A 47,186-nucleotide genomic window follows, 5' to 3' on the forward strand; every position below is an offset into this window, starting at 1 on the left:
GACTCCGCGCGGCTTTCGGTTGTGTTCTTTGCAATGACGAGTTGTTCATCGAGATCGCGTAGATTGATATAGGCCGTCGCCACCGATGCCACGAGACTCAGGATCACCGCCCGGCGTCCTTCGACGCTTGCCAGCAGGCTCGCGCGCGCCGATTCGGTCTCGCGGCGCACCCTGCCGAACAGATCGATTTCCCATGACGCCGACAGCGACGGCTGGAACGTGTTGAAGACAGGCGATATGCCCGGCAGCCCCTGCAAGGCTCCCGTCAGCGAGATCCGCTGGCGCTCCGCGTCGAAGCCCGCGCTCAGCTGCGGAAAGAGGCCGGCACGGGTGGTGACGAACTGACCGAGGAACTGATCGATACGAGCGGCCGCAATCTTCACGTCCCAGTTGTTCGCCAGCGCCGTCTCGATCAGTTCGTTGAGCACCGGGTCCTGGAACTGCTCCCACCACGGGGTGTTGGCCACGTCCGCAGCCTCCGTCGCGGCAAAGCGGTAATTCGCCGGCGTCTCGATCTTCGGCCGCGCGTAATCCGGACCGGGCAGACAGCCGCTCAAGCCGAGCAGCACAGGCAGTGCAAGCGCAACGAGAACCGGCAGGAGCGGGATGCGGCGCATGGTCAGTCGTCCTCGCGGCGCGCCAACGGCGTGACCTTCGGACCGCCGGCGGGCGGCCCGATGTCGGGCGGCGGCGTGCCGGTCGACCCGGGCGTCTTCTTCCCACCGCTCTTCTCCGACATCGTCTCGAGCACATAGAAGAACATCGGAATGAAGAACACCGCGATCACCGTCGCCCCGAGCATGCCGCCAATCACGCCGGTGCCGATCGAATGCCGGCTGTTCGCCGAGGCGCCGAGCGCGATGGCGAGCGGCACGCAACCCAGAATGAAAGCGAGCGACGTCATTACGATGGGGCGTAGCCGTTCCGCTGCCGCAGAGACGGCCGCGTCATACACCGACTCGCCCGACTCGCGGTTGAGCACGGCAAATTCGAAAATCAGGATCGCATTCTTCGCGGCGAGCGCGACCAGCATCGTGAGGCCGATCTGGAAGTACACGTCGTTTTCGAGGCCGCGCAACAGGATTGCAAGGAGTGCCCCGAATAGCGCAAACGGCACCGCCATCAGCACGCCGATCGGCAGGCTCCACTTCTCGTACTGCGCGGCGAGAATCAGGAACACCATGATCAGGCCGAACACGAACACCAGTCCCGAGGTTCCGCCGGACTGCCGCGCCTCGTATGCTTCGCCGCTCCAGCCGAGGTTATAGCCGGACGGCAACACCTGTGTGCCGACCTCTTCGATGGCGCTGATCACCTCGCCCGAACTGCGGCCCGGTGCGGAATTCACAGTGAGTTTTACGGCCGGGAAATTGTTGAACCGCGTGATGAGATCCGGACCCGTGACGAACTTCGAGGTCACCACCGCTTTGAGCGGCACCATGCTGTCGGTTTTGCTGCGCACGTAGATCTGATCGAGATCCGCAGGCGTGAGCCGGTAGGATGGTTCGGCTTGCAGGATCACCTGCCACAACCGACTCGAACGGTTGAACTGGGACACGTACAGCGAGCCGAACATGGTCTGCATTGCGCTATAGACGTCCTCGATCGGCACGCCGAGCGTCTCGGACTTGTCGCGGTCCACGTTGACCAGCAACTGCTGTGCGGACGCATCGAAGGTTGACGTGATGCGTCCGAGCTCGGGCCGCTCTTTCGCTCTTGCCGTAAAGTCCTGCACGACCTGCGCGAGTTGCGCGATGGTCGCATCGCCCTGCGCCTGAATCCATACCTCCGTGCCGCCGGTTGTGCCAAGGCCCGGAATGGAGGGTGGATTGACCGGCAGGATGATCCCCTCCTTGACCTTCGAGAGGGTTTCGTATGCATTGACGATCACCGCACGTGCATTTTGCGTGCGGATATTGGCGAATTTGTAGCGCTCGTCAAAGCTCTTGAAGCCGATAAAAAAGGTGCCGGCGTTATTCTTGTTCTGACTGTCGAGCAGGCTGAAACCATCGATGGTCGTCACGCTGCTGACCGCCGCCTGCTTCATGAAATAGTCGGTGATTTTCTCCGACACCTCACCGGTACGGTCAAGACTCGCGGCATCCGGCATGATCACCGCGCCGAGCAGATAGCCCTGATCCTCGGGCGGCAGAAACGAGGTGGGAATGGTCTTCATCATCACCACGGCCAGCGCGATCATGCCGGCGAACAGGCAAAGCGCAATGCCGAACCGTTTGATGACCCGCTTGACCATGTTCGAATAGCCCGTCGTCATGCGCGCGAAGGCATTGTCGAACCAGCGGAAAAAGCCCTTCTTTTCATGGTGCCCCGGCTTCAGCAACAGCGCCGCCAGCGCAGGCGAGAGCGTCAATGCAACCAGTCCGGAGAACACAACGGAGATGGCGATCGTGATGGCGAACTGCTTGTACAGTTGCCCCGTGATGCCGCCCAGAAACGCGACCGGCACGAACACCGCGCACAGCACGAGCACGATCGCTATCACCGGGCCGGACACTTCATCCATGGCCCGCTTGGCGGCCGCCTTCGGACTCAGCTTGTGCTCGTTCATATTGCGTTCGACGTTTTCGATCACCACGATCGCGTCGTCCACCACAATGCCGATCGCCAGCACCATGCCGAACAGCGTCAGCATGTTGATCGAAAAACCCAGCGCGAGCATGCCCATGAACGTGCCGACGATCGATACCGGCACCGCCAGCACCGGAATCAGGGTCGCCCGCAGGCTCTGCAGGAACACATAGACGACCACCACGACGAGCACCAGCGCTTCGAAGAAGGTGTGGATCACGTCCGAGATGGATGCCCGGGTGAACTCCGTGGTATCCATCGCGATGTCGTAGGTAATGCCTTGCGGGAACTGCTTCTTCATCTCGGCAAGCGTGGCACGAACCTGCTTCGCCACATCCAGTGCATTGGCTCCAGGCTGCTGGTAGACCGCGATGACGGTAGCCGGCTTACCCTGGAACCTGCTGCGGATCGAATAATCCTTCTGGCCCAGTTCGGCGCGGCCGACGTCCTTGAGCCGCACGATCGCCGCATCGCCATTAGCCGCACGAATGATGATGTTTTCAAACTCCGCCGGGTCAGTGAGCCGCCCGGTGGTGGTCACGGCAAACGACTGTTCGACTGGCGCTCCAGTGGGCGACTGTCCAATGCGTCCCACCGCAAACTGCTGGTTCTGGTTGGCCACCGCCCTTTGCACATCCGCCGCCGTGACGCCAAGCTGCGCCATGCGATCCGGCTTGAGCCAGATGCGCATCGCGTAGTCGGGTGTGCCGAAGATCGCCGACTGGTTCGCACCCGGAATGCGCTTTAACGCATCGAGCACATAGATATTGGCGTAGTTCGCAATATAGGTCGCGTCGTAACGGTTGGTCGGCGAATAGATCGCAATCACCATCATGAAAGCCGACGACTTCTTCTGCACCTGGATGCCCTGTGACTGCACCGACGTCGGCAATTGCGGCAGCGCCAGGTTCACGCGGTTCTGCACATCGACCTGCGCCAGTTCGGGGTTGGTGCCGATCTGAAAGTAGGCATTGAGGGTGTAGACGCCTGTCGACGAACTCGACGAGTTCATGTAGATCATGTTGTCGGCGCCATTGACCTGCTGTTCGATCGGTGCGGCGACGTTGTTCGCCACCACGTCGGCGCTCGCCCCGGGATAGGTCGCGGAAATCGTAATCTGCGGCGGCGTGATGTCGGGGTACTGCGCGATCGGCAGACTGAACATCGCCACCGCGCCGCCTAATGTGATGACGATCGAAATGACGGACGCGAAGATCGGCCGGTCGATGCAAAAATGGGAGATGTTCATGTCGGAGCATCCACCTGTTTCGCCACCGTCTGGCCGGGCGCATGAGCCGCGACATGCCGGCTCGCGGCAGGCACGGCGTCAGCCGCGGCAGGCGCGGCTTCCGACGGCTTCGGCTCACCCGTGATCTTGAGCGGCGTATCGCCGACCACCCGGATTGCGCCGTCCACCACCACGCGCTCGCCGGGTTTCAGGCCCTCGGTAATAAACCAGTCGTCACCGTGCCATTCGCCGGTTTCCACCACACGTTCGTGCGCCTTCGAGTCGTCGTCGACGACCCACACGAAATGGCTCTTGGCCCCCTGCAAAACGGCGCGCTGCGGCAAGAGGATCGCATTGGGGCGAATCGCTCCCGACACGCGCGCCTTGACGAACTGTCCCGGACGCAGCGCGCCATTCGGATTGGCAAACGACGCGCGTACGAGGAAGGTTCCTGTCTGCGTGTTGAAGGCCGGATTGGCGAAGTTGATATGGCCTTGCGATGGATAAACCGAACCGTCGGCCAGCACGAGCGTCACGAGGAAATCATTATTGGGTGGGAAGATCAGCTGCTTTTTCCCGATCTGATCCCGATAGCTCAACAGTTCGTTCTCCGACAGACTGAAGTTCACCCACATCGGATCCAGCTGGTAAATGTAGGTCAGCAGGCCAGCCGAGGTCGCAGTCACATAACTGCCATCCTGTTGCCGCGCGAAGCTCGACAGGCCCAACAGCGGCGACTTGATGATCGTATAGCTCAGGTTGAGCTCGGCGGTCTGCACCTGGCCCTGCGCGGCAATCACCGCTGCTTCGGCCTCTTTCTCGTTGCCGGTTGCGTCGTCCAGATCTTTTTGACTCAAGGCGTTCTGCTTCGCCAGCGGAATCACGCGCGCCAGATTGGCTTTGGTCACATAAAGGCGCGCCTGCTGTTGCGCAAGCTGTCCTTTAGCCGTCTTGAGCGCCGCCTCGAACGGCTTGGGGTCCATCAGGAACAGCACCTGGCCGTTCCGTACCAGTTGCCCCTCGGTATAGACCCGCTTGTCGAGAAAGCCGTCCACGCGGGCGCGGATTTCCACTTCGCGGGAGCTCTGCGTCTGCGCGGTGAATTCGAAATCCACCGGCGTATCGTGCGGCTCGACCTTCATGACGGTGACTTCGATGGGGCCGGCCGCCGGTACTGCGGCGGGCTTGCCGCAGCCGGCGCAACACAGCAGAGCGGCGCAAGCGAACACGAATTTCAGATCGCCCCGCAACCCGCGTGGCAATAAAACACGCGGCAACAACCCGCGTGGCTGACAGGGATTCAGCGGCGTGCAGTTCATGGCATCATCCGTCGCGGCTAGTTGGGTGTGAAGGCACCGAACACCACAAAGGCATCGTCGCGATTGATCAGGGCAACGGTTAATCAGGCCAAGTAAAACCCGTAGCAATGCTTGCATGGTGATGGCCTCTGCCGGGACGTCTCTGGTTAAGTCACGTTTATAGTGGTATGCCCGTGGCAGCAAAACAATTGGACTTTGGTCCCATACACGTTTCCGCGCGTGCGGCGCTTTTGCGCCCTCCGTTAAGCCTCATTTCTGAACGTTGCCGATGGCGGCCCGCACCGTCTTGACGAAGAGCTCGTCGCCGAACGGCTTTCGCAGGTACGCAAAGGCGCCCGCCGAGAGGGCCTGCTCGCGCACGTCGATCTCGTCATGAGCGGTGATGAAGATGACAGGCAGATCCGTTCCCGCCAGGCGCCGCTGCACTTCCAGTCCGTTGAGTCCCGGCATCTGGATATCGAGAATGACGCAGGCCGGCTGGTATGACGGCATCGAGGTCAGGGTTTCAAGGAAAGCATCGCCACTCGGGAAAGACTCCGAGCCTATCCCGACGGAACGCAAAAGCCGCGTGATCGCTCGGCTCACCGATTCATCGTCATCGACAACGACAACAAATGGCCTGGCATTTACCATTGTGAATAGTCCGGTGAGCGGATACGCGGGCACTCGCCTACCCCAGGTATCAGACTAGAGGACGCAACCGGATCGTGATATTGGACTTTGGTCCTGGACGCGAACGCCGCGGCGCCGCCGCGCGCGGGCCATCGCGCGACGCCGGCATTCGGCGTATTCAGCGCATTCAGCGCGTCGATTGATTCCCGGCACTCGGGAAGATATTGGCCTTGTCGGCGATGTGAACGAGCTGGGCCAGCGAGGTGACTTCCATTTTGCTCATCACGCGAGCCCGATGCGCCTTGATGGTTTTTTCCGTGGTGCCCAGCTCGCCTGCCACCTGTTTATTCAGGCGCCCCACGACGACGAGCGCCATGACTTCCCGCTCACGAGGCGTGAGCCGGTCAAAGCGCTGACGCAATGTAGCCTGTTCGCAGCGGCTTGCATGGATGCGCCGCGCGCAGTCCAGCGCATGATCGATCGCCTGCAGCAAGTCGGTATCGCGCACCGGCTTGGCGAGAAAGTCCGTGGCGCCCGCTTTCATCGCATGAACCGTCATGGCGATGTCGCCGTGCCCGGTGATGAAGATGATGGGCAAAGTCGTTCCGAGTTGACGTTGCAACTGCAAGCCGTCGATGTCCGGCAACTGAACGTCGAGCACGAGGCACGCAGGGCACGCACCCGGATCCGCTTCGGCGAGGAATTCGCGGGCCGACCCGAACGTCTTGACGGGGTGGCCCGCCGAGCGAATCAGCCTGGCGAATGCGCAACGGATGGATGCGTCGTCATCGACGACGAACACAAGCGGGTCTGCCTCGGTCATGGTCCATATCGCGACTTCCGGTCCCCCGCCGCGCGCCCGGTGGGCAACGTGACAAAGAATGTCGCGCCTCGCTCGATATTGTTCTCGGCCCAGATCCTGCCGCCGTGCAATTCCACGATCGACCGGCTGATCGACAGCCCAAGCCCCAGGCCGTGGGGTTTGGAGGTATAGAACGGTCTGAATACCGCATCCAGCTTTCCCACGGTGAGCCCAAGCCCGCAGTCGCGCACGGCAATGCGGGCCGTATCGCCGGCCTGCGCGCTGAGTTCGATCGACACCACCCGCTGCTCGGGCAATACGGAGCTCATGGCGTCGAATGCATTCAGCAACAGGTTCAGCACCACTTGCTGCAACTGCACGCGGTCCGCATAGACGGGCAGAAGATCGTTGCATGGTTTAAGAACGACGCGTGTCTCACGCATGATCGCGTCGCTGTGCAGCAGAAAGACGACCTCGCGGATCACGGTGGCGAGATCGAGCAATGCAAACTCCATTTCGCCCTTCTTCACGGTTGCCCGGATGCGCCGGATGACTTCGCTTGCACGATAGTCATCCTGAACGATGTCTTTCAGAATCTCCCGGACTTCGGTCACATCAATGGGGTCCGCGGCCATGAAACGCTGCGCCGCCTGGACGTTGCTCAGAATCGCGGTAAGCGGCTGATTGAGTTCATGGGCGAGCGAGCCCGCCAGTTCTCCCATGGTGTAAACACGCATCAGGTGAGCCAGTTCCTGCTGGTTGCGCAGCAGTTCGAAGTGATCCGTCCGGTCTTCGACGAATGCGAGAACCGTTGCATCGACGTGACGCGAAGATGGCCGGAACACGATTTCCACGGGAAATTCCAGCCCGTTTTTTCGTTTTGCGACCAGGCTGCGGGTCGATGCAAAGTACAGGTCGTCGCAGGTCGCGTTCGATCCGTCATCATCCGGGCGGGCGTACTTGCCCTGCAGTGCGGGAACCAGTGTCGTCACCGGCTTACCTGCCAGGTCGCCGGCCGCGTAGCCAAACACCTGTTGCGCCCTTGCGTTGGCGGCCAGTACTTCGCCATCGCCGCTTAACAGAATGACGGCAAGCGGCAACGACTCCCACAGCGCGCGAAACTCGTCCACGCTCGCGTCACGCGATGGACGCGGCTGTGCTGCCTGAGCATCTGCGAAAACGCGTTGATGGGCGGGCACGGCCCAGCGGAACGCCCGCAGCGTCGCCATGCGACGCGGTCCTGCAAGCGGGTGCTGGGCACGCGCGCCGGCACTTGCGGTCCTCGTCTGGCGCAGCGTTTCCCCTGCCTTGAACGCCGAGTTTCCGACGCGAGCGCTCGCCAGTCTGCCGTGCGGTGTCAGCGTGGCGAACAGATCGACCAGCTTCGCGTGGGGGCCGGTAGAGAAGCGTGGCGAGTCGATGCCGGGCGTCAAACGGGAGGGAGTCTGGGCACAAGCCTCTTTCTGTCCGAATCCGCCAGGGCCTGGCGCAATCCGCCCACGGCGCGCGCGCAACATCAGCAGCCAGACGATGACGCCGGCCTCCGCAATCGTCATTGCAAGAAAGATCATGCTCACGACGAAGGTCCTCTGAGTCTGGTCATTGCCGAACATCTTCAATGAACATCACAGCCGGTTGCCCATGAAGCAGCGCAATGGGCACTATGTTGTCAGCGATTACAACTCGATGCTTTTCACCATTTCTTTAACGCCAGCATTCAATAATCGTATTCGACAGCCACATTTGATTACTTTTGCGAAATGCTCTGATTCCTGGCGCGAGCGGCGACTTCGCCCGGCGCGCCTCGCATGGAGACTAGCCTGTCGGGTCCGTGAAGAGGACCGGAGATAGTCAAATCGAACAGCGCCTTCGTCTACCGCTTGCGCCAGATAGGGACAAAGCCGCGACCGGATGCAAGCGGGGCGCACGGTGTGGTCCTGATACGGGTCTGCTTGTCTGAATGCCCATGGTCATCGAGTCGGTCTGCTGAGCCAATGGAGCGACCGTTCTTACGACATGCCCGAGACCGTAGCAGAAATTCTTCCTAAGTCGTGGCCACGCACAGCCAATAGAATCTCCACACAAAACCGGTCTGAATTGTCTGCTGGATTCCGGCCATTCCAGTTTACGTCTAGCTGTCAAATACGCAATTTATTTTTAGTGAATTCATGAAATTCTTTCCGAACGGCACGCAGTCTTGCGGGTATGCCGCTGTAAATTTCGGCACGTCTTTCATGCTAGTCGTGATTCACCGGTGGCGACATTGGGCCAAGGTCTCATACCGTGCATTCCGCAATCAGCAGCTAGCGGGTCGACTGCTTGCCAGGTTTCGGGGTGGCCGGCCATTACGGGCCGTTTCGCCCCGCTTCGAAGCCACTTCCGTTTGCCCATGCGAACGGGTTCTGTACATCGTCCCCATTGACATTCGGACTACCTGGTTTTTTCTTCGCATTGCGCCTGCCGGCGCCCGCCGGCAACTTCGCACCCGACACTGCTCAAATGGGTGTGAGCACGTTCTCGCCTGCGAAATGGCGCGCCGCATTGGTGAGAAAATTGTTCACCGAATTCGTGACCGCCTCCGGCGAGCGGCCACCCACGTGCGGCGTCAATACGACATTGCGCAGCCCAATCAAGGCTTGCGGCGCATGCGGCTCCCCTTCATACACATCAAGGCCGGCACCGGCGATCGTTCCTGCGCCTAGCGCGGCAGCCAGCGCCGCGGTGTCGACCACGCTGCCGCGCGACACGTTGACGAGAAAGCCACGCGGCCCGAGTGCCTCGAGCACCGCCGCGTCGACGAGATGGCGGGTGCCCGCGCCGCCCGGCGTCGCCACCACCAGGAAATCGCACCACCGCGCGAGGGCCGTGGCGCTCTCGAAGTAGCGCATCGGTTCGTCTTCGCGCGGCCGGCGATTGTGATAAGCCGTCTCCATCTCGAAGCCGGCGCCGCGCTGTGCGACTTTCTTACCGATCTGGCCCAAGCCGAGTATGCCGAGCCGTTTGCCCGACACGTTGGGATGCATCGGCAGCGTGTCGCGCCAGGCGCCCTGGCGGGTAGCCTGGTCGAGTTGCGAAATGTCGCGAACCACGGCGAGCAGCAGCGCAAATGCGTGATCCGCCACGCAATGAGCATTGGTCCCGGCGCCGTTGACCAGCACGATGCCCCGCCGACGCGCGTAATCGACGGGCAGGTTCTCGTAGCCGGCGCCCAGCGCACTGATGAATTCGAGTGCCGGCATCCGCTCGACTTCCTCGGCGGTCACACCCGTCGTGCCGTTAGTCAGCACGGCACGCACGCTCGCGCCATGCGCAGCGACGGCGTCGGCACGCGAGGCAGGATCGGGGGCATAGATGAGCTCGAAAGCAGCAGCAATACTGGCGCGGCTAGCGTCGTTCAACGGAATCAGGACCAGCAGGGAAGGTTTCATGAAGGTGGCGCGTCCTTGAGCGGTAAGTGCGGCAGGCGAAAGTGTAACAACGGGTGCGCCAGCATGCAGAGGCGCCCGATCCGTTGACACTCAAGCTGCGCCGCGATTTGCCGTTAGCCTTCTGAAGGGTTGAGTCACGCTGCCAGGCCCGGCAGCACGCGGTGCCTGGCGCCGCATTTGCCCCAGGCGTTTTTGAATCATCCGTTGTACAAGCGACAACGCCCCGTAAAATAGCCGCACTATCGACTACGGAATGGTCATGCCGGATACCCTTACCCAGCGGATTGAGCCGCGCGTCCCGTCAACCGCCCGCGACGACTCGGAGATGTTCGAGCTGGCGCCCGTCTCGTTGTGGCTCGAAGACTTCAGCGGCGTGCGTGCCTTGTTCGACGCATGGCGCGCCGAAGGCGTGACCGATCTGCGCGCGCATTTCGCCGAACATCCGCAGCGGGTGGCGCAATGTGCCCATAGCATTCGCGTCATCAAGGTCAATCAGAAGACGCTGACGCTGTTCGAAGCGGCGGATTTCGATGCGCTCACCACCAGTCTGAGCACCGTCTTCCGTGACGACATGCTGAAAACCCACCTCGAGGAACTCTGCCAGTTGTGGGCCGGCCAGACGCATTTCATGAGCCAGACCGTCAATTACACACTGGGCGGGCGGCGCCTCGACGTGCTGCTCAAGGGCGTGGTGCTGCCCGGACATGAAGGACGCTGGGACCGGGTGCTGGTTTCGCTGGAGAACATCACGGAACTGGAAGCCGCGCGCCACCGCACGACGCTCGCCGAGGAATACGCGCGCGGGCTGTTTGAAAACTCGCCGGTGTCGCTATGGGTGGAAGATTTCAGCGCGGTCAAACGCCTGCTTGACGATGCACGCGCGGCGGGCATCTCCGATTTCCGCGTGTTTACCGACGTCCATCCGGAATTCGTCGAACGCTGCATGCAGGAGATCCACGTACTCGACATCAACCGGCACACGCTCGACATGTTCGCGGCTCCGGACAAAAAAACGCTGCTGTCGCGCCTGCCCGACGTGTTCCGCGACGACATGCGCCCGCATTTTCGCGAGCAGCTGATCGATCTGTGGGACGGCAAGCTATTCCAGCAACGCGAGGTGCTGAATTATTCGCTGGACGGCAGCGAGGTTCACGTGCATCTGCAGTTTTCCGTGTTGCCGGGTCATGAGCGTCACTGGGATCTGGTGCTCGTCGCGCTCACCGACATCACCGCGCGCAAGAAAGCGGAGGCGTATCTGGAGTTTCTCGGCAAGCACGACGTGCTGACCAAACTGCGCAACCGCTCGTTCTACGTCGACGAGCTAAACCGCCTCGAACGCAAGGGGCCGTTCCCGGTGACGGTGATCATGGCCGATCTCAACGGCCTCAAGCGCGTCAACGACCAGCTTGGCCACGCGGCCGGCGACGCGCTGCTGCGGCGCGCCGGCGAAGTGCTCGCCAAGGCCATGGAAACGCCGTTCCACGCCGCGCGCATTGGCGGCGACGAATTCGCCATCCTGATGCCCAGCACCGATGAGCGCGGCGGCGCGGCCATGATCGACACGATCCGGCAACTGGTGGATCTCAACAATCAGTTCTATCCGGGTTCGGTACTGAGCTTCTCGATGGCCGCGGCCACCGCACAGCTTGGCGAGCGGCTCGAAGCCACGGTGCAGCGCGCCGATCTGCTGATGTATGACGAAAAGCGCGCGCACTATGCCAATCAGATGTCTGCCGCAGCGAACGGCAACTGAGCACCCGCCGCGCGCGCTCAGCCGGGCAGTTTCGCCGCCAGCACGTCGATCTTTTCGATGGCCGGCGGCGTAGCGAACAGCTCCCCCGCCCTCGCCATCAGCGCTGCGGCTACCTTGCCGTTCAGATGCGCCGAACGCCCGGCTTCGTCCGGGAATGCATCGAAAATGCCGAATGTGGACGGTCCGAGGCGAATGCCGAACCATGCCGTCGTTGCAGGCTCCTCCTGAACCAGCGGCAAACCGTCGAGCAGAAAACGCTCGACCTCCTGCTCTTTGCCCGGCTTTGCTTCGAGTCGAACAAACAACGCTAGCTTGACCATGACACACCTCCAGTGAGCCAGACGCGGAGTCTGGATGCGGACGGAACAACAACAGAGGCCACCGTGCACGGCGACGCACCGTATGCCCTTGCGGGCAGTATAGTGCTTGCATATGGGGACTTTGCAGCTGTCTCAAGGAGACCAACCGTGTGCGACCCTACCTTACCCTCTGCAGCACGCCGTCATCTCGTGCTCGCGGGCGCTGCATCCCTGACGCTCGCAGGCTTGCGCTCAAACGGCGCGCACGCCGCTGAAGAAGCCGGCGCCGGCGCGCCCAATGCCATCGCACCCGCCGACGCGCTCACCCGTCTGATGGACGGTAATGCGCGCTACGCCGCGAATGCCCCTTCCAACAAGGACTATTCCGCCGGACGTGCGAGCCGAGTGACCGCGCAGTATCCGATTGCCGCGATCGTCGGCTGCGCGGACTCGCGCGTCGCGCCGGAGCTGGCCTTCGATCAGGGCCCAGGCGACCTGTTCGTGGTGCGTGTCGCTGGAAATTTCGTCAACGAGGACGGACTCGCCAGCCTCGAGTACGGCGTGAAGTTTTTGGGCGTGCCGCTCATCATGGTGCTCGGCCACACCCACTGCGGCGCGGTCAGCGCCACGGTCGACGCGATCCAGAAGCACGTCGTGCTGCCGGGTCATTTGCCCGATCTGGTGCGCTCCATCAAACCCGCGGTGGCGATCGCCCAGTTGCACGGCGACGCCGATCTGAAAGAGCGCACCACGGTAGAGAACGTGCGGCTCAATGCAAACCGGTTGAGCGTGTCGAAGCCGCTCATTGGTCAATACGTGAAGGAGGGCAAAGTAAAAGTCGTGGGCGGCGTGTATGACCTTGCCACCGGCAAGGTGACGCTGTTGTGACGCGGACTACACCGCCGTCACGTAGCGCTCCGTGGGCGCTGCCACGCGTGGTGGCGGCGAGTCGAACACGGCGCGCATGCGTTTTACTTCATCCACCGGGCTTAGCCCGAACAGCCGTTTGAACTCGCGGCTGAACTGCGACGCGCTCTCATACCCGACACGCGCCGCAGCGGCGCCCGCATTCAAGCCGTCCTGCACCATCAGGAGTCGTGCGTGATGCAGCCGCGTGGTCTTCACGTATTGCATCGGCGAGGTGGATGTCACGCCCTTGAACTGCGCATGAAACACTGCGAGGCTCATCCCGGCCTCGCGCGCAAGCGTATCGACATCCAGTTCGCCCTGGTAATCGGCGTGGATGCGCCGTAATGCCTTCGCGATACGCCCGAAGTGATGCTGGTGGGTGAGCGCGGCGCGGATCGCGTCGCCCTGCTCGCCCGTCAGCACCCGGTAACAGATCTCGCGCATGATGGACGGTGCAAGAATGCGCGCGTCGAGCGGCGACGCCAGCGCTTCGAGCAAGCGCTGCACCGCATTGCTCATGCAAGCGTCGAGCGGCGTCGAATAGATCCCGCGCGGCTCCATATGCGTTGCGCCGTGCGTTTCGTTGAGCGCCATCAGCAATTCGGCCACCACGGTCAGATCGACGCGCACCGAAATACCGAGAAACGGTTCTTCGACACTCGCCTCGGTTTCGCATTCGAAGGGCAACGGCACCGACAGCACCAGATACTGCTGCGCATCGTACAGATAGGTCTGCTCGCCCAGATAGCCACGCTTGCGCCCCTGGCACACGATCACGATGCTCGGCTCGTAAAGGACCGGCCTGCGCGGCATGGGCCGGTTCGAGCGCATTAACTTGACGCCGTCCAGACACGACTGCGTGAAGCCCTCGGCGGGCGCCAGAATGTCGAAAAGTTCGACCATGCGCCGCTGCGCGGGGCTGATCGCGGCAGGAGAGGATTGAGTCGTTTGCATGACAAAGCCTGTCGATGAAGCAGAGAATAAGGCTTGAAATTTAGCACCAAACGGCCTATAGCGCTTGCACTCAGGAGAATTAGGCAAACCTTCGAGATATTCAGGTATTCCCCAGGTGCTCCCTGCCGCCTACGATGGGAACCCTGCCGGATCACCCATTTGCCTGTGCCGACCGCAGTGTTACCTAGCCGGTCGGCCTCCTTCGTGATCCCGGTCCCATTCAAGGGACGGCAGCCTCGGCGACCGCGCGTCGCCACCGCTGCCCCCTTGTGCACTTCACCCATTTGCCGGAGCCCCCATGACCACGACATACGCCTATGCCGCGCGCGAACCTCAATCGAAGCTCGCCCCATTCGAATTCAAGCGTCGCGAGCTGCGCGCCCATGACGTGCAGATGGAAGTCCTGTTTTGCGGGGTTTGCCATTCCGATCTGCATCAGGCCCGCAACGAATGGAAGAATTCGATCTACCCGGTGGTGCCGGGTCACGAAATCGTCGGCCGGGTGACGGCGGTAGGTCCTGACGTCACGAAGTACAAGGTCGGCGAACTGGTCGGCGTGGGCTGCCTCGTCGATTCGTGCCGCACCTGCCCGAGCTGCGAAGAAGGTCTCGAACAGTATTGTGAAAACGGCTGGGTCGGCACCTACAACGGCGCAGACCGCGAGACCGGCGAGATTACCTACGGCGGCTATTCGACCCAGCTGGTGGTCGACGAAGCCTTCACGCTGCGCGTGCCGAAGAACCTCGATCCGGCGGGCGTCGCACCGCTGCTGTGCGCCGGCATCACCACCTACTCGCCGCTGCGCACATGGGGCGCCGGTCCCGGCAAGAAGGTCGGCGTGGTCGGTCTGGGCGGACTCGGTCACATGGGCGTGAAGCTGGCCCGTGCGATGGGCGCGCATGTCGTGCTGTTCACGACCTCGCCGTCGAAGATCGAAGACGCGAAGCGCCTCGGAGCCCATGAGGTGGTGATCTCGAAGAATCAGGAAGAAATGGACGCGCATGCGAACAGTTTCGATCTGATCGTCAACACCGTGGCTGCGCAGCACGATCTGAATCCGTTCCTGAATCTGCTGCGCCGCGACGGCACCATGGCGCTGGTCGGCGCGCCCGAACACGATCACCCGTCGCCGCAGGTGTTCAACCTGATCATGAAGCGCCGCCGCCTTGCAGGTTCGCTGATCGGCGGCATTGCTGAAACGCAGGAAATGCTCGATTTCTGCGGCGAGCACGGTATTACATCGGACATCGAAATTATTCCGATGCAACAGATTAACGATGCGTATGAGCGCATGTTGAAGAGCGATGTGAAGTATCGCTTCGTCGTCGACCTCGACTCGCTCAGGCAGTAACTGCCGGTCGTTTTACCCAGGCTTTCATTCCGGTAGTTCCACAGGTCGTCACGCCGGTGGGCATCTCGCCCGCCAGCCGTGATGCACAGGCCGCGCCCGTTGCGGCGGCCTGCCCTGCTCCCGCCTCGCATCGTCGCGCCGACACGCCTCCCCTCGGGACGAGGTGAGTTGGCCGTACGTCCTTTTTTCGGTTGTCCCGTCTGACCAGGAGATTGCCCGTGATTGACCGTATTCAGGCGATGCGCACTTTTATCCGTATCGTCGATACCAATAGCTTTACACGCGCCGCGCAATCGCTCGACATGCCGCGCGCGACCGCGACCACGGTGGTGCAGAATCTGGAAGCGCTGCTCGGCACTGCGCTGCTGGTACGCACGACGCGGCGCCTGAGCCTCACGCCGGAAGGTGCTGCCTATTACGAACGTTGTTCGCAGATCCTGGCTGACATCGACGAGATGGAAGCCAGCCTGCGCCATGCGACCGACCAGTTGGCCGGCCGGCTGCGCGTCGAAATGCCGGGCGCGGTCGCGACCACGCTGGTGCTGCCTGCGCTCGACGATTTTCACGAGCGCTTTCCGAATATCGATCTCGCGATCGGTGTCAGCAACCGCCCGGTCGATCTGGTCGGCGAAGCGGTGGATTGCAGCATCCAGCTTGGCGATCTGCCTGATTCGGGGCTCGTGGCGCGCCGCCTCGGCACGCTCGATCACGTGACCTGCGCGAGCCCCGACTATCTCGGACGCTACGGCACGCCTGCGGAACTGGACAATCTGGCGGACCACGTGGCGGTCAACTGCATGTCGCCGCATAACGGACGCACGGTGGACTTCGATTTCGAAGTGGGTGGCAGCGCGCTGACCGTGAAGGTGAACGGCTTCGTGAAAGTGACTGACGAGCAGGCGTATCTGACGTGCGGCCTGGAAGGACTCGGGCTGATCCAGCCGGCTCGCATTGCCGCCCAACGGTACCTCGATTCGGGACAGCTGGTGGAAGTGTTGCCGCAGTGGAAACCGATGCCGACTCCGGTTTCCGTCGCGTATGTGAAAAGCCGGCGTGTGTCACCGCGCGTGCGAGCCTTCGTCGATTGGCTCGCGGTGCTGTTCGATCAGGCGGAGCATGTTCATCAGGACATGTCGCGCGTGCGGCAGTTGTTACGCGGGCTGCATCCGGCGTGAAGCCGGACGTAGTTCAGTCCGTAGAAGGTTGATCTCTGGCGCGCGCCTGGAGCAGGTCTGGCGCTGGTTACAGCAAGCGGCCCCGCCGGAAACGGCGAGGCCGCTTTGCGTTATAGGAGCGGTGCGGCCGCGTCGAGCATGATGCGGCAGAAGTAATCGGCGAAGCTGCGGCGCACGACGATCTCGAAGGTATCGTCGCTGAGGGGAACCAGTACGATCGACGCCTTGAAGTAGTGGCTCTGCGCGCACTGACCCGGCGCAAACACGCGCGGATGCAGATCGAGCGGACAACCGCGCGCAATCACGTCCCGCACTTTCGCGCCGCTCACTTCCAGCACCGTATAGCCGCTGCCGACATCCACCGCCGACGCAAACTGTCCCGCCAGTGCCTGCGTCAGCATGGCCTCGAGCGTCGCCGCCTGTTGCCCGTGCGAGCACACCAGCCATTCATCCGGGCCGAGCCACAGCACGTCATAGCCGATGCCGCGCGCCACGGTGTTTGGTTTCGCGGGCGGCCGGCAACCCGTCACGCTTTCGACGGCACCCGCGAACGCCGCGTCCGCGGCATCACCCCGCAGATTCACGAGATCGCGAAACGGTCGTTCGCTCAACTGAAATTCTTTCGATGCCCCCGCCTGATGCCTCTTCAGCAGATCGCGCGCACCCACCAGCGGCGACTCTTGCCACACGTCCCCAGCGGCACGTTGCACGATGGCCGAAGCCGCATCCAACGCGCTGCCCGATGCTTCATTCCCCATGTTGACGCGCTCCTTCGGTGTCGTAGAAAAGCGGGCTGGCGATCTTCGCCGCGATCTGTTTGCCGCTCGCAAGCGGAATCGTGACACGCTGGCCCATCCTGTCGAAGCCGCCTTTGATGAGGGCGAGCGCGATCGAGCGCTGCAAAACGGGGCTGTAATAGCTCGACGTGACGTGTCCGAGCATGGGCGCCATGTCGCCGGAGAACGGCCCTGCTACGACCTGACTGCCTTCCGGAATCACGCACGAGGCATCGTCGGACAACAAACCCACGAACTGCTTGCGGCCTTCTCTCGCGGTGTCGGAACGTGTCAGTGAACGCTTGCCGAGGAAGTCCTTCGACTTTGCCACCAGTCCACCCATGCCGAGATCAAACGGCGTGAGCGAACCATCGGTATCCTGCCCGACGATGATGTAGCCCTTCTCCGCGCGCAACACGTGCATGGTCTGCGTGCCGTATGGCGTGATGCCGAACCCGGCGCCGGCGGCCATCAATGCTTCCCAGACCGCGCGGCCCAGATTGGCCGGCACATTCACTTCGTAGGCCAGCTCGCCCGAGAAGCTGATGCGCATCACGCGCGCCTTGACGCCCGCCACGGTCCCCTCGCGATACGACATGAAGGGAAACGCGGCGTTGGTGAAGTCGATATCGCTGCAGACCATTTGCAGCACCTTGCGGCTCTTCGGACCCGCAACGGCGAAAGTCGCCCAATGATCCGTCACCGAAGCAAGCCGCACCTTCAGATTGGGCCAGCCGGTTTGCAACCAGCGCTCCAGCCATGTGAGAACGCGTGCGGCACCGCCGGTCGTGGTGGTCATCAGGTAGCGCTGTTCGCTCAGGCGCACGGTGACGCCGTCGTCGAACACCATGCCGTTTTCGTCCAGCATCAGCCCATAACGGCATCTGCCGACTTCGAGCTTGCTCCACGCATTCGTGTAGACCCAGTTGAGCAGTTGCGCGGCATCGGGGCCCTGAATGTCGATCTTGCCGAGCGTCGACGCATCCAGAATGCCCACTTCGTTGCGCACCGCGAGGCATTCGCGCACGACCGCCGCGTGCCGGTCTTCGCCCTGCTTCGGGTAGTACCACGGACGTTTCCAGTTGCCCACGTCTTCGAACGCCGCGCCGTTTTCGACATGCCATTCATGCACACAGGTCTTGCGGATCGGCTCGAACAGGTCACCCAGTTCGCGCCCGGCGAAGCTGCCGAACGAGACCGGTGTGTAGTTCGGACGGAATGTCGTGGTGCCGGTTTCGGCGATCGACTTGCCGAGCGCGCCGGCGAGTATCGCCATCCCGTTGATGTTGCCAAGCTTGCCCTGATCGGTGCCGAAACCCATCGCCGTATAGCGCTTAACGTGTTCGACGGATTCGAAACCTTCGCGTGCGGCGAGCAGAATGTCCGCAGCGGACACGTCGTTCTGAAAGTCGACGAATTGCAGCGGGCCGCGCGCCGCCGCTTCACGGCTGCCCACCAGCCACAGCGGCAACATCGGCGCTTGTGCGATCTCGACGAGGTCAGGCACCGTGGGACGCATCACATTGAAGCCCGTAGCCCTGGCCGCTTCGACGCCTGCGCTCACCGCCTGGCGCAGCCCGCGCGCGAGGCTGAATTCGCCCGCCGCGGCACCGATGCTGGTTTGCGCCTGCACCGCCTTGCCCGGCACGAAACACAGCGTGTCGTCGTTCCACTGGGCGGTGCCGCCCGACTGCGCAAACAGATGCAGCACCGGACTCCAGCCGCCGGACACTGCCAGCAGATCGCAGCTCAGACCCGGCTGTTTTGCAGCGACCTTGCCGTCCGCACAAGCGGACACTTCGACGGATGCCACCCGCAGTTTACCGTTCGCCGTCGTCACGACAGCGTTGTTCAGCACGTTGATACCGTGACGCCGCGCCGCGGCGGGCAACGTCCCACTCGAGAGCGCGCGCGGATCGATCACCGTGACTTGCGCGCCGCTCGTCTTCAGATCGAGCGCACACTGATAGCCGCCGTCGTTGTTGGTGAACACCACCGCTGCGCGGCCCGGCAATACGCCATAGCGATGGATATAAGCCGACACGGCCGCGGCGAGCATCACGCCGGGCAGATCGTTGTTACCGAATACCAATGGACGTTCGTGCGCACCGGTGGCGAGGATCACGCGTTTCGCGCGAATCTTCCACAGCAATTCACGCGTGCCCTGTCTCATCGACACCGGCAGATGGTCCGTCAAACGCTGCGTCACGGTGACGAAGTTGTGATCGTGGTAGCCAAACGCGGTGCTGCGGCAAAGCATCTGCACCTCCGGCATCTGCCGCAGTTCGGCCTCGATTTTGGCGACCCATTGCAAGGCGGAGCGGCCGTCGAACTCCGCGGGGTACGACAACAGACTGCCGCCCGGTTCGCGCTGATCGTCGACCAGAATTACGCGCGCGCCCGCGAGACCCGCAGCATGCGCCGCCGCGAGGCCGGTCGGACCGGCGCCGACCACCAGCACGTCGCAATGCGCAAAACACTTGTCGTAGCGCTCAGCATCCGGCGTGTCCGGCGCGTTGCCGAGACCGGCTGCCTGACGGATCCGGTCTTCGTACTTCGGCCACCATTTGCGCGGCCACATGAAGGTCTTGTAGTAGAAACCGGCCGGCAGAAAGCGCGAAAACTTCTGGTTGATCGCCATGCGGTCGTGTTCGAGACCTGGCTGCGCATTCACACTGGTGGCCACCAGTCCCTCATACAACTCCACTTCCGTGGCGCGTGCATTGGGCACCGTATAGGCGCCGCGCTCGAGTTGCACGACGGCGTTGGGCTCTTCGACACCTGCGGCGACGATTCCACGCGGACGGTGGTACCTGAAGCTACGCGCAACGAAATGCACGCCGTTTGCAAGCAGCGCGGAAGCCAGCGTGTCGCCCTGAAATCCCTGATACGTGCGGCCATTGAACGTGAAGGCGAGCGGGATCTCGCGATTGATACGCCCACCCGTGCGGAGGCGGTCTTTCTGGCTCATTGCCTGTCGCCCTCTTGCGCTCCGGAGCTTGCAGAGCCGGCAGCGTTCGTAGAGGTAGAGGCCACGCCATCAAAGGTTTCATAGCCGAGAAACTGATAGGAAACCGTATCGCGCGTCGCCTTGAACCAGCGGCGGCAACCCTGGGTATGCAGCCACTGCTCACGGTGCACACCGCGCGGGTTCTTGCGCATGAACAGATAGTCGCCCCAGTCCTTGTCGCTGAGCAATCCCGCTTCCGGCGGACGGGCGATATCGGCTTCGCCGCCGCACGAGAATTCGGATTCGGCGCGCGGTCCGCACCACGGACATTCGATCAGCAACATGTGTCTCTCCTGTCGACCGGAGTTCGCGCTTTCGGCATGCTACTTTGATCGCATGCAGAGCGCCGACTCGGGTTCCACGCAATTCTTTGCGTTGCGTACGTTAGTGGGCAACCCCGGCAGCGCCGTGTTCATCGATCAGATGGCCGCTATAAAAACGCTCCAGCGAAAACGGCGCATTCAACGGATGCGGCTCGTCCTTTGCGATGGTGTGCGCGAATACCCAACCGGACCCTGGGGTCGCCTTGAAACCACCTGTGCCCCAGCCGCAGTTGAAATAGAGACCTTTCACGTCGGTCTTGCAGATGATCGGACACGCATCCGGCGACACATCCACAATGCCGCCCCACTGCCGGTTCATCCGCACGCGCGAGAACACCGGAAACATTTCGACAATCGCTTCCAGGGTGCCTTCAATGATATTGAAGCTGCCGCGTTGACCGAAGCCCGTGTATTGATCGATGCCCGCGCCGATCACCAGATCGCCCTTGTCGGACTGGCTGATGTACGCGTGCACCGCATTCGACATGATCACCGTGTTGAGCACCGGCTTGATCGGCTCGGAGACGAGTGCCTGCAACGGATGGCTTTCCAGTGGCAAACGCACCCCGGCCATATCGGCCAGCGTCGACGTGTTGCCCGCGGCGACCACGGCCACTTTCTTCGCTTTGATATAACCCTTCACGGTATCGACGCCGGTCACCGCGCCGCCGTTGCGGCGAATGCCGGTGACCGGGCAGTTCTGGACGATGTCGACGCCATACTGGTCCGCACCGCGCGCAAAACCCCACGCCACCGCGTCGTGACGCGCCACCCCGCCGCGCCTCTGAATGGAGGCTCCCAGCACCGGATAACGGCTGTTGAGGTTGAGCGTCGGTTCGATTGCCTTGATCTGTTCCGGCGTGAGGAACTCGGCATCCACGCCATTCAGGCGGTTTGCGTTGACACGGCGCGCGGTATCGCGCATCTCCTGCAGCGTATGCGCGAGATTGAGCACGCCGCGCTGGCTGAACATCACGTTGTAGTTGAGCTCTTGCGCCAGGCTCTCCCATAGCTTCAAGGCCTTCTCATACAGCGCGGCCGATTCGTCCCACAGATAATTCGAACGCACGATGGTCGTATTGCGCGCCGTATTGCCGCCGCCGATCCAGCCCTTCTCGAGAACCGCGATATTGCGCACGCCATGCTCTTTCGCAAGATAGTAAGCAGTGGCAAGACCATGTCCGCCGCCGCCGACGATCACCACGTCGTATTCCTGCTTTGGCTGCGGGCTCCTCCACTGCCGCTCCCAGTTCTCGTGATGCGACAGCCCGTTGCGCAACAAACTGAATATCGAATAGCGGCTCATGGGTGGGCCCCTTGCAGGTTGGGCATTCGACGACGTTCACGGCGAGACCGGCAACCGTCGTCGACGAGACGTTGCCGCGACGATCAGACGCAAACAGCGTCGAAATATTAACCCGCAAGGCCCAATAACAACAAAGGCGGCCCGATCCAGCGGCCGCCTTTGCAACGCATTACTCCAACTTGCCAGTCAGACTGGCTACGACTCTTCCGCCCATACCTCGTTTTCGCGCGAGATCAGCGTGGTCGAAGCCGACGGACCAAACGTGCCGGCCGTGTAGTTGCGCGGCCGCTCGCCCGACTTCTGCCAGCCATCGAGGATCGGTTCCGCCCATGCCCATGCGGCTTCCAGTTCGTCGCGGCGCATGAAGTGCGTGAGACGTCCGCGAATCACGTCGATCAGCAAACGCTCATACGCTTCCGCACGACGCTCCGTGAATGCCTGCTGCAGGTCGAGGTTCAGGTTCACCGGCAGCATATGCATGCCGCTACCCGGTTCCTTCGCGAGCATTTGCAGCTGGATCGATTCTTCCGGCTGCAACTGGATTACCAGACGGTTACCGTAGTGGCGCGGACCGCTCGGGATGATCGAGAACGGCAGCTCGGAGAATTCAATCACGATCTCCGACACCTTCTTCTGCATACGCTTGCCTGTGCGCAGGAAGAACGGCACGTTGGCCCAGCGCCAGTTGTTGATCTGCGCGCGCAACGCGACGAAGGTTTCCGCGCGGCTGTTCGGCGGCACGTTGTCTTCTTCGAGGTAGCCCTTCACTGCTTCGCCGTTCACCGCGCCGGCTGTGTACTGGCCGCGCACCGTGTCGCGTGCGATGTCTTCGGGCGTCATGGGACGCAGCGAGCGCAGCACCTTGAGCTTCTCGTCGCGCACCGCATCCGGATGGAGCGAGACCGGCGGTTCCATCGCAACGATGCACAGCAACTGCAGCAAGTGGTTCTGCACCATATCGCGCAGCGCGCCGGTTTTGTCGTAGAAGCCCGCGCGGCTGCCCACGCCGACCGTTTCCGCCACCGTAATCTGCACGCTCTTGATGTACGGCGCCTGCCACAGCGGCCCGAAAATCGCGTTGCCGAAGCGCAGCACCATCAGGTTCTGCACCGTTTCCTTACCGAGGTAATGGTCGATCCGGTAGATCTGCGCTTCATCGAAATGCTGGCCAACTGCGGTGTTGATTTCCTGCGCCGACGCCAGATCGTGGCCCAGCGGTTTTTCCAGCACCACGCGCGAATGCTCGTCGATCAGAGCCGCCGCCGAGAGGTTGTCGCAAATAGTGGTGAACAGGTCCGGCGAAGTGGCCAGATAGAACACGCGCCGCACGCCCGGGCGCGAGGCCTCTTTCAGGCGCTGATAGTCTTCGACCGAATCCACGTCCATGCGTACGTACTCGAACAGCGCGAGGAATTTGTCCCACGCGGCGGCCTCGAACGCTTTCTTTTCGATGAAGGGCTTCGCCTTCAATTCCATGAATTCCCTGATGTATTCTTCACGCGACCACGGCTTGCGGCCAATCGTGAGAATGCGGGTTTCCGGCGGCAGATTGCAGTGCAGATGCGCCATATAGAGCGCAGGCAGCAACTTTCGAAACGACAGGTCGCCGGTGCCGCCGAAGATGATCATGTCGAGCGGCAGGTCGGGTGTGGCAGAAGCGTGTTGAGTAATCATAGCGCGGTCGCACCGTCGTAATAGGCGTCAGTCAAGGGCAAAAATGCCGGGCAGCCGGCATTTTCCGGCAAACGTCTATGGTGCAACGTTTTTGGATTGTTTGCACGCCGGTGTGCATGACAGCGTCGAACGGTCGTGCTTTCAGTTGCGGCCAAGCGCGTGGCGTGCTACCCGGCAGGCGGCCAGATCCCACGCCGCGCAGCCGACGCTTTTGAACAGAACCGGCGTGCTCGCAGCGGGCAGTGCCGCTGAGGCATCCGCTATCGACGAGATGCCCGTCACATGGGTCCAATCCACATCGGCCTGGATGAAATCGCCCGCTTCGTGCTGCGCGCCGGCCAGATCGTCGACGTAGAGCGCGCTGCCGTGCACCGTGCGCGCGCCGATCTCCAGCATGGCCGGCGTAAAGGCGCCCACGCCGATCACCAGACGCTCCGCGCGCGGCGCTTCGTCATAGACGGCCCGACGGCTGGTGGTGAGAGCGATCACCACATCCACGGCGTCCGGCACTTGCGCAGTCGTCAATGGCTGCACACTGCGCGCCTTGCCGCGCTGCGCGGCGCAAAACGCCTCTGCCCTGGCGAGCGAGCTGCCCTGCACGTGCACCTGTGCATCCGGGAACAGTTCACCGATCGCCTCCAGATGATTCGCGGCCTGGGTGCCGGTGCCGATCAGCAGAAACTCGCGCGCGGCGCTTTTGCCCGATGCGCCGCCCTTGAAGGTCTGCACGCCGAGCATCGACATGGCGGCCGTGCGCCGGCCAGTGACGGTCGGGCCGTCGAGAATGAACAGCGTCGCGCCGGTGTCCGCGTCGAAGGCCATCACCTGGCCGTGGATAGTCGGCAAGCCGCGCGGGCCGTTCGCCGGACACACGTTCACCAGCTTGTGGATGCCGAGATCCGGCGCGGTGGCCGGCATGGACAGCATGATGCCGCCGTCGTTCAGCGGCACGACGAGGCGCTCCGGGCTCAGGATGCGTTGCTGCGCGTAATCGACGGACGCGGTCTTCAATGCGTCGACGAGTTCTGCATAAGGCGTGAGCCGCGCGGTCGCGGCGGCATCGAAAATCGGTGTGGTCTGCTGGGTCATGGATCTGATTTCTCGGTAGGCCTGGGCCATTGAGGCCTGGGCCATTGGGGCTGGGACTTTTGGGGCCTTGTCTGTCCGCACCCGGCGCGACGGCCGAGAGCGCCTGTCCGCAGCCCTCAGGGCAAAATGTAGACCAGCCTTGGTGACACAGCAACCGCGCGGCGTGACGAACTGTCCGGGCACCGGCTGATCTACGAGGCCATGGTGGGCGGCGATGCAGATGCGGCGGCCTTCCATGTCGAGCAGCACATCATACGGGTGCGCCGCGATATTGCGCCGAAGCAGGCATCAATCCGACCTGGGCGGGTTGCCTTCGCCCGGCTGATCGGTCGAATGCCGGCCTTGCTTGAACATCGCGCGGCAGCCCGGGCTCAATTGATTGACGTGCTGCTTCATGCAGGCGGTGATCTTGTCCGTGTCCGGAATCTCGGCGCTGCAAAAGTGGAGCGCGTCGCCGCGGCAGGCTTTTTCCTCGTCGTCTCGGCTGGCGGCGTGCGCCGCGCTGACCGCCGCCAGGGCAAGGCAGCTCGTGGCGATCAGGGTTCGTGCTCGGTTCATGGCGGCTCCCGTCGGCAAGTCGATCAAGGGCTGATACAAAGCCGCTCCTCAGGACTCCAGCGAAACATTTGCTGCACCGCACATCAGCATTTTTGAAACGCTTATACTCGTTTCAACTTAGGTATTAACCCTGGCGAGGCACAGCAATGTCCAATCCATCCGCTTCATCCCACGTCGCCAGTTCCACCGCGCGGGCCATGCCGCTTTCGCTGAGGACAACGATCCGCCGCATTGCACGCTTGATGTGGCGTTCCTATGAGCGTCACAGCCTGTATCAGGTCATGCTGGCGGCCGGTCACGACGAAGACGCTCCGGACGATCTCGCTCTGCGTGCCCGTCGTGGCGGCCAGCACTGAGCGGCGCTGCACGCGCCGCTCATCTGCCCCTGAGCAGAAATCGGGCCTGGCAGGCTGACCAGGATGTCTAGCGGGACGCTCGCCTGAGCGTCATGCCGCGTCCCGCGTAAAAACGTTCTACCGTGGCGAAGGGCAGATAGACATCGGCCTGGTATGGCGCCACGCCCGACGGGTTGTGAAACCAGATGCCGTCGCGATCCCGCCCGTGCAGCAGGATCAGATGCCCGCCACGTTGCGCGTTCGGTTCGTCCGGACGACGGATTTCCGGGCTCACCGAAATGATCGCCAGCGTGTCGGCGTCGATACGGCCGGCAATCTCCTCCAGCCCCACTTCCGGCAAAACCTCCACCTGCAAACCGAACGCGCTCTGCGCCCAGCCGGCAAACGGACGGTAGATCAGACCGTCGACGCCGCCATCCTCGCGCATCCGGTAGACCTCATGACGCAGCGCTTCGTCGAGCAGGCAAGCGCGCGGCGCATGCCCGATGTCCCAGAAGTCCAGTGCCGATTCGAGGCAGGTCAGGCCGCACAGACGCGGCGCCCAGAAACGATAGTGATCAGGTTCGGTAAAGCCGGTGCGTTGCCAGGTGGGATCGGCGCAGGGGTCGGCGTCGTCTTCGACGATGGCCCGCACCCATTGCGGGCTGCCCCATTGCGAGTAGTACGGTACGCCGGTGTGACGGACGGTATGGTTTTTCGTGGCGGTCATCTGTGAAGTGAAGGGCAATGCATGGCAGACGGAATTCGCCTGGAAAGCGCAGTGGCGAAACAAGGTCGCGCAATCTTCGCAGGCCTGCGAGGCGCGTGCAATCCCGTGCCGCCCGGAGCAGGCCTCGCGAGCAACGCCACAAAAAACCGCAGTGGATCACATTTGATTACAGGTGAGTGCTGTTTTCCTCGGTAAAATGCCGAACATGTAACGGGGACGGCTGAAGCGACGAATCTGCCGGGGTTGCCTCAAACGGCATCGCCAAAGCAGGCACGCGGCGACTGCACGAAAGCAGCAACGCCGCATTTTTTTGCTGTACATTTGCTCTCCCAGCGTGGCCGGTCGGCTCGCAAGCAGACGGCGCCCAGACAGCGCCGTCAAGTCTTATCGCGTCCTTCACCAGATAGCATTTTTATAAAGACCGGACCTCCACGCAGCATGGCCAACGAAGCAACCTCACCTGACTCCATCGCAGTCGCGGAACGCGTGCGCGAGTTGATGAGCCGTCACGGCATCGGTAAACGGCAGCAGACCACGGAGCTGTGCCGCATTCTCGATCTGAGTTTTTCGCAGGGACACCGCAAACTGCGCGGCAATAGCCCGTGGACCCTGTCACAGATCAAAAAAGTCGCCGAGGTATTCGGCGAACCCGCGGCGCAACTGTTCGGCGCGCAATCGCTCGACCCGGGCATGGTGGGCGCCATCGCCCAGGAAGCGGTGTTTTCCATCGGCACATTCGAAGTCGCCTGCACGGCCTGGGTCGGGGCGGCACTTGAGCCCGGCAGCCGCCCCGAATTCGTCGCCTACTGCAAACAGGGGCAATGGCGCGTGACACGGCATGACGGCGCGCTCTATCAAAGCGCCTATGAAGTTCACAAGATCGAGATTTATCCGCGTCGTGCGGAGGCGGACAAACCGCTGATCGCGGTTGTCGACGACGACCAGGCCTCCGCCGACAACCTGCGTGACTATCTGGAGCGCAGCGGTTTCGCGGCGGTGGCTATCTACGGTCTGTCGGCTTTCGTCGATCAGTTGCAGACCCAGGTATTCGATGGGGTGGTGATCGACTGGCTGTTCGGCAATCAGACATCTGCCGCGGCCATTCGCACGGTGCGTGCGTCGGAAAACCCGGACGCGCCGGTCTTCGTGCTGACCGGCGAACTGCTGACCGGCAAGGCCAGCGAATCGGAGATCAGCGAGATCATTCGCAATTACAACGTGGCGTGCTACGAGAAACCGGCCCGTATGGGCATTCTGGTCGCGGATCTGTCGAAGCGGCTGAATCGGGCTTGATGCGTGCCTGAGGCGGGCTTGATGCATGCCTGAGGCGTGAGTGCCGTGGAGACCACCTCCCTGCATCCAGGCACACCCGCCATCAAGCCGTAGCGCGCACCGCCAGCGCGCGCAGCAACGCAACGCGCAAATCCTCGTAATGAACCGGCTTCACCAGATAGTCGAAAAACGGTCCTGCCTCTGATGACGCCGTCTCCGGCGGATACGCGCTGACCGCGATCACCGCCGCACCGGCGGACGGTCCGCCGCGCTCGCTGAATTCGGCGAAGAAGGTGTAGCCGTCCTGATCCGGCATATGCAGGTCGAGCAACACCACGTCGCAGCGCCGTCCGTCCAGCCAGGCCAGCGCATCGCGAGCATTGCCCACGGCGGTCGCGTCGTAGCCCATATGGGTGATCATTTCCCACAGCGACTCGCGAATCAGCGCATTGTCGTCGACGATCAGCACCTGCGAGCGGCCGATAGCGCGCGCGCTTTGCGCTTCCGTCTCCGCGGGGACGGCGGGCTCGACCGGTCCCACCGGAATCGTCACGGTGAAAGTGGTGCCTTCGCCCACCTTGCTCTCCACTGCCACGTTGCCGCCGAACAGCTTCAACAACCCCTGCACGATCGCGAGCCCCATGCCCGCCCCTTCGAAACGCCGCGTGCGCGAGCCGTCGAGTTGAGTGAATTCCTTGAACATCAGCGGCAGTTGCCTGGACGGCACTCCGGGCCCCGTGTCGCTCACGATGATGGTCAGCACTGCCAGCCGCTGGATCAGCCGCACCTTCACCGAGCCCTTCTCGGTGTAGCGAATCGCGTTCGTCACGAGGTTGCTGACGATCTGACGGATGCGGTGCGGGTCGGAATCCACGCAGCCGGTCAATCCGCTTGCTTCGCTGTCGAGCGCGAGGCCGCGCGCGTGCGCGGCCGGCGTGTGCTCGTCGACGATCGAGGCCAGCAGTTCGCGCGGCTCGAACTGCTCGTAACGCAATTCCAGCTTGCCGGCGCCGAGGCGCGCGTAATCGGTCAGATCGCGCATCTGCGCTTCCAGATGCCGCGCCGCGCTGTCGAGCCGCTGGATCACCTTGCGATCGGCCTCGGAATGAAAGTTGAGGCCGAGCAGTTCAATGGACGACACGATCGCATGTAACGGGGTGCGCAACTCATGGCTGATCATGCCGAGAAACGCGTCTTTCGCAAGACTCGCCTCGTGCGCCGCGCGCGTGGCCTGATGCTCGGCTTCCAGCGCGGCGCGCTGCTGGCGAATCAGACGGCTGCGGCGGCGCCCGTTCACCAGCAGCAGCAGCGTGGCAGCGGTGGACAGCACGACCAGCATGATGCCCGCCGCAAACAGCATGCGGCGCTTCGACAGGAAGTCGCGGCCGAGCGCCTCGCGGTCTGCTACGTCGGCGAAGCGCCGGGTCAAGGCGAGGTCGGTGACGTCCTGCCAGTGCGCACGCAACACCGCGACGATCCGGTCGGCATGGCGGCCATCTTGCGGCAGTGCGTCGAGTTCGGGCTCGAGCTCCTCGAGCATCTGTTCGAGCGAATGAATTTCCGCCTGCTGGCGCTGCAGCACCGCCAGCTGGTTTGCCAGCATGCGCGTCGATCCGTCCATCACGTGCAGCTTCGACTGCAGCACTTCGAAGCGCAGTTGCAGGCGCGGGTAGTCGACGTCGGCGCCGCTGCGGTACAGCAGCAACTGGTTTTCGAGGCGCGCGTAGGCAATCTGCAATTGCGCGGCGTCCCAGTAGAAGCCGTCGTAGTTGCCGGTTAGCTCTGCGGTCGCGCGCGGATTGAGCAGGTTGGCGTACAGCAGGTAGCCGATCGCGCCGACCGGCGCCGCCAGCGCGGTGAGCCAGACGGCCGCCAGCAGCACGCGGCGCAGACGGTGCGGCATCACTTGACGATCAGAGCCTTGATTTGCCATACGAATTTCGCGTTCGCATCGGCGCCCGTGAGTTCGGTCGGATAGTTGTCGCGCGGATAAATGAGAAACAGCGGACCGAAGTCGCTGACCTTCAGACGCTTGCCGTTCATGCTATACGCCATGATGACCCCGTAGCGGTCGATATCGGAGAGCGGAATGATGTCCGTGTAATCGTCGAGCGTCCGCACCTCGATCTCCGTGCCCTGTGCGCCGACGTGCTTCAGGATATCCGCGAGCGACGGACCGGTGAAAGTCGAGCGGGCGGTCCATTCGGTCGACGTCGTAATGGAATGAGCCGGCATCGCCAGAAGCTGAGCCTGCGTGAAGTGATAGACCGTGTGCGACGGATCAGTGGTGATGGCAATTTTGCCCATCACGTCGAGCGACAGCGTCGCCGCCGGCGCATCCGGCGCGACCAGCGTGGTCATCAGCGCGATCGCCAGTCCTGCGATCCACCGCGCGCCTCTCTTATAGTAGTGCATGTCAACGGCCCCTTTTTTCATTGGTTTTCTTGGTTCAGTGTGTCTCAGCGATTGCGTGTAACCTGCGCGCATTCGCCCGTTGCTGCTGGTGCCGCAGCGCCGAACCGGACGCATCATGGCGTCAAACCGAAGTGCTTCAAAAAGCCCTTGTGCGCCCGCCGCAACAGCCTTTAGTCCTTGCCGTCCAGCAGATGCAGATGCGCCGCCGCGCGCTGCGACGCGACCATGATCAGCTTCATGGTTGCCCGGGTAGCGCCGACGAACAGCTTGCGCGCCACACGTTCGTCGAAGCTGTCGAAATCCACCTCGGTCAGGATCACGCACGGCGCCGACTGGCCCTTGAAGCGGTAGATCGATTCCAGCAGCACGTCGCCTTCGCGGTACTCGGGGTTGCCGAACAGATCGTATTTGCCGGTGAAGCTGCGCAGCCGATGCGGCCCGAGCTGATCCAGCGCGCTCAGTACCGAACCCTCGCGGCCCCGGAACGACAGCACCGCGATGTCCTGCTTGCGAAAACCCAATGACAGCGCCTGGGTGATGGCGCGCTTGGTGGCATCGTTGCAGCTCTGCGCAGCATGCGCCTCGTCGTAGGTGGAAAGCGAAATATCCGAGCCGTCGAACGGGCTGCCGGAGGCGAGCCCAGCCGCGAGTGGCACCGAGCCGCCCACCACGTCGCGCAGGTAGTCGAGGATGTCGCGCGGACTGCGGTAGTTGGTGGTTTCCTTCAGCGTGGTCCAGCCGTGCAGATCGACCGGCGCGCGCATATAGAGATTTTGCAGCGGATCTTCCAGCCACCACCATGCCGCGCCCGGCCGCAGCAGGCGCTCCAGCGCGGCGACCCACGGCTGCTGGAAGTCCTGACCTTCGTCGACGATCAACACGTCGAACTGCCAGCGCGCGTCGATTGGCGTCGCAACGAAGCCCGCTTCGAGCTGATCGAAGATGTCGGGCGCCTGAAAGTCAGGTGTGCGGCCGCCGTCGCGGGCAATCCAGTCGCAAAGCTGGTGATAGTTCGCCACCTTCGCCTCGGGCGGCGCCACGCGGGCAATATGATCCGCCAGCGGCCGGTTGAAACACACATAGAGCGGCCGCTGGGCGCGCGCCACCGCGTCCTTCATCACCTGGACCGCCAGTTGGGTCTTGCCCGAACCGGCGGTGCCGATCACGCGCAGGCGGAACGGCTCGAATTCCAGCCGCCGCGCCCACGTGGCGAGGCCACCCGCCAGTCGCGTGACGAGCGTGCCGGCCTGGCCGACCAGCGCGCTGGCGTCGGGCGTCAACGCGAGTTCGTCGGCGAGAAAATGGTGGATCTTCGCGGCGCAGGCAAGCCGCGCTTCGTCCGCGGGCAACGCCTCGCGGACGATCGCGGCGAACTGGTCCTTACGCGTCGCATCGACGATACGCGCCGGGTTCACCCCGGCGATCGCCGCATCTTTCACCGCGTGATCCGGGCAATACAGCAATTCCTCGATGAAATAGGTGCCCGCGCCGAACGCCGCGGTAAAGCGCCGGTGCATGCCTTCGATGGTGCGCGCGAGTGCAATCGCCACGTTCCGTTCGGTCTGCATGTGGACCTTGACGAGGCCCTTGGGCGTTTCGCGCAGGAAGCCGGTTTTCTGCTCGACGATCATCACGCGCCCGGACGGGCTGACGATCACGAAATCCGCCTCGCCGAACACCGAAAAGCCCTGATTGAGTCGCGTCCAGTGCACGCCGTGATACACCGTGTAGGTGTCGGGCAAAGCGCTTTCCAGCAACGCGAGCGTTTCGCGTTCGCGCACGGCCGCGCCGGTGGCGGCAAGATTTTTCCAGTCGTCGGGGACAATGCGGGCCATGCGATGCCTCGTCGTATTCGGGTCCGCACATTGTACGCAACGCGGCCGGCGGTCCGGCGGCCGGCGATCCGGGGGGCGTCCGTGGCCGGCCCCCGGTAAGAACAAGCCGCTTCGTGTATCGTTGCTGGTTGAACGCCGCGCGGCGCGCGGCTTGCCAACCACCAAGCGAAAAGGATTTACCGGATGATTACGATCTGGGGACGCGCCAACTCGGTCAACGTCCAGAAAGTGTTGTGGTGTTGCGACGAACTGGTGTTGCCGTATGACCGCATCGACGCCGGCCTTCAGTTTGGCCGGAACAACGACCCCGACTATCTCGCGATGAATCCCACAGGCCGCGTTCCCACGCTGGTCGACGGCGACTTCGTGCTGTGGGAATCAAACTCGATCCTGCGCTATCTGGTGATGCAATACGGTCCGTCCAGCCCGCTCTACCCGGATGAGCCGAAGCAGCGCGCGAGCATCGACCGTTGGCTGGACTGGTCGCTCTCCACCTTGCAACCCGCCGAGCGCCCGGTGTTCTGGGCCGTCGTGCGTACGCCCGCCGCCGAACGCGACGCAGCGAAACTCGCCGCCGACATCGCCGCCGTGACCACGCTCTGGAAGCTGCTGGATACGCATCTGCAGGGCAGCTTCTTTCTCGAAGGCGACACGTGCACACTGGCCGATATCGTCATCGGCTCATACGCGAAGCGCTGGTTCGGGCTGGAAGGCGTCGAGCGTCCGTCGCTGCCGAATCTCGAACGCTGGTACTCGCGCCTCGCCACGCGCACCGGCTTCAAGAAATACGTGGATTTTCCGCTGACCTGAGCCACTCTGAACGTACTGGGATCCCTGCCATGACCATCACGCTCTACGCGTGGGGCACGCCGAACGGCCGCAAGGCGAGCGTCGCCCTGGAAGAAATGGAACTGCCGTACACGGTGGTCCCCATCAACATCAACGAGCGGCAGCAGTTTCAGCCGGATTTTCTGCGGATCAGCCCGAACAACAAGATTCCGGCCATCGTCGATACGGACGGTCCGGGCGGCGGTCCGATCAGCGTGTTCGAATCCGGCGCGATCCTGCTGTATCTGGGCGAAAAAACCGGCAAATTCCTGCCCGCCAGCCTGCGCGAGCGCGTGCCGGTGCTCGAATGGCTGATGTGGCAGATGGGCGGCTTCGGTCCAATGCCCGGTCAGGTGCACCATTTCGCCGCGCTCGAAGCGGAAGCCGACCGGCGCTACGGTCTGAAGCGCTTTTCGGATGAAACACGGCGCCTGTACGGCGTGCTCGACCGGCGGCTGGCCGAGGTGGAGTTCGTCGCGGGCGCATTGTCCGTGGCGGACTTCGCCATTCTCGGCTGGGCATGGCGGCATGAACGACACAAAGTCGACCTTGCCACCTATCCGAACGTGCAGCGCTGGTATGAAACGCTGTTTGCACGCCCCGGCGTGCAACGCGGCTTCGCGGCGAAACTCGACTGAAGGCAGGCTTGGGCATCGAGCATGCAGGGCTGGAGATGCCCGGCAAGGTTGCGGTGCCCGGGGCCGCCTCTGCCATGCTTCGTCAGGTAATTCGCAGCATGTGCAGGCGCCAACTGTGCCCATATAGAACATGATCCAGGACATCGCACACACGCTCGGCGCCGCGCAGCAGAAATTCGGCGCCGGACAGCTCGACGAAGCAGCGCAACTGTTGCACGGCATTCTCGCGCGCGCACCGGACCACGGCGAAGCGCTCGAGGGACTGGGCTATATCGCCGCCAAACAGGGCGACCCTCAACGGGCCGCCGACTACCTGACGCGCGCGCTGCAGCACACGGCGGCCCCGTCGTCCGCTCAGCTCTACTTTGCTGCGCACGTTTGCCAGTTGGCGGAGCGTCATGCGGACGCGGTCACACTGTTCGAGCGCTGTCTCGTGGACACGCCGGATCATGTTGCGTCGCTGCACGGAGCGGCGCTGTCGCTCGCAAAGCTCGGTGAAAACGAACGGGCCTTGCAGTTGTTCGAGCGTCTCACCGCGCGCCATCCGCGACTCGCCGAGGCGCACTACAACAAGGGCAGTCTGCTCGGCGCGATGGGCCGCCATGACGACGAAATGGCCGCCTACCGCCATGCCATCAGGCTGAAGCCGGACTTCGTGCGCGCCTACGTCAATCTGGGCGTGGCGCTGCGCGACCTGCACCGTTTCGACGAGGCCTTGCAGCAGTTCAAGAAGGCCGTTTCGCTCGACCCGAACGACGCGGGCGCGCGGACCAACCGCGCGCAAACCAATTTGCTGCTGGGCGAATTCGAGCACGGCTGGCGCGAGTACGAATGGCGCTGGCGCGACGGCACGATGGAGCATGGCTTCGACCCGGGCAGATTGTGGACCGGCGCACAAGCCGTTGCCGGTAAAACTGTTCTCGTGCATCACGAACAGGGCCTCGGCGATACGCTGCAATTCTTGCGCTTTACGGACCGCCTGAGCGCCGCGGGTGCACGCGTCATCTTGCGGACGCAGGACGCGCTGCTGCCGCTGTTGCGTGGCTATCCGGGCGTGGCGGAGGTGATTGGCGAGAACGCGCCGGTGCCGCCGTTCGATTATCACTGCCCGACCATGAGTCTCGCGTTCGCACTGAAAATCCGTGCAGCGGATCTCACCCCATCAGGTCCATATTTGCAGGCGGTCTGCGACTCAACCGGGAGCACGCCGCTCAGCCATGCGTTTGACGGCCGCGCAAGGCGTCCGCGCGTGGGCATTGTCTGGGCCGGCAATCCAGTACATGTGAACGACCGCAATCGCTCGATGCGGCTGCAGGCACTGGCCTCCTTGTTCGACGCCGAAGCGGATTTCGTCTCGTTGCAGAAAGATCTCCGCGATGAAGATCGCGCCGCCTTTACGCGACTCGTCGATGGTGGCGTGCTGCGGGACTTCTCCGCGAATCTTTCGAGCTTCGCCGATACCGCCGTGCTGATCGACCCGCTCGATCTGGTCATCAGCGTCGATTCGGCGGTCGCGCATCTGGCTGGCGCGCTGGGCAAGACGGTGTGGATTGCGCTGCCGTTCACGCCGGACTGGCGCTGGCAACTGACGCGCAGCGACAGTCCGTGGTATCCGGGCGTGCGCCTGTTCCGGCAAACGGCGCGCGGCGACTGGTCGAATGTGATCGCAGAGATGAAAGCGGCGCTCGACGCGTGGCCACGGAACTGACCAAGCATCCTGCCGTGGCGTGCGCGCCAGCGGGCGTTGCCGCCACAGGGCGCTCTGCCATAATCGCGATGGACCTTATAATCGCCCCATGAAGAACGCAAAGCCCTCCGCGGCCGCTGAAAAAGCCACCCCTGCCCGTGAAACGACGCGTGAAACCGCGCATGCGCATGATCACGGGCACGCGCATGCCGCGTCGCCAGAAGCCGCGCTGGTCATGGCCGAAGAATATTGCCGGGAGCGCGGCGAGAAACTGACGCCGATCCGCCGCAAGGTGCTGGAACTGCTGCTGAACTCGGGGCGCGCTACCAAGGCGTATTCGCTGCTCGACGACATGCGCCAGATCCATCCAGGCTCGGCTCCGCCCACCGTGTACCGGGCACTCGACTTTCTGCTGTCAGCGGGTCTCGTGCATCGGATCGAATCGATCAATGCGTTCACCGTGTGCCACGATCTGACGCAATGTCAGCACGGCATTCTGGTGGTGTGCCAGCAGTGCGGCAATGTGACGGAACTGCATCAACCGAAGCTGCGCCAGGCGCTCGTCGCGCAGATCGAAGACGCGGGTTATCGTCTCGCCAGCGACGAGATCGAGCTGAAGGGCTTGTGTTCGGCATGTCAGGCCGCCGAAGGTGCGCCGGCACCAGACGCCACCAAGGCCATCTGACAACTGCGCGGGTTGACGCTGCGTAAGAGTCCACGCACGCACAGCGACAGTTCGTCACCCGCTTGCCGTGCAGATGCAAGCGGGTTCAACGGCAAGGCAGCGGCGCTCAGCCCGCGGCGCGTGCGTCGATCGCGTCGTGCAGCCATGCGACCAGATCATCTGGCCGCGCAGGCTTGGTCATGAAATGCTGGAAGCCTTCGCCAATACTGCGCAAGCGATAAGCATCGTCAGTATGACCGGTCAGCGCCACCGCAACGGCAGGCGCGTGATCGCCGCGTATCTCATGATCGCGCAGCCGCTGGATCAGGTAGAAACCGTCCATGCAAGGCAGTTCGAGATCGCACACCACTGCATCGGGTAACAATCGCATCGCCGCTTCGACGCCCTCTTCCGCGTCCGCCACGGCGACGACTTGCGCGCCCTCCGATTCAAGCAACCGCGTCAGCGATTCCCGGCTCTGCGGGTCATCTTCGACGAGTACGATGGTTGCCTGATCGAGTCTCAACACTCCGTTCATTTTGCGTTGTTGCTAAAAAGCAGGTTAGGCCCGATAAGGAGGCCATTGTATCGCGCCCATTGTCACGGACTGCTTGTCGCGGGCAATGTGCGGCTCGCAACATCCGACTCGCTTTCGCGCGACGAGTTGCATTCCGCATCACACGATACGCCCCGCAAGTGTCTGAGCGCCGCAACGCACGGTAGCGCAACGGCAAGTCACATGCGTGAAAATCACAGCGCGTTTGCGTCTGACGCGTTGCGCGCCTGTACTGCAGGCCGGCCGCGAAGATTCGGGGTCGGCTTTGTCAAGCCTGACCGTATGTAGCATGCGGCGTGCCTCGTCTGTTCCGCCCCTCATGGACGGGCCCGGCTGATGCGGCGAACGGCGCGTGCGCCCGTCACGACGTGTGTCTGGTCACTGTATGTTGCCTGCCGATGGACCTTTCAGACGCGTGCGGCATTCGCTCTCGCCGTGCAGGCAGCAGGCAAAACCTGCATGACGTCATGCCATTTCTATCCTCATCGCATTGTTCAGTTTAGGTGTAAACGATGACTCCATTCGTCTGCCATTTCGCGAGCGACGTTCTCAGCGAGTGCTAAATTCGTTGCTGGCGGTTTCCCGCTCGATGCCAGAGTCAGCGGGCTTGAACCGGCGCTTCATCATCACGCGAAGTCGTCCAGTGCGACGGCACTTTCATCAACCGGAACCACACTGAGCTCAAGATGCACGAACTCGATCTCGTCACACTCGAAGCCCTCCGCCACGTCAGCACGGCCACGCTGACCACCCAGTTGTTCAAACGCGGACTGCGCAACGCCTTCATGCAGGGGGTCGCGCCGCTTGCCGGACACACCGGCGCCAACCTGGTAGGGCCGGCGTTTACGCTGCGTAATATTCCGTCGCGCGAGGACATCGACGTTCTCGAGCTGTTTGCGAATCCTGAGTACGCGCAGCGCAAATGCGTCGAAACCATTCCTGCCGGGCACGTGCTGGTTCAGGATTGCCGCGGCGAGCGCAACAGCGCGTCATTCGGTTCGATCCTGACGCAACGGCTGCAGGTGCGCGGTGTGGCCGGCATGGTCTCCGACGGTCCGGTACGCGACAGCACGACGATTGCCGCGCTCGGCCTGCCGGTGTTTTGCGCGGGCGCGAGCGCACCGCCGAATCTGCTGCGCCATCATGCGGTGGATATGAATCTGCCGATTGGCTGCGGCGGCGTGGCCGTGTTCCCGGGCGATGTGATCGTCGGCGATGCGGACGGCGTCGTGGTCATTCCACGCGAAATGGCCGCCGAGGTCGCGCAAGCAGCAGCGGAACAGGAGCGGCTCGAAGAGTTCCTGACCGAGCGGATTCGTGAAGGCGCCGCGTTGCCGGGCACCTATCCGCCCAACGACATCACCAAAGCGGCTTACGAGGAGTGGAAGAAAGCGCGCGGTCAGTGAGCGCGTACGAGGCGCGGCTGAAGCGCCTCGCCATCACATGGCGTGGTCCGCGGCGCGAAAGTCGCCGCGGACCGGCGCCCCTGTGCTGCCTCGACGCGAGTCGATCTTTTCCATTTGTTTCGCTGCGTTACCGACGATCACCACGAATTACACCGCGGCCGGCATGACTTTGCTGTTGTCATGCAACCATGGCGCTCCCACGCTCTCGCGCAAGCCCGCCATATAAAGGGACATGTGCTTCCCCGTTCCGGCCTCCTGGCAACGCTGCGCCGGCGACCTTTCGCCACGATAACGCCTCGTAACAAATCACAATATCTGAGCGTTGCGGCAATGCTTTGGTGTCCGCTGTAATAGCCGCAAGCCGGTTTGCCTGGCTGTGCAATCTATTTCGCCCGGCCGGCCCGCCACGGCCGAACTTCGCTCCATACCGTAGCCTGCGTTGCTTGCCGCAGTTGCTAGACCAAAATCACGAGCGCACCCATTGGCCGATACATCGAACCCCGCGCAGGCTCGTCGTGAGCCCGAACACGGCAACATGAATGTCAGCACGCCCGCTACACCTGTTTCGGACGACGAAGCCGCGCGACTGGTGCACGCAGCATTGCGGGTCGAACCGCTGAGTATCAACCGGCAAGTATTCACCCAGAGCGGCAATGCCATCTTCCAGGCAGAACTGGCCGATGGCCGGGTCGTCGCCGTGCGCGTCAGTCCGCACTCCAGCACGTTCGCCTTTACGAGCCACAATCTCGACGCGTTACGTCAGTTGGGATTGCCCGTCTCCACTGTTCTGGCTTCGGGAACGAGGGGGGCGAACGGCTCGTTTGTGATTCTCGACTGGATTCCGGGCCGCGATCTGCAATTCGAATTCGCGCAATTGAACGCGGCGCAAGCGACGCACATTGCCGGGACCGTCGCCGACTGGCAGAGGCGGGTCGCGAGCCTGCCGAAAAGCAACGGATTCGGCTGGGCTCCGATTGGCGGACATGCGGCCTGCGCGCGGTGGACCGATCTTTTCGGGGCGCCCTCCACGGAAACGCCCTTGGACAGCGCGCCACGGCTCGAACACCTGCGCCACCGCCTGCGCCTCGCGCGGCGGTCTTTCGAGCCGTACTTCGCTACGTTACGCCCCACCTGTTTTCTCGACGACCTGACCACGAGGAATGTGATCGTCGAGCGCGGCGTCTTGCGCGGCCTGATTGACGTCGACTTCGTCTGCTACGGCGACCCGTTGATGGCCGTCGGCACCACGCTTGCCCACATCGCAGCGGACGTCGGCGAGGCCGGACGTTTCTATGGCGAGGAACTGGTGCGCTGCTCGGCCGCATCCACGCAGGAGCAGCGCGCGATTCATTTCTACAGCGCATTGTGGATCACGGCGTTTCTCGCTGCAGCTGAAGAGGCCGGCTTGACGCAGCGCGCCGATGAACTGGCTGGCATAGCGGACACCGTGTTGAACGCCGCCGAATCCGGAAGCCTTTGACTCGGGCACGACGGACGGTCAAGCCGCTATTTTTTGGCGCCTTGCGGCCCCACGCCGTGCACCAGTAATGCAACGGCGTGGCGCGCGATATCGTCCGGGCTCAGACTGCGCCGTACAGGATCGTTGCGCCACATCTTCGAGGTCGCCAGCGGCAAGATGGTCAGGCCCAGCAACGTCAGAAACACCAGCGACGGCTCCAGTTCCGCATTCAGCCGGCCTTCCTTTTGCCACTTCGCAATCATCTCCAGCGACGCCTTGTGATGCGCATGTCCGAAACGTTCATGCATGCGCTGGCGCAACAGGCCGCCTTCGCTGATGACCTCGCGCACCCACAACGGCGGAAACCACGGGTGCTGTTGCGCCACCTCCACCATGCGGCGTGCGAGTTGCGTGATGGCCGCCACCGGGTCGTCCGGATTCGCTTCGAATGGCCCGCCTAGCGCGGCGCGCAGCGGCAGGAAGCGTTCGTCGATCAGCACGTCGAGCAACTGGTCACGGGTCTTGAAGTAGTAATGCATCATGGCCGGCGTGAAACCGGCTTCCCGCGCGATGGCGCCAAGCGTCGTGTCGACGATGCCCTGGCGCGCAAACAGCGCGAGCGCGGCGTCGAGCAGGCGCTCGCGCTGCTCCGGCCCGCGTGCGCTGCCGCTCGGCCTGCCTGGGCGGCGCGCGGCCTGTTGCGGCGTGCGCGCGGCGGACTCAGAGGTAGTCATTGCATTCCATTTGACGAATCGGGTGATGTCGCATATATTAATCTCTAAGTTAATTAATTTCAATGCCCTCTTAACCCCGCATTCAATGCGTTCAAAGGGTTGCTATTTCATGGATCAACGTACGGTTACTCCTGTCGAGCTCGCCACCGGGACTCAGCATCCCCCCATCCGCCTGCTGTTTCCGGCGCTGCTGCTCGTGATGCTGCTCGCCGCGCTCGACCAGACCATCGTGTCGACTGCGTTGCCCACCATCGTCGGCGATCTGGGCGGTCTCAACAATCTGTCGTGGGTGGTCACGGCGTACCTCCTGAGCTCGACCATCGTCGTGCCGCTGTACGGCAAGTTCGGCGACCTGTTCGGTCGCAAGATCGTGCTGCAGGCGGCTATCGTGCTGTTCCTGGTCGGCTCGGCGCTGTGCGGCGTGGCGCAGAACATGGCCCAGCTGATCGTGCTGCGCGCACTGCAGGGTCTCGGCGGCGGCGGTCTGCTGGTGGTCACCATGGCCGCGATTGCCGATGTCATCCCGCCTGCCGAACGCGGACGCTTCCAGGGCGTGTTCGGTGGCGTGTTCGGACTCGCCACGGTGATCGGACCGCTGCTGGGCGGATTCCTCGTCGAGCATCTGTCATGGCGCTGGATTTTCTACATCAACCTGCCGCTGGGCGTGATCGCGCTGGCCGTGATCGGTGCGGTATTCAAGCCCCACACGGCTCACATCAGGCACACCATCGACTGCATGGGCGCAGCGTTTCTCGCCGGCGCCCTCACCTGCATCATCCTGTTCACCAGCGAAGGCGGCACCATCCTGCCGTGGACGTCGCCGCAACTGTGGTTCACGCTCGTCATGGGACTGGTCTGCATTAGCGGTTTCATCTACGAAGAACAGCGCGCGGCCGAACCCATCATGCCGCTCGAACTGTTCAGGCAGCGCACCTTTTTGCTGAGCAGCCTGATCGGTTTCATCATCGGCGTGTCGCTGTTCGGTTCGGTCACGTTCATTCCGCTCTATCTGCAAGTCGTCAAGGGTTCGACGCCCTCGGAAGCCGGCATGCAGATGCTGCCCATGATGGGCGGCCTGCTGATCATGTCGGTCATCACCGGGCGCGTCATCAGCAAGATCGGCAAGTACCGGATGTTCCCGATCGGCGGCACGTTTCTCGTCGCCGTTGCGATGATGCTGCTCGCAAGATTGCAGATTTCCACGCCGATTCATGTGATGTATCTCTACATGGGCCTGCTCGGTTTTGGTCTGGGTATGGTGATGCAGGTACTGATTCTCGCGGTGCAGAACACCGTTGAATTCAGGCACATGGGTGTAGCGACCTCGGGCGCCACGCTGTTTCGTTCGATAGGTGGCTCGGTGGGTGTGGCAGCCTTCGGCGCGGTGTTTTCGAACGGCCTTGCGGCACGCCTGCAAACGCTGATTCCCGCGGACACCGAGTTGCCTCATTCACTCGGACCGGCAGCGATTCACCAGTTGCCCGCGGCACTGCACGACGATTATCTGCAGGCCTTTGCCGGCGCATTACATACCGTGTATCTGTCCGCCGCGTGTGTGGTGGTGCTCGCCTTCGTGCTCGCATGGCTGCTCAAAGATCACCCGCTGCGTAAGCATTAAGCACTGCACACATACGAGGCCGGTTCTCCGCTGCACCGGCCTCGTGCGTTGCGTTTTGTCCAATCAATCTGCAGATGCGCTCACGGCAGCGTGAAAAATCCCTTTCCTTGCTTCGTTTTGCCGACATGTGCGGCAAAACGGACCGCCACCGTGTGCGCTATAACACACACGGTAGGTGAGAACGTCGATTGACGTACACCTCGAAAGCCCACATATTGTCCCTAGCGGCGGCCCCGAACCACGGATCGTGCCCGCTGCTCTCCAGCGCATGTGGATCGTGATTCACGCAGACATTCCATGCTGCCTCGACCACGATCTGGAGCATGCCGTAACGGCATCGCCTTTCTCAGGTGGGTCCACAGCATGTCCACCCAGACTACTCCTGGCCAGAGTTTTCCGTCGCCGTGCAGGCGTTGCGGCGGAGCGCTGTATCAGCCCTCCGACGTGTGCCCCTATTGCGGCACTGCGCGTCCGCTCGCGGACGATCCGCCAGCGCGCTTTGCTGGTGCAGGCGCGCCGGGCCATCGCGCGATAGCGCCGGACATGCATCGGGAACCGGAAGTGCCGAATCTCGCGTCCCCGGATGCCCCCATTCCTCCGCTCGGCCATCTGCCGCTCGGCTCGCCGGTCAGCCCGCGCTGGATGTTGACGCGCGGACTGCTTGTGCTTGTCGTCGCGGTACTAGGTTATGGCGGATATACGCTTTTGAGCGATCGCCAGCCGGCACCGTCCGGCGATGAGCAGGATGCCAAAACAACGGCCGGCACCATTGCACCTTATGCGCCCAATACGCCGGCGCCCTCCACTCCTTCGACCCGCGCACCCACGAGCACCGGCTCGGTCCGTCCACCGGTCAATGCCCCGGTCAATGTAGCGGCCGCGCCACCGCCGCGGCCGGTCGTGCAACCCGGCGTCGTGCCGCACTACCGCGACGTCCCCGAGAGCTTGCACGCGGCGCGCTCGCACCGGCAGAGCAACGACCTGACCGGCGCGCGAGCCGCCGTCAACGCGGCGCTGTCGATGGATCCGAACAACGCCGACGCGCAAAACCTCCAGCACGAACTGTCGCCGCTCGAGCAGCGTCGCGACGCCGCGCTGCAGACCGCGCAGGTATGCGTCAAGGATCATTTGTGGAACTGCGTGGAGCACAGCGCGAGCGATGCGCTCGCGATCGACAGCGGCAGTCCCGAGGCGAAAGGCCTGCTGGCACGCGCGATTGTCGAAACGGGCTGGAGCCCGCTCGGCGGTCACGCGGCGCCCGCCGTCCATGCCGCCCAGACCTCGACGCCGGCCACGGCACCCGCCGCGCCCGCCCCGACGGCGGCGGCGTCGGCGCCAGCCAACGCGCCGGGCAGTCTCGACGCACAGGCACGCGCAATTGCGGCGTCCGGCTGGAAGCATCCCGCAACGGCAGCGGCCACAACGAATCCGGCCTCAGGCGCAACACCCGGGCAATAGAACTACTGACTGACCGACGCTTCACGCGGCTTGCCGCGAAAGCCTGTTAAAACCAGACCGATAGGTGAAACACCATGCTCAAAAAAATTCTGGCGGGGTGGCTGGGGTTGATGCTGGCGTCATCGATGGCTCTCGCCGATACGGCGCACTACAAGATCGTCACCGGGCCCGAACGCGGCACCTATATCCAGTTCGGCGCGGATCTCGCGAAATGGGTCGCCCAGCCGGCCGGCATCGATCTGGAGGTGATGCCGTCGAAGGGATCGGCGGAAAACGTACAGCGCATGCGTTTCGAGCCCGGCGTCAAACTCGCGCTCGTGCAGTCGGACGTTTATCAGGCTTACGTGGACATGGCGAATGCGGGCAACGCGGATGCCGGCCAGGCGATCCGCCCGTTGCGACTCATCATGCCGCTCTACGACGAGGAAATTAACTTCGTCGTGCGCGCCGATTCACCGCTGAAGACCATCAACGAAATCAAGGACAAGAACATTAGCGTCGGGCTGGTAGGCAGCGGTACCGCGCAATCCGCCACCACCATTTACCGCCTGATGTTCGGCCAGCCCATTCCCGATCAGAACGTCCAGCACTTCAGCAACGAGGACGCGCTCGCCGCGCTGATCGTGAAGAAGATCGACGTGGCGATCGTCGTGGTCGGTCAACCGGCCAAGCTCTTTACCGACATGAATCCCGATCTCCTCGCGCAGATCCGCCTGCTGCGCGTCGATCCAGCCGCACCTGAAACGGCGCGCGCGAAGCAGACCTATTTTCCCGCGACGATTCACGTGAGCAGCTACCCGAACTGGCTGAAAGAAGACGTGCCCACGTTTACCGTGAAGGCCTTTCTCGTGACCTACGATTACGGGTTGCGCGACACCGTCGTGAACCTCAACCGCTTCGCCGATTCGCTGTGCACCAACTTCGACAACCTGCAGGAGCACGGGCACCCGAAGTGGAAGCAGGTCAAGATGGAACTGCCGAATCTCGGCAAGGGCTGGCAGTACTACGCGCCAGTCGAGCGGCACTTGCGCACGTGTCTCGCGCAGCGCAGCGCCGCGATGAATGCAGCGGCAGTGCCGGCGGCGGCGCAGAGCGAGGACAAGGCGCCGCCCAAGTCCAACTGCAGCGATCAGGCGCGTCTGCTGTTGCTATGCAAGTAGCCCGGCAAGCGTGTAGCGTTCACGGCTGCTCCAGCGCGGCTTCCCGCGCAGGCGCGCGCTGTGCCCGATCCATTGCGCGTTGCAATACTTCGTAGCCCTTCGGCCGGTTGCATTGCGACACGTTAAAGCGCAGAAAAGCCGTCGCCGAGTGCGACGCGCTGAACACATTGCCGGGGGCCAGCACCACGTTATCCGCAAGCGCATGACGCGCGACCTGCGCCGCATCGAGCGAAGCGGGCAGGCTGGCCCACACGAAAATACCCGCCTTGGGCCGTGTCCATACTTCGAGGCCCGCTTGCGTCAGGCGACGAATGGTCTCGCCCATCGCGTCGGCAAGTTTCGCGCGCAGGGCTTCGAGATGCCGCCGGTAGGTACCGTCCAGCAGCAGCCGGTGCACGACGCTCGCCGCCAGTTGACTGTTCCCGAACGAGGTTGCCAGCTTCAGGTCGATCAATGGTTCGATCCAGTCCGCGCGGGCCGCGATGAAGCCGCAGCGCACTGCCGCCGACAGCGTCTTCGAGAAACTGCCGATCGACACGACGCGCGCGAGACCGTCGAAAGCCGCAAGACGTGGCGCCGCTTCGTCTTCGAAGTCGGCAAAGATGTCGTCTTCGACGATCAGCAGATCATGCTCACCCGCCAGCTTCAGCAAACGATGCGCGACGGCCGGCGCCAGGGTCGCGCCGGTCGGATTGTGAATCGCCGAATTCGTCACGTAGAGACGCGGCCGATGCTCGATCAACACCCGTTCGAAGCTGGCCAGGTCCGGCCCGGACGGCGTGTAGGGCACGCTGACGATGCGCGCGCGATGCGCCCGTAGCAACGCCTGAAAGTTGAAATAGCAAGGATCGTCGATCAGCACCGTGTCACCCGGCTCCAGCAGGAAGCGGCACACCAGGTCCAACGCGTGAGTGCCGCCGTCGGTCAGGATGATTTGCTCGGCCGGCGCATCAACGCCGTGCTGGGCGAGCCGCCACGCAAGTTGCTGACGCAGTGCCGGCAAGCCTGGCGGCGTAGCGTATTCGGCGAGCGGCGCGTGCGGGTCGCGCGCGACCGCGCGCAACGCGCGGCGCATACCCTCTTCCGGCAACCACGAAGCGGGCAGCCAGCCGCACCCGGGTTTCAGCATGGTCTGCCCCGCCTCGAGCGACTGCCGCGTAAGCCACAGCGGGTCGACTTCACGGTCGAGACTCGGGCCCAGATCGGCCAGCGCCAGCGGCGGCGCATGCCCGGAGACGAAGAATCCGGAACCACGCCGCGCGACGATCGCCCCTTCGGCGACGAGCCGTTCGTAGGCCTCGACCACCGTCGATTTCGACACGCCAAGCGTCTCGGTCATCACGCGGATCGACGGCACGCGCGCGCCGGGCATCAGCGAGCGGCCGGCTATGCGTTCGCGCAACGCGTCCATCACCAACTCGACACGCGTGCGTGGCGCCGTCTCGTCGAGCGGACTGTGTGGGCCTGCTTCCGTCATCTGTACTGCTCCATGTTCAGTACAGTTCACATGAATTGTACTGATCCGTAGCTTACCCTTTTTGCCTGTCTGGAGGATGCTTGACGTTTTATCGCGCATCGGGACGTTTTCATGGACAAGACCGCCAACGGCTGGATGAGCGGCATGCTGGGCGTGCTGATCTTCAGCGGCTCACTGCCGGCCACACGGATTGCCGTACAAGGGCTCGATCCGATCTTTCTGACCGTCGCCCGTGCGACGATCGCCGGCACGCTCGGACTCATCCTGCTCGCGGTGTTTCGCGAGACCCGCCCCGCGCGGCGCGACATGCTGCCCCTGCTGGTGGTCGCGCTCGGTGTGGTGGTGGGGTTTCCGTTGTTGACCGCCCTCGCGTTGCAGCACATCACGTCGGCCCATGCGGTGGTGTTCATCGGTTTGCTGCCGCTCTCAACCGCCATCTTCGGTGTGCTGCGTGGCGGCGAGCGGCCGCAGCGGGCCTTCTGGCTATTTTCGGCGCTCGGCAGTTGTGCCGTTGTTGGCTTCGCAGTGCGCAACGGCTTGAACGCATCGCCGCTTGGCGACTCGTTGATGCTCGCTGCCATCGTCGCGTGCGGGCTCGGCTATGCGGAAGGGGCGCGGCTGTCGCGCCACCTCGGCGGCTGGCAGGTGATTTCGTGGGCGCTGGTGTTATCGCTGCCGCTGATGGCGCCGCTGACGTGGTGGGCGTGGCCGGCGTCGTTCGCGGGGGTCAGTCAGGGCGCGCTGTGGGGGCTCGCGTATGTGTCGCTGTTCAGCATGCTGATCGGTTTCGTGTTCTGGTATCGAGGGCTGGCGTTGGGTGGTATTGCCAGTGTTGGGCAGTTGCAGTTGCTGCAGCCGTTTTTCGGACTCTTGCTGGCCGCTTTGCTGCTGCATGAGCAGGTGCCGCCGGTAATGATCGTCGTGACGGTGATCGTGGTCGCGTGTGTGGCGGGTGCGCGAAAATTCTCGCAGGCGGCGCCGGCGCGGCCCGCGGGATGAACCGCAAAAAGTGGGCGCCCGGCACATTCATGTATCCTGACGCGCTTCATCAAAAAGGAGGATTCATGAAGCTTTCAAACTGTCTGGCACTCGCAGCGCTGACGCTGTCCGCCAGCGCATTCGCGCAAACATCGCAGACGTTTACCTTCGGCGAGGGCCAGACCACGCCGAATCAGGGCAATTCGCATGCGCAGCCTCAAGCGCCGCACGGCCAGCCCAGCCACGCGCTCAAGCGCAAGACCACGCACCACAAACCTGGCGGTCATCCGGCGACCGGCGAGCGCTACTCGCACGGCTGAGCGCCGCAAAACCAGGGCAAAGAAGTCGTCCGGCCTGCGCCGGCCTGTTCACCACGCGCCTGACCCAGGCCGACGGTATCTGCGAATACGTGCCGAACAGCGCCCTGTGGAGCAACTCGATCCGCAATTACAGCCGCAATCCGACGCGCCGGCTCGATCTCGAAGTGGAGATCTCGGTGCGCGATGACGTGGATCGTGCGCTGCAGGCGCTGCGCACCCTCGCTGCTGCCGACCCGCGTGCACTGAAGGAGCCCGCGCCGCAGGTGATGGTCAGTCGCTTCGACGACAGCACGGCGGTGCTGAATATCCGCGTCTGGTCGAACATCGACGTGTTCTGGGACATGCGCTGGGAGCTCGCGCGCCAGGTGCGCCAAACTCTGACCGACGCGCAATGTTCGCTGCCGTTGCGCGCCCGGCAGTTGCACATTGTGCAGAGTGAGACCGGAGCGACGGCCACCGAT

Annotated in this window: 39 protein-coding genes and 3 pseudogenes; 19 read left to right on the top strand and 23 right to left on the bottom strand. The window is 63.1% G+C overall.

The features are described from left to right. From VGH41_RS14890 to VGH41_RS14920, 7 genes are all read right to left on the bottom strand, one after another. Positions 1-617 (bottom strand): TolC family protein (locus VGH41_RS14890; RefSeq protein ID WP_331598227.1); only part of this gene is annotated, 617 nt, incomplete at its 3' end. A 2-nt stretch (positions 618-619) separates the two neighbouring features. Beyond that, a complete protein-coding gene (locus tag VGH41_RS14895) occupies positions 620-3,838 on the bottom strand; it encodes a multidrug efflux RND transporter permease subunit (protein WP_331598228.1) in 3,219 nt (1,072 codons plus the stop codon). Beyond that, positions 3,835-5,136, bottom strand: coding sequence for an efflux RND transporter periplasmic adaptor subunit (locus VGH41_RS14900; protein WP_331598229.1), 1,302 nt, complete (start codon positions 5,134-5,136; stop codon positions 3,835-3,837). Before VGH41_RS14900 ends, VGH41_RS14895 begins: the two co-directional genes overlap by 4 nt. A gap of 249 nt (positions 5,137-5,385) precedes the next feature. Further along, positions 5,386-5,769, bottom strand: a complete 384-nt coding sequence (locus tag VGH41_RS14905) for a response regulator transcription factor (protein WP_331598230.1) — start codon at positions 5,767-5,769, stop codon at positions 5,386-5,388. Between the two features lie 166 nt (positions 5,770-5,935). Further along, positions 5,936-6,571: a response regulator transcription factor gene (locus VGH41_RS14910; RefSeq protein WP_331598232.1), complete on the bottom strand. Its 636-nt coding sequence runs from the start codon at positions 6,569-6,571 to the stop codon at positions 5,936-5,938. Further along, complete coding sequence (locus tag VGH41_RS14915) at positions 6,568-8,163, bottom strand: sensor histidine kinase (protein ID WP_331598233.1); 1,596 nt, start codon at positions 8,161-8,163, stop codon at positions 6,568-6,570. Before VGH41_RS14915 ends, VGH41_RS14910 begins: the two co-directional genes overlap by 4 nt. Before the next feature lie 882 nt (positions 8,164-9,045). Then, a complete protein-coding gene (locus VGH41_RS14920; protein WP_331598234.1) occupies positions 9,046-9,978 on the bottom strand; it encodes a 2-hydroxyacid dehydrogenase in 933 nt (310 codons plus the stop codon). 259 nt (positions 9,979-10,237) lie between these two features. Between VGH41_RS14920 and VGH41_RS14925 the strand changes: the two genes are divergently transcribed. After that, on the top strand, positions 10,238-11,731 hold the full coding sequence (locus VGH41_RS14925) for a sensor domain-containing diguanylate cyclase (RefSeq protein ID WP_331598235.1): 1,494 nt from the start codon (positions 10,238-10,240) through the stop codon (positions 11,729-11,731). A gap of 17 nt (positions 11,732-11,748) precedes the next feature. Here the strand turns inward: VGH41_RS14925 and VGH41_RS14930 are convergent, their stop codons facing one another. Next, positions 11,749-12,051 (bottom strand): antibiotic biosynthesis monooxygenase, encoded by a 303-nt coding sequence (locus VGH41_RS14930; RefSeq protein WP_331598236.1) that lies wholly within the window; start codon positions 12,049-12,051, stop codon positions 11,749-11,751. Between the two features lie 147 nt (positions 12,052-12,198). Here VGH41_RS14930 and VGH41_RS14935 point away from each other — a divergent pair, with 147 nt between their 5' ends. Continuing rightward, the gene (locus VGH41_RS14935) at positions 12,199-12,918 is read left to right on the top strand and encodes a carbonic anhydrase (protein WP_331598238.1); all 720 of its coding nucleotides are present in this window, start codon (positions 12,199-12,201) and stop codon (positions 12,916-12,918) included. Positions 12,919-12,924: 6 nt separating this feature from the next. Here VGH41_RS14935 and VGH41_RS14940 read toward each other — a convergent pair whose 3' ends face one another. Continuing rightward, the gene (locus VGH41_RS14940) at positions 12,925-13,893 is read right to left on the bottom strand and encodes an AraC family transcriptional regulator (protein ID WP_331598239.1); all 969 of its coding nucleotides are present in this window, start codon (positions 13,891-13,893) and stop codon (positions 12,925-12,927) included. A 298-nt stretch (positions 13,894-14,191) separates the two neighbouring features. Between VGH41_RS14940 and VGH41_RS14945 the strand changes: the two genes are divergently transcribed. Both VGH41_RS14945 and VGH41_RS14950 read left to right on the top strand, forming a co-directional pair. Continuing rightward, entirely contained in the window at positions 14,192-15,244 is a 1,053-nt protein-coding gene (locus VGH41_RS14945; protein WP_331598240.1) for an NAD(P)-dependent alcohol dehydrogenase, read from the top strand. Between the two features lie 218 nt (positions 15,245-15,462). Beyond that, positions 15,463-16,419, top strand: a complete 957-nt coding sequence (locus VGH41_RS14950; RefSeq protein WP_331598241.1) for a LysR family transcriptional regulator — start codon at positions 15,463-15,465, stop codon at positions 16,417-16,419. A 110-nt stretch (positions 16,420-16,529) separates the two neighbouring features. Here VGH41_RS14950 and VGH41_RS14955 read toward each other — a convergent pair whose 3' ends face one another. The 6 genes from VGH41_RS14955 to lhpI form a co-directional block, all read right to left on the bottom strand. Continuing rightward, entirely contained in the window at positions 16,530-17,177 is a 648-nt protein-coding gene (locus VGH41_RS14955; RefSeq protein WP_331598242.1) for a sarcosine oxidase subunit gamma, read from the bottom strand. After that, positions 17,167-20,166, bottom strand: a complete 3,000-nt coding sequence (locus tag VGH41_RS14960; RefSeq protein ID WP_331598243.1) for a sarcosine oxidase subunit alpha family protein — start codon at positions 20,164-20,166, stop codon at positions 17,167-17,169. The genes VGH41_RS14955 and VGH41_RS14960 overlap by 11 nt, the downstream gene beginning before the upstream one ends. Then, on the bottom strand, positions 20,163-20,489 hold the full coding sequence (locus VGH41_RS14965) for a sarcosine oxidase subunit delta (protein ID WP_331598244.1): 327 nt from the start codon (positions 20,487-20,489) through the stop codon (positions 20,163-20,165). The genes VGH41_RS14960 and VGH41_RS14965 overlap by 4 nt, the downstream gene beginning before the upstream one ends. A gap of 100 nt (positions 20,490-20,589) precedes the next feature. Next, a complete protein-coding gene (locus VGH41_RS14970; RefSeq protein ID WP_331598245.1) occupies positions 20,590-21,834 on the bottom strand; it encodes a sarcosine oxidase subunit beta family protein in 1,245 nt (414 codons plus the stop codon). A 195-nt stretch (positions 21,835-22,029) separates the two neighbouring features. Further along, the gene (gene zwf, locus VGH41_RS14975) at positions 22,030-23,508 is read right to left on the bottom strand and encodes a glucose-6-phosphate dehydrogenase (protein ID WP_331598246.1); all 1,479 of its coding nucleotides are present in this window, start codon (positions 23,506-23,508) and stop codon (positions 22,030-22,032) included. A 141-nt stretch (positions 23,509-23,649) separates the two neighbouring features. Further along, positions 23,650-24,597 (bottom strand): bifunctional Delta(1)-pyrroline-2-carboxylate/Delta(1)-piperideine-2-carboxylate reductase, encoded by a 948-nt coding sequence (lhpI, locus tag VGH41_RS14980; RefSeq protein WP_331598247.1) that lies wholly within the window; start codon positions 24,595-24,597, stop codon positions 23,650-23,652. A 171-nt stretch (positions 24,598-24,768) separates the two neighbouring features. On the opposite strand from lhpI, the pseudogene VGH41_RS14985 reads away from it, so the two are divergent. Further along, positions 24,769-24,879, top strand: a pseudogene (locus VGH41_RS14985) (GntR family transcriptional regulator); the annotation flags it as partial. A gap of 6 nt (positions 24,880-24,885) precedes the next feature. Here VGH41_RS14985 and VGH41_RS14990 read toward each other — a convergent pair. Continuing rightward, positions 24,886-25,194: a hypothetical protein gene (locus tag VGH41_RS14990; RefSeq protein ID WP_414696659.1), complete on the bottom strand. Its 309-nt coding sequence runs from the start codon at positions 25,192-25,194 to the stop codon at positions 24,886-24,888. 107 nt (positions 25,195-25,301) lie between these two features. Here VGH41_RS14990 and VGH41_RS14995 point away from each other — a divergent pair, with 107 nt between their 5' ends. Then, positions 25,302-25,511 carry a hypothetical protein gene (locus VGH41_RS14995; RefSeq protein ID WP_331598248.1) on the top strand — a complete coding sequence of 70 codons (210 nt, stop codon included), beginning with the start codon at positions 25,302-25,304 and terminating at the stop codon, positions 25,509-25,511. Between the two features lie 67 nt (positions 25,512-25,578). Here the strand turns inward: VGH41_RS14995 and VGH41_RS15000 are convergent, their stop codons facing one another. Beyond that, complete coding sequence (locus tag VGH41_RS15000; protein ID WP_331598249.1) at positions 25,579-26,220, bottom strand: C39 family peptidase; 642 nt, start codon at positions 26,218-26,220, stop codon at positions 25,579-25,581. A gap of 438 nt (positions 26,221-26,658) precedes the next feature. On the opposite strand from VGH41_RS15000, the gene VGH41_RS15005 reads away from it, so the two are divergent. Next, a complete protein-coding gene (locus VGH41_RS15005; RefSeq protein ID WP_331598250.1) occupies positions 26,659-27,513 on the top strand; it encodes a helix-turn-helix domain-containing protein in 855 nt (284 codons plus the stop codon). A gap of 82 nt (positions 27,514-27,595) precedes the next feature. Here VGH41_RS15005 and VGH41_RS15010 read toward each other — a convergent pair whose 3' ends face one another. The 3 genes from VGH41_RS15010 to VGH41_RS15020 form a co-directional block, all read right to left on the bottom strand. Further along, entirely contained in the window at positions 27,596-29,425 is a 1,830-nt protein-coding gene (locus VGH41_RS15010; protein ID WP_331598251.1) for an ATP-binding response regulator, read from the bottom strand. Further along, on the bottom strand, positions 29,395-29,907 hold the full coding sequence (locus VGH41_RS15015; RefSeq protein ID WP_414696660.1) for a molybdopterin-dependent oxidoreductase: 513 nt from the start codon (positions 29,905-29,907) through the stop codon (positions 29,395-29,397). Before VGH41_RS15015 ends, VGH41_RS15010 begins: the two co-directional genes overlap by 31 nt. A 170-nt stretch (positions 29,908-30,077) precedes the next feature. Further along, positions 30,078-31,742 (bottom strand): nuclease-related domain-containing DEAD/DEAH box helicase, encoded by a 1,665-nt coding sequence (locus VGH41_RS15020; RefSeq protein WP_331598252.1) that lies wholly within the window; start codon positions 31,740-31,742, stop codon positions 30,078-30,080. 183 nt (positions 31,743-31,925) lie between these two features. Here VGH41_RS15020 and VGH41_RS15025 point away from each other — a divergent pair, with 183 nt between their 5' ends. From VGH41_RS15025 to VGH41_RS15040, 4 genes are all read left to right on the top strand, one after another. Further along, positions 31,926-32,552 (top strand): glutathione S-transferase family protein, encoded by a 627-nt coding sequence (locus tag VGH41_RS15025; protein ID WP_331598253.1) that lies wholly within the window; start codon positions 31,926-31,928, stop codon positions 32,550-32,552. 29 nt (positions 32,553-32,581) lie between these two features. After that, the gene (locus VGH41_RS15030) at positions 32,582-33,208 is read left to right on the top strand and encodes a glutathione S-transferase family protein (RefSeq protein WP_331598254.1); all 627 of its coding nucleotides are present in this window, start codon (positions 32,582-32,584) and stop codon (positions 33,206-33,208) included. 130 nt (positions 33,209-33,338) lie between these two features. Then, the gene (locus VGH41_RS15035; protein WP_331598255.1) at positions 33,339-34,916 is read left to right on the top strand and encodes a tetratricopeptide repeat-containing glycosyltransferase family protein; all 1,578 of its coding nucleotides are present in this window, start codon (positions 33,339-33,341) and stop codon (positions 34,914-34,916) included. An 88-nt stretch (positions 34,917-35,004) separates the two neighbouring features. After that, complete coding sequence (locus VGH41_RS15040) at positions 35,005-35,580, top strand: Fur family transcriptional regulator (protein ID WP_331598256.1); 576 nt, start codon at positions 35,005-35,007, stop codon at positions 35,578-35,580. A 106-nt stretch (positions 35,581-35,686) separates the two neighbouring features. Here the strand turns inward: VGH41_RS15040 and VGH41_RS15045 are convergent. Further along, positions 35,687-36,143: pseudogene (locus VGH41_RS15045) on the bottom strand (response regulator). Positions 36,144-36,801: 658 nt separating this feature from the next. Here VGH41_RS15045 and VGH41_RS15050 point away from each other — a divergent pair. Beyond that, complete coding sequence (locus VGH41_RS15050) at positions 36,802-37,521, top strand: ribonuclease activity regulator RraA (RefSeq protein WP_331598257.1); 720 nt, start codon at positions 36,802-36,804, stop codon at positions 37,519-37,521. A gap of 481 nt (positions 37,522-38,002) precedes the next feature. Beyond that, a complete protein-coding gene (locus VGH41_RS15055) occupies positions 38,003-39,001 on the top strand; it encodes a phosphotransferase family protein (protein ID WP_331598258.1) in 999 nt (332 codons plus the stop codon). A gap of 26 nt (positions 39,002-39,027) precedes the next feature. On the opposite strand, the gene VGH41_RS15060 is transcribed toward VGH41_RS15055, so the two are convergent. Next, positions 39,028-39,714, bottom strand: a complete 687-nt coding sequence (locus VGH41_RS15060) for a TetR/AcrR family transcriptional regulator (protein WP_331598259.1) — start codon at positions 39,712-39,714, stop codon at positions 39,028-39,030. 109 nt (positions 39,715-39,823) lie between these two features. Between VGH41_RS15060 and VGH41_RS15065 the strand changes: the two genes are divergently transcribed. The 3 genes from VGH41_RS15065 to VGH41_RS15075 all read left to right on the top strand — a co-directional run bounded on the left by VGH41_RS15065 (position 39,824) and on the right by VGH41_RS15075 (position 43,950). Next, positions 39,824-41,332, top strand: a complete 1,509-nt coding sequence (locus VGH41_RS15065; RefSeq protein WP_331598260.1) for an MDR family MFS transporter — start codon at positions 39,824-39,826, stop codon at positions 41,330-41,332. 363 nt (positions 41,333-41,695) lie between these two features. Further along, entirely contained in the window at positions 41,696-42,790 is a 1,095-nt protein-coding gene (locus tag VGH41_RS15070; RefSeq protein ID WP_331598261.1) for a zinc ribbon domain-containing protein, read from the top strand. A gap of 74 nt (positions 42,791-42,864) precedes the next feature. After that, a complete protein-coding gene (locus VGH41_RS15075; protein WP_331598262.1) occupies positions 42,865-43,950 on the top strand; it encodes a TAXI family TRAP transporter solute-binding subunit in 1,086 nt (361 codons plus the stop codon). 19 nt (positions 43,951-43,969) lie between these two features. On the opposite strand, the gene VGH41_RS15080 is transcribed toward VGH41_RS15075, so the two are convergent. Further along, the gene (locus tag VGH41_RS15080; protein ID WP_331598263.1) at positions 43,970-45,427 is read right to left on the bottom strand and encodes a PLP-dependent aminotransferase family protein; all 1,458 of its coding nucleotides are present in this window, start codon (positions 45,425-45,427) and stop codon (positions 43,970-43,972) included. A gap of 111 nt (positions 45,428-45,538) precedes the next feature. Here VGH41_RS15080 and VGH41_RS15085 point away from each other — a divergent pair, with 111 nt between their 5' ends. The 3 genes and pseudogenes from VGH41_RS15085 to VGH41_RS15095 all read left to right on the top strand — a co-directional run. Then, the gene (locus VGH41_RS15085) at positions 45,539-46,426 is read left to right on the top strand and encodes a DMT family transporter (RefSeq protein ID WP_331598264.1); all 888 of its coding nucleotides are present in this window, start codon (positions 45,539-45,541) and stop codon (positions 46,424-46,426) included. Positions 46,427-46,491: 65 nt separating this feature from the next. Further along, complete coding sequence (locus VGH41_RS15090) at positions 46,492-46,725, top strand: hypothetical protein (protein ID WP_331598265.1); 234 nt, start codon at positions 46,492-46,494, stop codon at positions 46,723-46,725. 41 nt (positions 46,726-46,766) lie between these two features. Then, positions 46,767-47,186 (top strand): annotated as a pseudogene (locus VGH41_RS15095) (mechanosensitive ion channel family protein); the annotation flags it as partial.

This window comes from Paraburkholderia sp. (assembly GCF_036488795.1).
Classification (GTDB): domain Bacteria; phylum Pseudomonadota; class Gammaproteobacteria; order Burkholderiales; family Burkholderiaceae; genus Paraburkholderia.

Coding starts and splice junctions, on each gene's coding strand:
- VGH41_RS15025 (WP_331598253.1), top strand. CDS start 31,926: ATGATTACGATCTGGGGACGCGCCAACTCGGTCAACGTCCAGAAAGTG.
- VGH41_RS15020 (WP_331598252.1), bottom strand. CDS start 31,742: ATGGCCCGCATTGTCCCCGACGACTGGAAAAATCTTGCCGCCACCGGC.
- VGH41_RS15050 (WP_331598257.1), top strand. CDS start 36,802: ATGCACGAACTCGATCTCGTCACACTCGAAGCCCTCCGCCACGTCAGC.
- VGH41_RS14920 (WP_331598234.1), bottom strand. CDS start 9,978: ATGAAACCTTCCCTGCTGGTCCTGATTCCGTTGAACGACGCTAGCCGC.
- VGH41_RS15080 (WP_331598263.1), bottom strand. CDS start 45,427: ATGACGGAAGCAGGCCCACACAGTCCGCTCGACGAGACGGCGCCACGC.
- VGH41_RS15040 (WP_331598256.1), top strand. CDS start 35,005: ATGAAGAACGCAAAGCCCTCCGCGGCCGCTGAAAAAGCCACCCCTGCC.
- VGH41_RS14940 (WP_331598239.1), bottom strand. CDS start 13,893: ATGCAAACGACTCAATCCTCTCCTGCCGCGATCAGCCCCGCGCAGCGG.
- VGH41_RS15070 (WP_331598261.1), top strand. CDS start 41,696: ATGTCCACCCAGACTACTCCTGGCCAGAGTTTTCCGTCGCCGTGCAGG.
- VGH41_RS14945 (WP_331598240.1), top strand. CDS start 14,192: ATGACCACGACATACGCCTATGCCGCGCGCGAACCTCAATCGAAGCTC.
- VGH41_RS14895 (WP_331598228.1), bottom strand. CDS start 3,838: ATGAACATCTCCCATTTTTGCATCGACCGGCCGATCTTCGCGTCCGTC.
- VGH41_RS14955 (WP_331598242.1), bottom strand. CDS start 17,177: ATGGGGAATGAAGCATCGGGCAGCGCGTTGGATGCGGCTTCGGCCATC.
- VGH41_RS14970 (WP_331598245.1), bottom strand. CDS start 21,834: ATGAGCCGCTATTCGATATTCAGTTTGTTGCGCAACGGGCTGTCGCAT.
- VGH41_RS15060 (WP_331598259.1), bottom strand. CDS start 39,714: ATGACTACCTCTGAGTCCGCCGCGCGCACGCCGCAACAGGCCGCGCGC.
- VGH41_RS14930 (WP_331598236.1), bottom strand. CDS start 12,051: ATGGTCAAGCTAGCGTTGTTTGTTCGACTCGAAGCAAAGCCGGGCAAA.
- VGH41_RS15015 (WP_414696660.1), bottom strand. CDS start 29,907: ATGCACTACTATAAGAGAGGCGCGCGGTGGATCGCAGGACTGGCGATC.
- VGH41_RS14910 (WP_331598232.1), bottom strand. CDS start 6,571: ATGACCGAGGCAGACCCGCTTGTGTTCGTCGTCGATGACGACGCATCC.
- zwf (WP_331598246.1), bottom strand. CDS start 23,508: ATGATTACTCAACACGCTTCTGCCACACCCGACCTGCCGCTCGACATG.
- VGH41_RS15030 (WP_331598254.1), top strand. CDS start 32,582: ATGACCATCACGCTCTACGCGTGGGGCACGCCGAACGGCCGCAAGGCG.
- VGH41_RS15010 (WP_331598251.1), bottom strand. CDS start 29,425: ATGGCAAATCAAGGCTCTGATCGTCAAGTGATGCCGCACCGTCTGCGC.
- VGH41_RS14900 (WP_331598229.1), bottom strand. CDS start 5,136: ATGAACTGCACGCCGCTGAATCCCTGTCAGCCACGCGGGTTGTTGCCG.
- VGH41_RS14905 (WP_331598230.1), bottom strand. CDS start 5,769: ATGGTAAATGCCAGGCCATTTGTTGTCGTTGTCGATGACGATGAATCG.
- VGH41_RS15065 (WP_331598260.1), top strand. CDS start 39,824: ATGGATCAACGTACGGTTACTCCTGTCGAGCTCGCCACCGGGACTCAG.
- VGH41_RS15035 (WP_331598255.1), top strand. CDS start 33,339: ATGATCCAGGACATCGCACACACGCTCGGCGCCGCGCAGCAGAAATTC.
- VGH41_RS14925 (WP_331598235.1), top strand. CDS start 10,238: ATGCCGGATACCCTTACCCAGCGGATTGAGCCGCGCGTCCCGTCAACC.
- VGH41_RS15090 (WP_331598265.1), top strand. CDS start 46,492: ATGAAGCTTTCAAACTGTCTGGCACTCGCAGCGCTGACGCTGTCCGCC.
- VGH41_RS14960 (WP_331598243.1), bottom strand. CDS start 20,166: ATGAGCCAGAAAGACCGCCTCCGCACGGGTGGGCGTATCAATCGCGAG.
- VGH41_RS14915 (WP_331598233.1), bottom strand. CDS start 8,163: ATGTTCGGCAATGACCAGACTCAGAGGACCTTCGTCGTGAGCATGATC.
- VGH41_RS14995 (WP_331598248.1), top strand. CDS start 25,302: ATGTCCAATCCATCCGCTTCATCCCACGTCGCCAGTTCCACCGCGCGG.
- lhpI (WP_331598247.1), bottom strand. CDS start 24,597: ATGACCCAGCAGACCACACCGATTTTCGATGCCGCCGCGACCGCGCGG.
- VGH41_RS14965 (WP_331598244.1), bottom strand. CDS start 20,489: ATGTTGCTGATCGAATGTCCGTGGTGCGGACCGCGCGCCGAATCCGAA.
- VGH41_RS15000 (WP_331598249.1), bottom strand. CDS start 26,220: ATGACCGCCACGAAAAACCATACCGTCCGTCACACCGGCGTACCGTAC.
- VGH41_RS15005 (WP_331598250.1), top strand. CDS start 26,659: ATGGCCAACGAAGCAACCTCACCTGACTCCATCGCAGTCGCGGAACGC.
- VGH41_RS15085 (WP_331598264.1), top strand. CDS start 45,539: ATGGACAAGACCGCCAACGGCTGGATGAGCGGCATGCTGGGCGTGCTG.
- VGH41_RS15075 (WP_331598262.1), top strand. CDS start 42,865: ATGCTCAAAAAAATTCTGGCGGGGTGGCTGGGGTTGATGCTGGCGTCA.